This is a genomic window from Cellulomonas persica (genome assembly GCF_007989825.1).
Lineage (GTDB): Bacteria > Actinomycetota > Actinomycetes > Actinomycetales > Cellulomonadaceae > Cellulomonas > Cellulomonas persica.
Genome location: NZ_BJUA01000016.1, coordinates 1 through 57,671 on the forward strand (window position 1 = coordinate 1; position 57,671 = coordinate 57,671).

Consider the following 57,671-nt stretch of genomic DNA (forward strand, 5'->3'; position numbering starts at 1 on the left):
CGACTCCTCGCCGGTGTTGCGGAAGTTATGCTGGGCGCCGGCAGGAACCGCGCACTGGTCGCCTGCCTCGATGGGGTGGGTGTGACCGTTGAGGTCCGCCTCGCCGATACCGGAGACAAAGGTCAGGATCTGGTCGGTGTGTTCGTGGACCTCGTCCCCGATCTCACCACCGGGCGGAATCGTCATGACGACGATCTGGGCGCGTTCGCCGGTCCACAGCACCTTCCGGAAGTCCGGATTGTCCCGGGCGACGTCCGCGATGGTGAAGTGCTCGACGTTGTCTCCAAGGGTGAAGTTCTTCTCGGTCATGGCTGATCTCCTCTGCTTCCTGTATGGCTGTCTCTATGTCGCTGTCTGAGTTTTCGTGCTTATCGCGTCCTCGGGATGACCCGGAGGCGTGCGGGCCCCAGGGCCCCGGTGCGGATTTGGATGTCAGGCGGTTACCTGCTGTGCCCCTTTCTCCGTGGTCCTCTCGGCCGGTGGCGTCGTGGTCGAACCGCGGGTCTTCCGTAGCAGTCGCATTGCGTTGATGATGACGACCAGTACGGAGGCTTCGTGGACGAGCATGCCGACGGACATGGTCACCCCGCCGGCGAAAACACCGGCCAGCAGCAGCACCACGGTGATCAGGGCGATCGCGATGTTCTGCCGCATCACGGACACAGTCCGCTTGGCCAGACCGATGGCTTCGGGCAGTTTGAGCAGGTTGTCGCCCATCAGGGCGATGTCCGCGGTCTCCACGGCCACGGCTGAACCGGCCGCGCCCATTGCCACGCCGATGTTCGCGGTGGCCAAAGCGGGGGCGTCGTTGACACCGTCCCCGACCATGGCAATCGTGTGGCCCTGGCGTTGCAACTGTGCGACCACGTCCAGCTTGTCTTCGGGGAGCAGGGAGGCGTGGATCTCGTCGATCCCGGTGGCCTTCCCGACGGCTTCGGCCACCAGTCGGGTGTCACCGGTGAGCATGACCACCTTCTCGACCCCGGCTCGGTGGAGCCGGGCGACCATCTCGGCGGCGTCCTGCCGGATCTGATCGGCCACGGCGACGACGCCGATCACCTGGTCGTCGACGGCCACGATCATCGGCGTCTTTCCATCGGAGGCCAGCGTTTCCGCCGCCCGAGCGGCGCTGCCGTCGTCGGGAACGCCGTACTGGTCCAGCAGCGGCGGGTTGCCGATGAGCACCCGTTGGCCGGCAACGTCGGACACGATGCCCTTACCGGGGACCGGGGTGACGGTGCCGGGGACCCCCTCGGGGGCCACCCCCTCATCGCGCGCCGTCTGAAGGATGGGACGGGCCAGCGGGTGCTCCGAACCAGCCTCGGCGGCCGCGGCCCAGCGCAGCACGTCGGCACGGTCCCGTGCCGAATCCAGGACCACGACATCGGTGAGGACAGGTTGGCCCTCGGTGAGGGTGCCGGTCTTGTCCACGGCGACCGCCGAGATCTTGGCCGAGGTCTCCAGGAACTCGCCGCCCTTGATCAGGATGCCATTACGGGCAGCCCGGCCGATGCCTGCCACGATCGCGACCGGAATGGAGATCACCAGGGCGCCGGGGCAGCCGATGACCAGCAGGGTCAACGCCAGGACCACATCACCAGCGATCAGTCCGGCCGCCAGTGCCAGCACCATGACGGCGGGGGTGTACCAGCGGGAGAAGCGGTCCATGAAGGCCTGGGTGCGGGCCTTGGCGTCCTGGGCCTCCTCCACCCGGTGGATGATGCGGGCCAGGGTGGTATCCGCGCCGATGCCGGTGGCCAGCACTTGCAGGAAGCCGCCGCGGGAGACAGTGCCGGCGAACACCTGGTCACCTTTGGATTTCTCCACCGGGATCGATTCGCCGGTGATGGAGGCCTCATCGATGGCGCCGGAGCCGGAGACGACCTGGCCGTCCACGGGGACCTTCGAGCCGTTCTTGACCAGGACGATCTCGCCCATTCTCACCTGTCCGGCAGGGATCTCCTGTTGTTCACCATCGCGCACAACGACGGCGGAATCCGGGGCGACGGCGACCAGCTCGGCCAGGGCCGAGCGGGTCCTGTTCAGGGTCGCCGCTTCCAGAGCGTGTCCGATGGCGAATAGGAACGTGACCGCCGCGGCCTCCCAGAAGTTGCCGATGATGACCGCGCCGATGGCCGCCACCGACACCAGCAGGTCGATGCCGATGACCTTGGCGATCAGCGCGCGAACCGCCTTGATCACGATCCCGTAGCCGGCGACCACGGCGGCGGCGACCATGAAGGCATCCGCGAGGGTGAAGACCGCGGTGGCATGGGTGGCGTGGGCGCCGGCATCGAGCCACCACTGGGGGCTGATGGTGAGGTTGGCCGCACCCTCGGCCAGCCGTTGAACGGCGAAGGAGATGATGATGAGTACGCCGGACACGACGGGGACCGACCAGTTCCCATAGACCCATTTCTGGAGCCTGTTCACTTTCGGGTACGACCTTTCTGCGATGAGTGCCAGCGGACCGGCAGATCGGGTATGAGCGAAAAATGCGCGACCCCACAGGGGCCCGCGTGCCTCAGAAGGCTGAAGGAGTGGCCTTATAGCCGGCCTTCGCCACGGCAGTCACGAGGTCATCCACGGAGACGCGCTCGGCGTCGTGGTCGATCTCGATGCGGGATGAGGCGAAATGGACCTTCACGTTCTCGACACCCTTGAGGCGGCCGACCTGCTTTTCGATCTTCGCCACGCAGGACGGGCAGGAGAATCCCTCGGCCCTCAAAAGGGTGTGGGTGGCGGTGGAGGTAGTCATTGTGAGAATCCCTTTCTTGGTGGTGTTCCGTATTGACACCTTCACGATAGGTTCGCGCCACTGCGAACTCCTTGACCCAGGTCAAGTCCGGACGGCACCGTACGAGGCGCCCCCTGGGGCATCTGGGACGGTGGCGCCCGCGCCGATTCCGGTAGGCTTGAGGCATGTCTGAGGATGACCTGTGCGTAGCTCGCGTACCGATCTTCCAAGGACTGACGCGCCAGGAGCAGCTGCACGTCGCCGACTTCGTTCGCCCGGTGTGCGTCCACAAGGGGGATATTGTTTGTTCCCCCGGACAGTCGGTGTCGCGTCTGCTGGTGATGCACAGCGGACAGCTCAAGGTCAGCCACACGGCGGCCAATGGTCAGGAACAGATTCTGCGAACGGTGACAGACGGTGATGTCGTGGGAGAACGGGCCTTCCTGACGGGCCACCGCCCGGTCGACCTCGTCGTCGCGCTAGAAGACAGTCGGATGTGCGTCTTCGACCACGCCGACCTCTCGGCCCTGCTCCGCGACTACCCCGACATCAGTCAGCGGATGCTGCGGACACTCTCCGACCGGCTCTCCTCAGTCGAGCGACTGCTGGGCGCCGTCACCTCCAGCGACGTCAACGCCCGCGTGGCGGCCTACCTGCTAGATCTGCCCGGCAGCATGCGAGCAGGCATACCCACGGTGAGGCTGCCGATGGCGAAACAAGACATCGCCGCCTACCTCGGAACCACGCCCGAAACCCTGAGCCGACGCCTCGCCGCGCTCTCCACCTCCGGCATCATCGAACTCCACGGACGCCGAGACGTCTCCATCCTCGACATTGATGCACTCGAACACGTCGCCACACCCCGATAGCCGGTACCGTCAGGATGCATCCGAGACGCGTCAAAGGCAGCGATGTAGGCCACTGCGCAACATCGACTACTCCGACCGCTACCAGCAGCACTTCACGCTCGGCTCCGACATCTCCACTCGGGACCGCGACGGCATCCACAAGACCTTCTCTGGCCTGATGAAGCTCATCTACCCGGGCGGCGAGGCCACGCAAGAGGAGATCGAGGAACTGCTGCGCTTCGCCGTCGAAGGACGTGACGTGGACCCCGTCGTTGTTGACGGGTCAGGTCGCTGTGGTGTGTAGGGATTCGGGGTCGGCCCAGGTGCGGGCGACCTCGGTGGGGGTGCGGTAGGCCAGCCCGGAGTGCGGGCGGTGGTGGTAGGTGTCGATGTACGAGGCGATCTCGTGACGTGCCTGGTCGATGGTCTCCCACTCGGTGCGCCAGGCGCAGCGCTTCTTGAACTGCCCGAACCAGGACTCGATGAACGCCTGGGACTCGGGGTCGCGGTAGCCGCCGCGGCGGTGGGTGATCCCGCGTGCGGACAGGTGCGTGCGGAAGCCCCGCGAGGTGAACTGCGACCCGTTGTCGGTCCCGAGCGTCAGACGCCCCGGCGTGACCGATCGCGCGAGGACAGCGCCCTCGACGCAGGCGATGGCTTCGTCGGTGCGGGTGCGCACGTCCAGGGTCCAGCCGGCGACTTCCCGGGTGCAGCAGTCCACGGCGACGTGCAGGTAGACCCAGCCGTGCGCCGCGGTCCAGACCGTGGTCATGTCCAGGTGCCACAGCTCGTCGGGGCGCCGCACCCGGAAGTAGCCGGGTCGGCGGCGTCGGTCGGTGTTCCGCGAGCGTTGCAGCAGCCCGTGGGCGCGCATGACGCGTTGCACGCGTTTGCGGTTGACCGGCTCACCGAGCGCTCGTGAGGCCAGGGCGGCGACCATCCGGGTGCCGTCGACCGGGTTCGCGCGGGCGACCTCGACGATCGCGTCGTCGCCTGGTCGACCGCGGCCCGGGCCGGCGCCTGGTGGGCGGCGCAAGATCGGCCGGTAGAGCGCCTGGCGGCTCACGCGAGCGACGCGTGCGACGACGGCGGGTTGGCGCCCGGTGGCGATCACGGCGCGGGCCCTGGACACCCGGGTGCTCACGTCCAGTCCCGCGAGAGTGCCCCCGCGATCTCCAGCTCGTAGGTCTTGCGCCCCAGGGACCGTTCCAGGGCGGCGACCTTCTTCTTCAGCTCCACGACCTCGACGTGCTCCGGCGTCCGGGCGTTCGATGACGCGAGGGCGGCCTTGCCGCCCTCGAGCAGCTTGTCCCGCCAGGAGTAGTAGAGCGTCTCGGAGATCTCGTACTCGCGGCACACGTCCCGCACGGACCGGTCCCCGCGCAACCCCGCGAGCACGACTTCGGTCTTCTGCTCCGGCGTGAACTGCCGGTACTTGCGCTTCTCGCTCATCAGCCCTCCTCGGGCGATCGAGCGACCATCGTCCCCAAGCCCGACGGCTCAGGGAAGTGTCAACGAGCCAACGGGGTCCTCGTCAGTGGCCGCGCGTGTGACCCTTCGCCTGACTGGCTTGGTGCCTTTGAGCGGACTTGTCCGCGCGTGGTTGCCGGCCCCGGCCCGACCGGAGTTGCTGGCCTGATCAGGAGCTTGACCGCCCGTGGCTGCGGGCGTGTCCCGTCACAGTCCTGCCGTCTCCGACCGGACCGGAACCTACGTTCCCCCAGTCCGAGGAGATGAACGCGATGCCCAGTCTTGCCGAAGTCGTCGATGTCGTCATCGGGGTCGACACCCACAAGCACACCCACACCGCCGCGGTCGTCGATGCGGCCACCGGCGGGCTGCTCGCCGAGCTGACGGTGTCCACTGATCCGGGCGGCTACGGCCGGCTGCTGCAGTGGGCGGGCGAGCACGGCCAGGCCCGCGCCTGGGCGTTGGAAGGTGCCGGCGGCTACGGAGCGGGCCTGGCCCGGCACCTGGGCGCCGCCGGCGAGCAGGTCGTCGAGCTGGACCGTCCCGCGCGGGCCGCGCGCCGCCATGGCGCGAAGTCCGACTCGCTGGACGCCGCCCGGGCTGCCCGGGAGGCCCTCGGGCGGGCGCGTCTGGCGCAGGTCAAGACCGACGGGCCGCGCGGTCAGCTGGCCGCGTTGACGGCCGCGCGCCGGTCCGCGGTCGAGGCCGCCACGCTCGCGCAACGACAGCTGCACGCGCTGGTGATCGCCGCCCCCGAGACGCTGCGCGCGCTGTTCCGTGGCCGGTCGACCACCGCGATGACCACGACCGCTGCCCGGCTGCGCACCCGGGCCGGCTGGGACGCGCACACCGTCACGACCGCGTCGGTGCTGCGCGCGCTGGCGCGGCGCGCGCGGGCGTTGCAGACCGAGGCCCGCGACCACGAGAACGCGATGGCCCAGATCGTGCGGGCCTGGCGACCGGACCTGCTCGAGCAGCCCGGCGTCGGGACGATCGTCGCCGCGCAGATCTTGATCTGCGGGTCCCACCCCGGACGGATCCGTTCCGAGGCCGCGTTCGCGATGCTCGCCGGCACCGCGCCGATCCCTGCCTCCTCCGGCCTGCGCACCCGCCACCGCCTCAACCGCTCCGGCGACCGACAGCTCAACCGCGCCCTGCACGTCGTCGCACTATCGCGCGCCCGCTACGACCAGACCACCCGCGACTACATCGAACGCCGCCGAGCCCAGGGCAAGACCGACCGCGAGATCCGACGCTGCCTCAAGCGCTACATCGCCCGAGACCTGTTCCGACAACTCGAACACGGCGTGCTACCGGCTTGACGAACCATAGGAGCGTCCGCACCATCCGACCGCGCGAGTCCGCCACTGCCGGCCCCGACGAACGGCGGTCCTGCTTGTAGAAGCCGCGTGACCTGCGCAAAGATAGGGTTTTCAGGGCTGGGCAGGGGTTCTCAAACTCTCTACGCAGGTCCACCCCGTCAGGGCCTCGCACCTCGGTGCGGGGCCCTGAGGCGTTCTCCGGCTGTGCCCGAGCGCCGTGCCCGAGCACTGTGCCCGACGAGCAGGTCACGCGCCCGCGGACCCCGCCTGAGCCGCGAGCTCGGCGGCGAAGAACTCCAGCGCCGTCCTCGTCTTGGTCTGCTGGTCGCCGCCCAGCGGCACGCCCTTCGACGTCAGGAACCGCCGCGTCTCGAGCGCCACGGCGACGGCCTCGCCCGGTGCGCACTTCGTGGAGAGCTCGACGACGCGCGCCCCGTCGGGGTACGTCCAGAGCTCGACGACGAGCCGCCGCGAGAACCCGGCCGGCTCGAGCCGCTGCTTGAGCACGAGGATCGGACCGAGCACCGCGAGGTCGTCGATCTCGAGCCCCTGCGGCGCGTGCGCCGCGAGGAACCGCCGCTGCTCCTTGGAGAACAGGCCGTGCAGAGGCTGCCTCCCGGTCACCGCGGGCAGGACGGCGTCGGGCGGGACACGGTGGCGCATCGACGCCGAGCACACGTAGCCGCCGGGCATCGCGTCGAGCTCGACGGTGAGCTGCGGCGAGCGACGGACGTCCGCGGGCAGGTCGTCGGGGACCACCGGTCGCAGCTTGACCGTCGAGTCCGCGTCGCGGCCCTGGATGCGTCGGGCGCGGACGACGACGCCGCTGCGGTCCAGCGCGAGGTCGGGGGTGTCGAAGAAGTACACCTGCCGGATCTGCGCGGCGATCGGGTCGATCTCGAGTGCCCGCGCGCCCACGCGGTACGCGCTCGCGGGCACGGTGAGCTTGAGCTCGACCGAGTCGGACTGCGCGACGAGGTCCATCATCGCGAGCACGGACGCTGGGACCAGCGTGGGGGCCGGGCCCGGGTCCGTGCCGGGTTCCGTGCTCGGGCCTGCGCTCATGGGGTTCCTCCTCGGGTCACGACGCGAGCTCAGCCGAACGCCTCGGCGCGCACGCCGTAGCGCAGGCCGCGGTCGCTGACGGTCAGGGCGTCGGCGCCCAGCCGGTCGAGCACGGAGCGGACGATGCATGCGCCGGCCAGGATCACCTCCGCGCGGGCGGGCTGCAGGCCGACGATCGCCCGGCGCTCCTCGGGACCGCTCGTGCGGTACAGCTCGATCTGCCGGTCGATCTCGGCGCGGTCCAGCACCGTGCCCTGCACGACGTCCGGGTCGTACGAGCTCAGCCCGTGGCGCACCGCGGCGAGGTTGGTGACGGCACCGCCCATCGCGACGACCGAGTCCGGCACCGGGCGGCCGTCGAGGCGCCCGAGGTCGGCGGCGATCGCGGCGAGCGCGTCGTCGAGCACGTCGCGACCGACCACGGAGTCCAGACCGAACCGCTCGGTGAACCGGACGGCGCCCACCTCGACGCTGAACCGCTCGTCGACCCGGCCAGCGGTCCCGAACGTGAACTGCGAGCTGCCGCCGCCGGTGTCGAACACGACCTGCCGCCCCGCGAGCGGCAGCTCGGCGGTGGCCGCGCGGTAGGCCAGACGCGCCTCCTCCTCGCCCGAGATGACCTGCAGGACCACACCGGCCCGCTGCGCGACGGCGTCCACGACGTCCGCCGCGTTCGGGGCGATGCGCATCCCGGCGGTCCCGACGGCGGCGATCTCGACCGCGCCGAGGGTGCGCGCCTCGTCGGCCATGCGGGTGATCGCGTCGACGGTGCGGGCCACCGGCTCCGGGCGGAGGCGCCCCGTCTCGCGCAGGCCGTCGCCGAGGCGCGTGATGTCCGCCCGGTCGAGCACGGTCGTCCACGTGCCGTCGGCGTGCCGCTCGCCCACGTGGAGCTTGACCGAGTTCGTGCCGACGTCGATCACCGCGAAGCGGCCCGGTCGCGGGCCCAGGAGCGCCTCCAGGCCGCGCGGGTAGGAGGTGTTCGCGCGGTGCCCGAGGCCGAGTGCGCGCACCGTCGCCCGGACGAGGTCGGGATCCGCGTGCTCTACGGCGATGGTGCGCGTGCTGCCGTGGCTGGTCCGCACGTGCGTCAGCTCGGCGGGGCAGCCGTCGAGCGTGTAGCGGCGGCGCTCCTTGTGCACCTCGACGACGAGCACGTCGGGTGCCGTCGCGGCGAGGGCGTCCAGGAGCCCGGGGAGCGAGTGCGCGTCGCGCACGGGCAGGCCCGCGCCCTCGACGCCGAGCGCCTCGAGGACCGCGAGCGCGTCGTCGTGCGTGAGCGGGAACGGGGACTTGCGTTCGGGCGCCCACCGCTGCAGGCCGTCGGGGCTCACGTCGTGCAGGCGCTTGACGTCCATGAGCTCGTCACGCACCTTGACGACCGTGCCGCGTCCCGACGACGAGCGCCCGGGCGCCAGGAGGTAGAGCTCGTCGCTGTCGTGCACCTGGTCCGGCTCACGCGCGGCGAGGACGGCCTCGGCGGCACCGAGGTGCTGACCGAAGGTCCGCCACTCCCAGCGCGGGACCACCACAGGCATCTTCCGACCACCTTCGTCGTGCGGCCGACCTGCTCGCGAGCGTACTGGCGGGTGTGACGACTCGCCCGCCGAGTCCTGGTTTTCCCGTGGAGTCCGGTTAACACGCTCAGAACATGCGCCCGCGAACTGTGACGCGGAGGAAACATGCTCACAACCTCTGGTGCGCGCGCCTTCGTAGCGTCAGGCACGGTCCCGCTCGCCCCCGTCGGGACCCTCCCCCAGGTAAAGGAACGACGTGCGAACTCCCCCGCGCTCGAGGATCACGGCGGTCGCTCTCGCCGTGGCGCTCACGACAGGAACCTTGACGACGGTGGCCACGGCGGCGAACGCCGCGGGCACCCCGACCACGACGAACGGCGAGGTCGCCTCCGGCGACGACTGGTCGGTCACCGACCTCGGTGGCATGTACCAGGTCACGCTCGACCTCGACCGCCCGCTCGAGATGCGCAGCGACGCCCCCACGCTGCTCGTCGACGGCAAGCAGGTCGGTCTCGCGACCGAGTCCGCCACGGGCCGTGCGCTGACGGTCCTGACCGACGACGCCTCCGTCCTGACCGCGAAGAGCGTCGAGGCGGGCTGGTTCAGTGACGCCGGCACGATGTCGGTGAAGCCCACCGACATCGCCGAGGCGCCCGAGCCCGGTGACATCGAGGACGCCCCGCAGGGCACTCCCGACCCGTCCGTCCCGGGGGAGTACAGCTACTCCAAGGCGCTGTACTCGTTCGGCAACACCGCGATCGAGCTCGCCGGCATCGGCGGCATCCGCGGCGAGGTCGAGGGCAAGATCTACCTGCCCGACACCGACGAGGCCGCGCCCGTCGTGCTGTTCCTGCACGGCCGTCACACCTCGTGCGGCGGGTCGGGCTCGAACCCGGCGCGCTGGCCCTGCCTCCCGACGCAGACGAACATCCCGAGCTACGCGGGCTACGACGGCGCCGCCGAGGCGCTGGCCAGCCACGGCTACGCCGTGATCTCGATCGGTGCGAACGCGGTCAACGCGAACGACAACCAGCTCGCGCTCGACTACGGCGCGCAGGCGCGCGGCCAGCTCATCCTCGACACGCTCGCGATCTTCCGGGACGCGAACGAGGGCACGTCCACGACGCTGCACGACGCGCAGACGGATGCGGACGTCACGCTCGCCGACGCGCTCGCGGGCAACGAGGGGCTGCCCGCCGCGGCGCTCGACGACGAGATCGTCGAGCTGACGCCGGCCGACCTCGTCGGCAAGCTCGACTTCTCGCGCGTCGGCCTCATGGGCCACTCGCGCGGTGGCGAGGGCGTCACGTCGGCCGCGACGCTCAACGCCGGCCTCGAGGACCCGTTCGACATCGTCTCGATCCTGCCCCTCGCCCCGGTCGACTTCGGCCGCATGACGACGCCGGACATCCCGACGATGCTCCTGCTGCCCTACTGCGACGGCGACGTGTCGAGCCAGCAGGGCCAGCACATGAACGACGACTCGCGCTACGCGTTCGACGACGACGTGCTCCGCACCGACGTGTGGGTCATGGGCGCCAACCACAACTTCTTCAACACGGTCTGGACCCCGTCGCAGTACCCGCTCTCGTCCTCGGACGACTGGTCGGGGACGAACCCGACGTCGGCCCGCTCGACGGACTCCGTCTGCGGCACGACGGGTGACGCGGTCGGCACGACGATCCGCCTGACGGACGCCGAGCAGTACGACGTGGGCACGACGCTCATGTCCGGCTGGTTCCGCCTGACGGTCGGCGGCGAGGACGAGTTCCTGCCGATGTTCGACGGCTCGGGCGCGAAGGTCGACTCGACGCAGGACGTCGACATCCGCGTCTCGGCGACGCAGCCCTCGTCGGCCCGGACCGACATCGCGACGCTCACGACGGCCGGTGCCGCCCGCACGTACGGCACGGCCACGGCCACGCTGTGCGCATCGATGTCGGGGCGTGCCGTCCCGCAGGTGCTGCCGTACTGCTCGACGCTCGCGTCGTCACAGCTGCCGCACTGGACCTCGGTCCGCTTCGGTGGGGACGTCCCCGCGAGCCCGATGACCCGGATGCAGTGGACCAGCGGCACGGGCGAGATCCGCGTCTCGGTCCCGCGCGCGGCGCGTGACGCCTCGGCGCACGAGTTCCTGACGATCAAGGCCTCGCCCGACGAGTCGGTCGCGTACGGCACCGGCACGGACCTGACGATCACCCTCGTCGACGGCACCGGCGCGACGTCGACGGCTAAGGTCTCGGAGCTCAACCCGAACGCCCTGGTCCGTCTGCCCCAGAGCACGCAGAACCCCACGACGCTCGGCAAGATCGTCCTGCACGAGGTCCGGCTCCCGCTGGACGCGGTGGACATCGACCTGACGGACGTGCGTGAGGTCCGCATCAAGGCGGGCGTCGGCCTGGGCGACTCGGTCAGCGGCGGCGTGTTCCTCACGGACCTCGCGTTCGCGTCGTCCGCGCTCGGGACCGCGGCCCCCGCGACCGAGATCACGGTCGGCACGGCTCCCGTCCGGGTCGAGGAGGGCATGGGCCCCGACGAGGCGCTCATCCCGGTCCACCTCTCGAAGCCCTCGACGAAGCCCGTCACCGCCTACGTCTCGGCGATCGGCGGCACGACCGCCACCGCCAAGGCCGGCATGCAGATGCGCAAGGTCGTCTTCGCCCCGGGCGAGACGTGCACGACCGTCCCGGTCGCCACGTACGGCGACGCGGCGGCGAGCTCGGCGGCCACCACGACCTACACGATCGCCGTGACCAACACGAGCAACGCCGTGATGGGCTCCGACGCGTTCGCGCCGCTCGTCGTCCGCGAGGACGACGGCGTGACCTCGGGCACTGCGGCCCCCGCGTACGGCGTGCAGGGTGACCCGTGCGCCGAGCTGACGGCCGCGCCGGGCACGCTCACGCCGGGTGCGGACAAGGTCGGCCCGGGCGAGACCCTCACCGTCACCGGCGGCGGGTTCCGCGCGTCGGAGTCGGTCGCGTTCACCCTCGGCAGTGGCACGGCCTCGGCCGTCGCGGCCGGCGACGGCACGGTCACGGCCGAGGTCGTCGTACCGGACGACGTCACGCTCGGCTCGGTCGGCATCTCGGCGGTCGGCGCCGGCTCGGGCCGCACGGCCACCGGCACGGTCACCGTGCTCGCACCCACCTCGACGCAGCTCGCGCTCTCGCCCGAGCTGCCGGGGATCGAGGAGGCCGTCACCCTGACGGCGACAGTCGAGGGTGCCGAGACCGAGGGCACGGTCACGTTCCTCGACGGCGAGACCGTGCTCGGCACGGCCGACGTGGTCGAGGGCGTCGCGACGCTCGAGGTCGCCGAGGGCTTCGCCGCCGGTGAGCACGCGCTCGTCGCGACGTTCGGCGAGACGGCCACCGCCGCCTCCTCGACGTCCGAGGTCGTCTCGTTCCTGCTCAGCAAGGGCCTGTCGACCATCTCGATGGCGCTCGGCACCACGAGCACCGTGTACGGCACGCCGATCACCGGCACCGTCGCGGTCGACGGGGCGTCCACCGGCACCGTGACTCTCACCTACGGCACGACGTCGACGACGCTCACGCTCGTCGGCGGCACCGCGAAGGTCGCGCTCCCGGCCGGGCTGACGCCCGGTGCCTACACGGTCACCGCGACGTTCGACGGCACGACGAAGGTGGCGGCGAGCGGCACGGTCTCCGCCGACGTGACGGTCGCCAAGAAGGCCACGTCCGCCACGGTGACGGCTCCGACGTCCGTCACGGTCGGCGGCAAGGTCTCCGGCACGGTGACGCTGTCCGGCGGCACCGCCGGCACGAAGCCGGGCGGCAAGGTCACCGTGCAGGTCAAGAAGGGCAGCGGCTCGTGGTCCACGGCCACGACCGTGAGCCTGACCAGCAAGGGCACCGCGTCCTACTCGTTCACCGCGCCGACCAGCGCCGTGACCCTGTCGGTCCGTGCGGTGTACGCCGGTGACGCCCGCTACGTCGCGTCGACGTCGCCGGCGAAGGCGGTCAGCGTGGTCAAGAAGGCCACGAAGACCTCGGTCTCGGTGAGGTCGTCGGCCAAGGTGCGCGCCAAGGTCACCGCGACGATCGCCGTCAGCCCGAGCTCGGCGACGGCCGGCGCCTCGGTGAAGGTCTACACGCAGCAGCCGGGTGGTTCGTGGAAGCTCCTGACCACGAAGAAGCTCGGGGCCGACGGCAAGGCCACGGTCACCGTGTCCGGCTCGAAGGTCGGCACGCTGCACGTCAAGGCCGTCTACGGCGGCAGCGGCACGCTGTCCGCCAGCACCGGGACGGCCTCGGTGAAGGTCACCAGGTGATGCTCATGCGGTGACGTCCGCGTCGACGAGCTCGTCGACGAACCGCACGACGAGGCCCCGGCTCCCCCGATCCGGGGCCTCGTCGTGCGTCGGGTGCGGCTACCCCCTGCTCAGCCGCACCCTGCCTCACACACTGCGCAGGGGGCTCGACGTCATGCGGTCCTCTGTGTCGGGCAGGACCCGCCGCACAGGAACGGTGCGACGGTGTACTGCGCGCCCACGTTGCCGCGCAGCAACCACGACAGGACCAGCGCGGGCGCCGTCCGCGCGGTGTGCCGCCAGCCCGGCCCGACGCGCACCACGGGCGCGTGCCCGCAGCGGCGCGTCACGCGGGACACCACGGTGACCGCGGCGCCCGGGTCGTTGCCGGTGCCGATCTGGTGGGTTCCGAGCTCGCCGGTGAGCTCGACCAGGAAGCACGAGCCGTCACCGGGGACGGCGCGGACCACCTGCGCGAGACGGACGTCGGTGACCTCGAGCGTGACGATCACGGCGTCGCCCGCCGCGAGGCGGGTGAGGTGGGAACCGAGCGCGGCCGCCGGCAGTGGCGACCACCGATCCGGTTCGGAGGCGGACATGACGAGGAGCTCGCGTGCAGGCTCACGCGAGGTCCAGGCGGACGGGACGGTGTCTGGCACGGCGGACCGCGCGGGCGGGCGGTGCACGGTTTCTCCTTCGTGTAGCGGCTGCGCGACGGGTCGGCCGACGTCGCACCGCAGCCGGGGTGCGTGTCGGGTGGGCGGCCTCACGGCGAGGTGCGGGCTGTCCGTCGGTGCTCGGATCCGGCACCGCGCAGGACGAGCGCGATGCGTTGGTGCAGCGGCAGCGCGAGCAGTGCGCGCCGCTGCAGGTAGGCCGCGCGGCGGACCGCCCGCGAGGCGTCGTCGGACCGCGTGGCGGCCACGTCAGCGTTCGGCGACGGGCTCACTGTGCACCGGGCCGGGTTCGGGGGTGGTGTCTCCCGCTGCGAGCAGCAGGAGGGCGAGCAGGCCGCTGAGCACGAGCGTCGTGCCGGACACGACGACAGCCGACCACGCCAGCGTGGTCCGGCCGGCGGGCCGGCGGACCCGGACGACCGCGACGACGAGCGCGACGAGCGCGAGCGGGATCGCGACGAACGGGCTGAGGACGAGGGAGAGCAGGGCGACCACCGAGGCGACGAGCGCCACGACCGAGCCGGGGTCCGGCCGTGCGGGCGTGGGCGCCGGCTGCAGGACGGTCACGGTCGGGACAGTGGCGACGGGCGTCGTGCCCGCGGCGATCGCGTCGACCGAGCCGAGCCCCGCGAGCACCGCGCGCACCTCGTCGGACGAGGGCGACTCGCCCAGCGCCTCCTCGAGGTGCTCGCGCACGGCCTCGAGCGTGTCCTGGTGCTCGCGCGGGTCGGAGCCGGCGAGCGCGCGGTCGAGGTCCGCGAGGTACGCCTGGACGAGCGGGTGCTCTGACATGGGTGTCGTCCTTGTCATCGGGACTCTGCCAGCACGGTGTCGACGTCCTGCCGGAACGGCTCCCACGCACGGGTGAACTGCTCGAGCGCGTACCTGCCGTCCGCGGTCAGCTCGTAGTAGCGGCGCGGAGGACCGCTCGTCGACTCCTGCCACGTGGTCTCGACCCAGCCGAGCCGGCGTAGTCGCGACAGCAGCGGTTACAGCGTTCCCTCGCTCGCGAAGAGCACCTGGTGACGTGACAGCCGGGTCGCGAGCTCCAGCCCGTAGGCCCGGCCGGAGTGCAGGCAGGCGAGCACGCAGTACTCCAGAACCCCCTTGCGCAGCTGCGTCAGCAGCGCGTCTGACTCTGCGGCCATGTGGGGGAACGTAGCAGTCTCTTGCGGCGCAAGGTAGTGATTGTTGCAAAGATCTCTGCTTTGGTGGGAACCTGCGGCGGCCGCAGCCGTCCGCCGACCCGACAAGGGGGTTATGTGCACCACGCGAAGAAGCTCGTGACCGCGGTCGTGACCGCGGCGCTGCTCGTTGCCGGCGGCTCGGTGGCCCACGGCGAGGACGGGGTCGACGACGACCTCGACCCGCAGCTCGCCGCCTACCTCGAGACGCTGGACCCCGCCGAGCGCGAGCAGTTCATCGAGACGCAGCTCCCGGAGACCGTCGACGTCACCGTGGGCTCACAGCTGCCTGCCGACAGCACCGCGCTCGCGTCGGTCCTGGCGTCACGCATCGCCGGGCGGTCCGTCACCCCGATGGCGACCGGGTGCTGGTCGCAGCGCTGGACCTGGGCGCCCAAGGCCGCGGCCGGCAACACGCTCTACACGTACTACCACGTCGGCCACTGGTGCTCGTCCGGCTCCACCGTCACGAGCGCGAAGATCGCCGACTACGGCGGCGAGACCTCGACGCCCGGCTGGTCCTACGAGGGGGTGGTCGGCAGCGGCAAGGGCGTCGTCTCGAACGAGGGACGCTCGTACACCCGGCACAAGTTCGAGCTGTCCGTCGGCTCGTGGGTCGTGCAGACCAAGACGCCGTGCGGGCGCGTCAAGGGCAAGTCCTCCGGGAGCTCGAGCGCCGACGCGACCTGCGGCATCTACTGACGTCCCGTCCGCCGCAGCGGGCGTGGGCCACGGCGGTGGCCGATCGGGAGGGCGATCGGCCACCGCACGGCCGCGCTCCCGGGTGCGCGGGCCGCGCGGGCAGGACGTGCCGCGGCGCGCAGGGGGCGCCGCGGCACGTGAGGCAGGATGGCGTCCGTGCCTGACCGCGACCCCAGCCCGGAGCCCGACCAGGACGACGAGGCGCGCCCGAGGACGGTGCTGACCCGCGTCAAGGCCTGGGTCGACCCGCTCGTCGTGATGATCGTCGCGGTCCTCGTCGTCGGGCTGCTGTGGCCCGCACACGGCGCGTTCGCCGACGTGCTGGAGGTCGTGCGGACCGGCGCGATCGTCGTCCTGTTCTTCCTGTACGGCGCGCGCATGCCGACCCACGAGGTGCTGCGCGGCCTGCGCAACTGGCGGCTGCAGGGCTCGATGCTCGCCGCGACCTACGTCGTGTTCCCGGCTCTCGGGCTCCTGGCGCAGCTCGTGCCGGACGCGTTCCTGGCCCCCGAGCTGCAGACCGGGCTGCTCTACCTGTCCGTGCTGCCCTCGACCGTGCAGGCCTCGATCGTCTTCACGTCGCTCGCGCGCGGCAACGTGGCCGGCGCGATCACGGGCGCGACCCTCTCCAACGTCCTCGGGGTCGTCCTGACGCCCCTGCTCGTGACGCTCCTGCTCGGCGCGTCCACCGGCGGCCTCGACGCCGGCTCGGTGCGGGGGGTCGTGCTGCACATCCTGCTGCCGTTCGTCGCAGGTCAGGTCGTCGAGCGCCGGCTCGGGCCGTGGCTGCGTGCCCGCCCGCTGCTGACGCGTGTGTGCGACCGGCTCGTGATCCTGCTCGTCGCCTACACGTCGGTGAGCGAGGCGCAGGCCACCGGGGCGTGGGACCACGTGACCCTCGCCGCACTCGGCGCGCTCGTCGTCGTGTGCGGCGTGCTGCTGGCCGCGATGCTGAGCCTGACGTGGTGGAGCGGTGCGCGGATCGGGTTGGACCGGCCCGACCGGGTCGCGCTGCTCATGTGCGGCTCGAAGAAGAGCCTCGCGACCGGGCTGCCGATGGCTGCGGTGCTGTTCGCGCCGGTGGTGGCGGCGAGCGTCGCCCTGCCGGTGATCGTGTTCCACCAGATCCAGCTCGCGACCTGTGCCGTGGTCGCCCGGAGGCTGGGTGCGGTCAGGTAGCGTGCCGCCTGACGATTCGTCCGGCTCCACCGGTCCCGACCGGGTCGTCCGACACCATCCGCGCGGCCGCACCGCGCGAGCGCATTGAGGGAGCACCGTGACGCAGCTCGGGATCGTCCCCCTTCCGGCACGCTGTGACGTCCAGGACGGCGCGGCGTTCGTCGTCGGTGAGGCCACGACCGTCGTCGTCGACCCGCACCCCGACCTGATCGCCCACGGCGTGCTCGCCGCCGACCTGCTGGGCCGCGTGACCGGCCAGCCCGTCGAGGTCCGCTACAGCGACGACTCGCGCGGCGCGCGCGAGGTCATCCGGATGCGCATCGTCGACGAGGACCCGGACCTGCTCGCGGGCGACGAGGCGTACCGGCTCGTCATCGCGCCGCAGCGCGTCGAGGCCGTCGCGCGCTCGTCCGAGGGGCTCACGCACGCCCTGGCGTCGCTGCGCCAGGCGCTGCGTCAGGGACGCGACGGCTCGTGGAGCGCGCCCGCCGCGCGCATCGACGACGCGCCCCGGTTCGCGTGGCGCGGGCTGTCCGTCGACGTCGCGCGGCACTTCCTGCCGATCGACGCCCTCAAGGTCGTCGTCGGGCTCATGGCGCACTACAAGCTCAACGTGCTGCACCTTCACCTCACCGACGACCAGGGCTGGCGCCTGCACGTCCCGTCGCGGCCGCACCTGACCCGCAAGTCGTCGGGCACGTCCGTGGGCGGCGACCCGGGCGGCTACTACACGCCCACCGACTTCGGCGACCTCGTGCAGTACGCGTCCGTGCGCGGCATCACCGTCGTCCCGGAGATCGACGTGCCCGGTCACGTCAACGCCGCGACCCACGCGTACGGCGAGCTCACGCCCGACGGTGTCCCGACCGAGGTGTACACCGGCATCGAGGTCGGCTTCTCGCGCCTCTACGCGGACCTGCCCGCGACCGGCGAGTTCCTGCGCGACGTGTTCACGGACGTCGCCGGGATGACCCGCGGCCAGTACGTCCACATCGGCGGCGACGAGGTCCTGACGATGGAGCACGACGAGTACGCGCGGCTCGTCGCGCAGGCCGCTGCGGCCGTGCGCGCCGCCGGCAAGGAGGTCGTCGGCTGGCAGGAGATCGCGACCACCCCGCTCGAGCCCGGCACCGTCGTGCAGTACTGGGACACGCGCGTCGACCCCGCGCCGTTCGTCGCGGCCGCCCACGCCGGCGCCAAGCTGCTCATGTCCCCCGGGTCCAAGGCGTACCTCGACATGAAGTACGACGCGACCACCGAGCTGGGCCTGGAGTGGGCCGGCCACATCGAGCTGCGCGACGCCTACGACTGGGAGCCGACGACGCTGGTCGAGGGCCTGCCCGCGGACGCCGTGATCGGTGTCGAGGCGGCCGTCTGGACCGAGACGATCCGGGACCTCGACGCGCTCACGAGCATGCTGCTGCCGCGGCTGGCGGCCGTCGCCGAGGTCGCCTGGACCGACCCGGAGCGCCGGGAGTGGGAGGACTTCCGCTCGCGCGTCGCGCAGCACAGCGACCTGTGGAACCGCATCGGGCTGCGGTGGTACGCGAGCCCCCAGGTCGACTGGCCGGCGACCAGCCGCGCCTGACCCCGACCGCGGACCCCGTCCGCGAGACCCCGAGCGCGTGACGCTGACGCGCGTCGCCCGCACCTGAGCGTGCGACGCGGTACCGCGGACCGGGCCTACCGGCCGGGACCCGCTAGACCCACTGGCGCATCCAGATGTGCTGGTGCCAGAAGTCGTACGGGACCACCCAGCCCGCCCAGATCGGGTAGAAGTACAGCCCCACCCCGACCAGCAGGCCGAGGAACACCCCGACGCCGATGATCGCGCCGCGCCGGGCACGGTCGGGGAGCGTGGGTGGACCGACGATCAGGGTCAGGACGTACACGAGCGTGAGCACCACCCACGGCACGAACGCGATCGCGTAGAACGTGAAGATCGTGCGGTCCGAGTAGAAGAGCCACGGCACCCAGCCGGCGAGCAGGCCGGACAGCGCCGCGCCGGCGACCCAGTCGCGGTAACGGACCAGCCAGAACAGCGCGACCAGCACCGCGGCGGCGCCGGCCCACCACAGGACCGGGTTGCCGACCCCGAGGACCGCCTGCGCGCAGTGGTCGGCGCCGCACGCGTCCTGCGCCTCGGCACCGGTCAGGTTCGAGACGTCGCCCCAGTAGAACGACGTCGGCCGCCACTGCACGATCCAGCCCAGCGGGTGCGCCTGGTACGTGTGCGGCGAGTCGAGGTTCCGGTGGAAGATCCACATCTGCTCGTGGAAGTCGACCAGCGACCGCAACGCCGGGGGCAGGAGCTGGAGCCCCTCACCGGGGTGCGTCTCGGCCCAGTCGCGACCCCACGCCTGGGGGTGCGTGAACCACGACCACCACGTCCCGACGTACACGACGAGCGCCGAGCCGACCATGACGACCGCCGCGACGAGCGCGTCCTTGACGAGCGCGGCGACCGGCCACATCCGCACCCCGACCGTCCGGCGCGCCGTGGCGTCCCACGCCACCGTGAGCAGCCCGAACACCGCGAGGAAGAACAGCCCGGACCACTTGGTGCCGATCGCCAGGCCGAGCAGCACACCCGCCGCCAGACGCCACCAGCGCATACCCAGCGACGGACCCCAGCCGAGGTCACGGCCGCCGGCGAGGACCGCCGCGGAGCGTTCCGCGAGGCGTCGTCGTGACTGCTCGCGGTCCAGCAGGAGCGCACCGAACGCCGCCAGCGAGAAGAACATGAGGAACGGGTCCAGCAACGACGTGCGCGACATGACGATCGCGAGCCCGTCGACCGCGAGCACGCCGCCCGCGACCGCGCCCCACGCGTTGGACGCGAACAGGCGCCGCGCGATCCGGACCATGAGCAGCACGCTCAGCGTGCCGATGACAGCGACAGCGAGCCGCCAGGCGAACGACGACTCCATCCCGCCGCCGACCTTCATGCCGAGCCCGATCAGCCACTTGCCGACCTGCGGGTGCACGAAGTACTCGGCACGCGTGCTGAGCATCGAGTCGTCGCCGGCCTCGAACCCGGGGTTGGGGTCGTCGCCCCACTCCGCCTCGTACCCGCGCGTGACGAGGGCCCAGCCGTCCTTGACGTAGTACGTCTCGTCGAAGACGAGCGAGTGCGGCGAGCCGAGGTTCCAGAACCGCAGGACGCCCGCGAACACCGTGATCCCCAGCGTCCACGCCCAGCCGACGAGCCGGCTGCGTCGCGTCGCGTCGAGCGCGAGCGTCGCGGGGCCGAGCAGGCGCTCGAGGAGCTCGTCCTTGCTCGGCGGGCCCGGCCGCGGGGATGGGGCCGTCGGGTCCGTGTCCGGGCCGGCGGGGTCTGGCAGGACGAGCGTCGTCGCAGGCCAGGCGGTGGGCGCCGGGGCGGCGCCGGGCTCGTCCGGCGCCGGCGTACCGGCACGACGCGCGTCGTGCGGGCCGGGTCCGTCGGTGGACGTCGTCCGGGGTCCGCCGTACTCGTCGGGACGTCCGTACTCGTCGGGGCGGCCCAGGCCGCCGGGGTTCAGCGTGCGCTCGTCGGGGTGTGCGTACTCGTCGGGACGTGCGCCGTACTCGTCGGGACGTGCGCCGTAGTCGTCGGGACGAGGGCCGGGAGCGTGGGGGCGGCCGGGCTCGTCGGGACGCAGGCCGTACTCGTCCGGCGGGCCGAACTCGTCGGGGCGCGGGCCGTGGTCGTCGGGCCGGGCGTCCTGCCCGGGTGCGTCGGGCCGGCGGCCGTACACGTCGGGGCTGCCGTACTCGTCGGGCCGTCCGAGGCCGTGCGACGACGGCTCGTCGGGGCGGCCGGACGGCGGTGCCCAGGGGTCGTCGCCGGAGCGCGCGGCGCCGGTGGGGCGCGCGCCCGTGGGGTCGCCCCGGGTGGGCTCGACGGCATCGTCATGCGGCTGCGGCACGCGGACATGCTACGGGCGTGACCAGTTCGTGGGGACTCGTCCGCCCCCGAAACGTTCAGCCACCCGACCGACGGTTCCGGCGCCGCGGGCCTGCCTGCGCTCGCGCGAGTGCCACGAGGGCGTCGCGCGCGTCCGCCCGTGGGTGGGTGGATGCCGAGCCGGACCGGTCGCGGTGGCAGGCTGAGCGCATGGACGTGGACGCCTCGACCGGCCGGCTCGTGCTCGCGGCGACCCCCATCGGCAACGTCGACGACGCGTCCGTGCGCCTGCGCGAGCTGCTCGCGACAGCCGACGTCGTCGCCGCCGAGGACACCCGTCGCCTGCGCGCCCTCGTCGGACGTCTGGGCATCGAGGTGCGCGGCCGGGTGGTCTCGTACCACGAGCACAACGAGGCGGAGCGCGCCGCGGACCTGCTCGACGTGGTCGCCGGTGGCGGGACGGTCGTCGTCGTGACGGACGCGGGCATGCCCGCGGTCTCCGACCCCGGCTTCCGGGTGGTCACCGCCGCCGTGCAGGCCGGGCTGCCGGTGACCGCGGCACCCGGCCCGAGCGCCGTGCTCACCGCGCTCGCGCTGTCGGGGCTGCCGACCGACCGGTTCTGCTTCGAGGGCTTCGCCCCTCGCAAGCCGGGGGAGCGGGCACGTGCGCTCGCGGCCCTGGCCGACGAGCGTCGCACGATGGTGTTCTTCGAGGCGCCGCACCGCGTGGGTGCGCTGCTGACCGCGATGGCCGAGGCGTTCGGCGAGGACCGCCCGGCCGCGGTGTGCCGCGAGCTCACCAAGACGTACGAGGAGGTCCGGCGCGGCACGCTCGCCGACCTCGTGCAGTGGGCGTCGGGCGAGGTGCGCGGCGAGATCGTCGTGGTCGTCGGCGGCGCGACCCGACCGGCGCGCGGCGGCGACCTGACGGCGCTCGTCGCGCAGGTCCGCGCGCGCGTCGACGCCGGGGAGCGGCTGAAGGACGCCGCCCGCGCGGTGGCCGCGGCCGCCGGCGTCCCCACCCGCGCGCTCTACGACGCCTCGCTCCCGTCCGCGACGCCACCCCGCTCCTGACCTCGCTCCGCCCGCCCTCGCTCCGCCCGCCCTCGCACCGCCCCCCGCGCCGGCTCCACCGATCGGAGGTCGGGGAGGGTGGACCGCGCGGGGGCGGGGAACGGCCGGGGGAGGCGCCGGGCGCGGGGCGTGGTGGTGCCGCCGGGGGCGTGCGACGCTGGGACGACGAGGGTGGGCTCGAGCCGGGAGGCGTGATGGGTGAGGGGCGTCGGGCGTTGCTCGTCGTGGATGTGCAGCCGACGTTCTGCGAGGGCGGCGCGCTGCCCGTCGCGGGCGGCAACGACGTGGCCGAGGCGATCGCGCGCTACGCAGCCGCGCGCCGCGACCGGTACGACCTGGTCGTGACCACGCAGGACTGGCACATCGACCCGGGCGAGCACTTCTCCGAGCACCCGGACTTCGTCGACACGTGGCCGCCGCACGGCGTCGCGGGCACCACCGAGGCCGAGCTGCACCCGGCGCTGTCGGAGCTCGGCCCCGACGCGAGCGTCCGCAAGGGCCAGTACGCCGCGGCCTACTCGGGCTTCGAGGGCGTCGACGGGGAGGGTCGGCCGCTCGCGGGGATCCTGCGCGAGGAGCGGGTGACCGACGTCGACGTCGTCGGGATCGCCGAGTCGCACTGCGTGCGGGCGACCGCGCTCGACGCGCACGCCGAGGGCCTGCGCACGCGGGTCCTGACGGACCTCACCGTCCCGGTCACGCCCGAGCTCGGGGCGGCGGCACGCGACGAGCTCCGGGCGGCGGGGGTCGTGCTCGTCGACAGCGGATCCGCGTTCGACGACGTCACGGACTGAGCCGCGATGCGCCGCGTCCCACGACCGCCGGCGCCGCCCGCACGCCCCCGACCCGGCGACCGCTCGGTCGAACCCGCCACCGGGCCGGGGCATCCGCCGCTTCACGTGGAGACCGGCCGACGACCCAGCGGTCGCGAGGATGCCGCCCGACGAGGTGGAGGTCGGGCCGGGTGCGGGGCCCGGTCCGGGGCCCGGTGTCGGGGGCCGCTCGGGCTCGTGCTGGCGGTCGCGCTCGTGGCGGGCTGCACGGGGACGACGAATGACGGGACGACGGGCGACCCGGGGAGCGCGTCGCCGACGGCACCGTCGGGCGCGCCGTCCGGGCCCGACACGGTCGAGGTCGAGGTGAGCACGCTCGCGACCGGGCTGGACGTGCCGTGGGGGCTCGCGCCGCTCGACGACGGGAGCCTGCTCGTGACGCTGCGGGACGCCGCGCGGCTCGTCGTCGTGACGCCGGACGGCGCGGTGCAGGACGTCACCGGACCGGGTGCGGACGAGCTCGCGGACGTCGTCGAGCCGCAGGGCGAGGGCGGGCTGCTGGGCGTGGCGGTGCTGGGGGAGTCCGACGACGGGCTCGACCTGGCGCTGTACGCGACGACGGCCGACGACAACCGGGTGCTGCGCGGCACGCTGCGCGACCGCACGCTCGGCGAGCTCACCGCCGTGCTCACGGGCATCCCCGCGGCACGCCACCACGACGGCGGTCGGCTCGCCGTCGGCCCGGACGGCTTCCTCTACGTGAGCACGGGCGACGCGGGCGACGTGGCGCGCGCCCAGGACCCCGCCGACCTGGGCGGCAAGATCCTGCGCGTCACCGCCGACGGCGAGCCCGCGCCGGGCAACCCCGACCCCGGTTCGCCCGTGTGGAGCCTGGGGCACCGCAACGTGCAGGGCCTGGGGTGGGCGGGAGACGGGCGGATGTTCGCCTCGGAGTTCGGGCAGAACACGTTCGACGAGGTCAACGTCGTCCGGCCGGGCGCGAACTACGGCTGGCCCGAGGTCGAGGGTGAGGGCGGGGCCGACGAGGGGTTCGTCGACCCGGTGGCGGTGTGGGCGACGTCGGAGGCGTCGCCGAGCGGGCTCGCCGTGACCGACGAGGCCGTCTACGTGGCGGGGCTGCGCGGCGAGCGGCTCTGGCGGCTGCCGCTGCGTCCCGCGGGTGGCGACGACGCGGCGGGCGTGGGGACGCCGCAGGCGCTCCTGACCGGGGAGCACGGGCGGCTGCGTGCGGTCGTGGTCGCCGCGGACGGGTCCCTGCTGGTCGCGACGAACAACACCGACGGCCGCGGCGACCCGCGCGACGGCGACGACCGGATCCTGCGCGTCGTCGTCCGCTGACCGCCACGCGCGACCACCGCGCGACCGTTGCGCGACCGCCGACCACCCGCGCGACCGGCGGACCACCGGGTGACGGCTGGCTCGGCGGCTGCTGACTCCTGGTTGTCCACAGGCCCTCCGCGGCGCTCGCCCTGCCGCGGCTACCGTCACGACACCGTCCGACGAGCAGGGGGTTGTGATGAGCGGGTACGAGGTCGACACGGACCGGTGGCGCGCGCACGCGCACCGGGTGGACGGGCACGCGGCCGACGTCGCGGGCTTCGCCGCGCAGGCGCGTGCGATGGTGGCGGGCGTCGGGGCGTACGGGCTCGCGCTCGCTCCGCTGGGCCTGACCATCTCGGCGGTGCAGGACGCGGCCGCGGGCGCGATCGGCGGGCTGTCCATCGTGCTCGGAGCGAGCGCTGACGCAGCGCGCGCGGGAGCGCAGGTCAGCGAGGCGGTCGACGAGATCGTGGGCGCGACGTTCCGCCGGGTGCTGCGATGAGCGGCGTCGTGGTGCTGCCGACGCCCGTCGTCGAGAGCGAGTCGGCGTGGTCGGGTGCGGGCGCGGTGGACGACCTGATCTCGTGCTCGCGGGCGATCGAGAGCGGCGCGTGGGTCGACGCGGCCGTGTCCGGTGTCGCGCTCGGTGCGTCGGTCGCGGGCGCGGCGATCGACCCGCTGGGGTCGGCGGTCAGCTGGGGCGTCGGCTGGCTGCTCGACCACGTGTCGCCGCTCGACGACATCCTCGACGCCCTCGCGGGCGACGCGGACGCGGTCGTCGCGTACGCCGCGACGTGGGCTCGGATCGGCGCGGCGCTCGACGAGCTGACGGACCGCTACTGCGACGACGTGCGCCTCGACACTGCGGGGATGCACGGGCCGACGGTCACGGCGTACGCGGCCGCGAGTGGTGCGATCGCCTGGTCCGCGCGTGCGCTCGCGGATGCGGCCCGCGTGGTCGGGTCGGCCATCGAGATCTGCGCGCAGGTCGTCCGTGCGGTGCACGACATGGTCCGCGACCTGCTCGCGGAGATCGTCGGTACCTTCGTCGGCTCGCTGAGCGGCCCGGTCACGGCGGCCGCGCGTGCGGCCAGGATGGCGGCGCACGCGGCGACGAACGTCCGCCCGATGGTCGACGGCGTCGCCCGTACGGTCCGCACCCTGCGGGACCTGGCCGACGACGTGCTGGCGGCGTTCGTGCGCGCGCACCGGCAGCTGGTCGACTACGGCGCCGTCATCGACACGAGCAGGAAGGTCGAGACGGCCGTCGACAAGGTCGGCTACTTCACGACCGGTGTCGCGCCCTTCGTGCCCCCGGCTCCTGCCGCGCCGGCGCCGCCGCCCCCGGCGCCCGCTCCCACGCCGTCTCCAGCACCTCCTGGACCTACTCCTGTGCCCTCTCCTGGCCCGTCGCCCGCGCCGCCGCCCGCCCCGTCCGGCGCGCGGTCGCCCTCCCCGCCGGGTGGCTGAGCCGTGCGGGCGCGGGGCTCCGGGCCACGCTCAGCGGGCGCGCCGACGCCGACCTAGGGTGGAGGAGTGGTCGGTCCCGATGCACGCTCGAACCTCGTCGACGGCATCCGCGACGCGGTGCTGGCGCGGACCGACGTCGCGGTGCTCGGCCTACCCGGCTCGGGACGTACCCGTCTGCTCGGACACGTGCGCGACGCGCTCCAGGACGCCGGGCTCGACGTCCTGAGGTTCACGGCGGTGCGCGGCGAGGGTCGCCCGCTCGAGTCGCTCGCGCTCGCGGGCCTGCTGACCGGTCCCGCCGCCGCGAGCGCGCTGGCGGCGGCGGCGGACCAGCTCGCGCAGCGCGTCGCGGCTCGCCGGACGGTACTGCTCGTGGACGACGCGGAGCGCCTCGACGAGTCGTCCGCGGCCGTGGTCGGCGCCGTGCGTGCCCGGGAGGAGACGACCGTCGTCGTCGCGTCCCGGCCGCCCGTGCCGGGGGCGCGTGCGGTGGATCTGGTCCTCGGCGTCGGGGACACGATGCTGGTCCCGTTGCCGCCGCTCGCGTTCGAGGAGATCCAGCGACTCACCGTCGAGCTCCTGGGCGGGGACGTCGACGTCGACGTGGTCGGTCGTGTCTTCGGGCTCTCGGGTGGGGTGCCGGGGATCGCGCGGACGATCGTGGTCGAGGCGCGCCGCGCGGGGCGGCTCGTGCCGGACGGCGAGCGCTGGGTCGCCCGTCACGACCTCGTGACGCCCGCGCTCGCGGTCGTCGCGGCGCGCCTGCAGGAGGGTCTCGACGAGCCGGCGCGCGACGCGTTGCACGTCCTGGCAGCGCTCGGGCCCGCCGAGCTCGAGACCGTGCTGCAGCTCGTGCCGTGGCCCGTCCTGGTGGCGCTCGACGACCACGGACTGGTGCGGTTCGTCGAGACCGAGGGGCGCCTGGTCGTCGCGCTGTTCCCGCCCGTGCTCGCGGACCACCTGCGGCACGCGGAGCGCGGCGCCCGCGGGTGGCGGGCCGCCGAGCAGATCAGCGCCGCCCTCGCGCGCAGCACCGACGCCCCCGGCGCGCATCCCGCCGTCCTGGGCTCCGCGCTGCGCTGGTCGTCGTCGCCCGAGTCCGCCGCGGTGCTGGGACGCATGCTGCGCGAGCAGTCCCGCACGACGCTGCTCGTCCGGCGTCAGGCCTGGGAGCGCGAGCCCACGGGCAGGTCGACGCTCGGGTACCTCGACGCGCTGCTGGCCCACGGCGCCCCGACCGCCGCGATCGAGGCGGTGCTCGACCACGTGCGGACGCTCGACCCGCCGACCGACGCGCCCGTGCACACGCTGGTGCTCGCGTGGGAGGCGACGTACCGCGCGCTCGAGCTCGACGACGCCGCGGGTGCGCAGCGGGTGCTCGACGTTGCGCGCCAGCAGCATCCCGAGCAGCACCTGCTGTTCGACGCGACCCAGGAGCACCTGCGGCTCCTCGGGGTGGCGACCGAGGGGACCGTACCGCTCACGTTCACGGACCCGGCTGACGCGCCCCCGCACGACGCGCGCCGACGCGTGGCGCCGGGGACACCGGACGAGCAGGTCGGCACCGTCGTCGGGATGATCCGCGGGGAGCGGCTCCTGGCCGACGGGCGGGTCGTCGACGCCGCAGACCTCCTGAGTCGGCTCGCGCTGCCCGCGACGTCGCCGCGGCACGACGGGGAGGCGCTCGGCCCGCTCGCACGGCTGTGCGTCGGTGAGGTCGAGGAGGCGACGTCCACCGCGATGCGGCTGCTGGACGAGGCGCAGGGCCGGCTCGACCAGGCGGAGATCGAGCCCCACGGGTACACGGTCGCGCTCGGGCTGCTGCTCGGGGGCAGGCTCACGGACCTGCGTGAGCACCTGACGGTCATGTTCGCGCTCAACGCGCCGTCGCCGTTGCGCCCGCAGCACCGCGCGGGCCTGCTCGCTCTCGGTGCGCTGCTGTCGCTCGCCGAGAGCAACCTCCCGAGCGCTCGCAGCATGACCGAGCAGCTCGAGGGGCTCCGCGTGCTCGGGGCGTCGTTCCCGGCGGGCCGGGCCGGGCCGGTGCGCGCGGCGCTGGCGCTCGCCGCGGGGCACGAGGGCGCCGTGGCGACGAGACCGGCCTGGTCGGCCGTGTCGGCGCTCGTCGACCAGGGTTGGGCGCTCGCGGCCGCGTTCGACGCGACCGTCCTGTCGGACATCCACGTCGACCCGGCGGTCGCCTCACGGGTCGCAGTCCTCGCGCACGGGGCGCAGGGGACGCTGCTGCCGCTGCTGGGTCGCCACCTCGCGGCCGCCGCAGAGGGCTCGGCCGACGAGCTGCTCCGGACCGCCGACGCCCTGCGCGAGGCCGGTCTGATCCTGCACGCGACGCTCGCGCACGTGAACGCGCTGCGTGTGCTGCGCCGCCGCGGCGACCCGGCTGCTGCGGTGCGAGAGGCCGCGCGGCTCACGCAGCTCGTCGCCGAGACCGGGCAGGAGCTGCACCTGCTGGTGCCCTCGGCGGTGACCACCGCGGAGCTGACCGCACGTGAGCTCGAGGTCGCCCGGCTCGTCGCGTCGGGCCTGAGCAACCGGGAGGCCGCTGAGCGACTCGTCGTGAGCGACCGCACGGTCGACAACCACCTCTACCGGATCTACCGCAAGCTCGGCGTGGCGTCCCGCGAGGATCTCGCCCGCCTCGTCTGACCGTCTCCTCTCACCGTCTCGTCGACCATCGCGTCCGATCGCCACGCCGGACGGTCCGGAGCGCCCTGCCCGCGGCCCGAGGCGACGGCACCGGACCGCCCACCCTGGTCGGCGCTGCCGCGCACACGGGTGCGGGTCGACGTACCCACCCGCCGGACCGGCGTGCTCATGCGAGCGCCCTGCGCTGCTCGTCGGCCGGCGACCGCCCCTGAGCACCCCCTGTCACCGCCGTGCGATGGAGGCGAACGCGGCCGAGGGGGCCGCCCCGGCAGCACGGACGGTCACGATGCACGGCGGTCAGGTCCAGGCGACGACGAGCGAGCGCACGCGCCGGAGCGTGCCGGCCGACCGCCTCGTCGTGCTGGTTCCCGCGCACGACGAGGCCGAGGCGCTCGGCGGGACCCTCGACGCGCTGGCCGAGCAGACGAGCGCGCCGCAGCGGGTCCTCGTCGTCGCCGACAGCTGCACGGACGACACGGCGGACGTGGCTCGTGCGCACGGCGCCGAGGTGGTCGAGACGGTCGCCAACCGTGCGCGCAAGGCCGGCGCGCTCAACCAGGCGCTCGTGCGGCTGCGGACGTCGCCGGCGGACTACGTGCTCGTCGTCGACGCGGACACGCGACTGGCCCCGACGTTCGTCGAGACGGCCCTGGCACGGCTCGACGACGACGAGCGCCTCGGCGCGGTGAGCGGGATCTTCGAGGGCGAGCGCCCGCGGTCGGTGCTGCAGCAGCTCCAGGCCAACGAGTACGAGCGCTACCGCACGCAGATCCTCACGACGAGGCGGGTGAGCGTGGTGACCGGTACGGCCTCGATGTTCCGCCGCGCGGCGCTCGAGGAGGTCGCCGCCGCGCGCGGCGGGCGTCTGCCGGGCAGCCCGGGGGACGTGTACGACCGCGCCGCGATCACCGAGGACTCCGAGCTGACGCTCGCGCTCAAGACGCTCGGCTGGCGGCTGGACGCGCCGCAGGAGTGCGCGTGCCTGACCGAGCTCATGCCGACGTGGGGCGACCTGCACCGCCAGCGCGTGCGCTGGTACAAGGGGATGCTCGACAACCTGCGCGAGTACGGCGTCTCGCGGGTCACGGCCCGCTACATCGGGCAGCAGCTCATGATCGGCGTCGGCATGGCCACGCTCGCGCTGCTCACGGTGCTGACCGTCGCCTCGGTGGTCGCCGGGGTGTTCGCCGTCAGCCCTTTCTGGCTGGCGATCGGCGGCGTGTTCGTCGTCAACCGGCTCGTGACCGTGTGGCCCGTGGGCCGCGACGGTCGCCTGCTCGCGGCGGCGATCCTCCCCGAGATCGTCTACGACGTCGCCCTGCAGGCGGCGTTCCTGCGCGCGGTCGTCTGCGCGGTCGCGCGCCGCGACGTGACGTGGAACCACGTCGCGCCCCCTCCGACCGGCGTGGCGTGAGGCCACCGGATCCCCGAGCGCCCGAGGTGTCGGGCGAGGAAGGAGCACCACCATGTACGAGCTGGACGCGACCTCGATGGGCGCGCTGGCGCTGACCGGGGCGAGCGCGGCGCAGGGCTGGGTCGCCGGCTGGACCCTCTTCATGGCGGGCCTGGCGGCGCTCGCGGTGGCGCGTGTCGCCAGGCGTCGCCTGGCGTCGGCCGCGCGATGACGCACGGCTCGACCGAGCGGACGCCGCGCACGGACCTGGGCCTGCCCGCGGACTGGTGGCGCGAGCTGGACCGGGCCGTCGTGCTCGAGCGGCTGGGTCGGCACCGCCTCGCGGCGGCGCCCTTCGGACCGCCCGGCGTGCCCCCGCTGCACACCAGGCCGCACCCGGTCGGAGCAGCGACGCGACGACGCGGCATCTGAGCGAGCGCGTCCCGGACGGGCACCGGCCCGCCGGGGCGCGCTCGTCGTGCTCACCGGTCACCTCGTGGGCCGGCCCCGCAGACGCGCGTGCGGCTCACCTAGGATCGGGCGCATGTCCCGCATCCTGTCGGCCGTCGCGTGGCCCTACGCGAACGGTCCCCGCCACATCGGTCATGTCGCTGGCTTCGGCGTCCCGTCGGACGTCTTCTCGCGCTACATGCGCATGGCGGGCCACGACGTGCTGATGGTCTCGGGCACCGACGAGCACGGGACGCCGATCCTCGTCGAGGCGGAGAAGCAGGGCACGACGCCGCAGGCGCTCGCGGACCGGTACAACCGCGTGATCGTCGAGGACCTCACGGCGCTCGGCCTGACGTACGACCTGTTCACCCGGACGACGACGCGCAACCACTACGCGGTCGTGCAGGAGATGTTCCGCACGGTGCACAAGAACGGCTACATGGTCGAGAAGACGACCATGGGCGCGATCAGCCCGAGCACGGGCCGCACCCTGCCCGACCGCTACATCGAGGGCACGTGCCCGATCTGCGGCTACGACGGCGCTCGCGGCGACCAGTGCGACAACTGCGGCAACCAGCTCGACCCGATCGACCTCATCAACCCGCGCAGCCGGGTCAACGGCGAGGCGCCGAAGTTCGTCGAGTCGACGCACTTCTTCCTCGACCTGCCCGCGTTCGCGAGCGCGCTCGAGACGTGGCTGCGCGGCCGCAAGGACTGGCGTCCGAACGTGCTGAACTTCAGCCTCAACCTCATCGACGACATGCGCCCGCGCGCCATGACGCGCGACATCGACTGGGGGATCCCCGTGCCGCTGGCCGGCTGGGAGGACAACCCGAACAAGCGCCTGTACGTGTGGTTCGACGCGGTGATCGGCTACCTGTCCGCCTCGATCGAGTGGGCGCGTCGCTCGGGCGACGACGACGCATGGCGTCAGTGGTGGAACGACCCCGAGGCGCTGTCGTACTACTTCATGGGCAAGGACAACATCACGTTCCACTCCCAGATCTGGCCCGCGGAGCTGCTGGCCTACGACGGGGAGGGCGACAAGGGCGGCACGCCCGGCCCGTACGGGGAGCTGCAGCTGCCGACCGAGGTCGTCAGCAGCGAGTTCCTCACCATGGAAGGCAAGAAGTTCGCGTCGTCGCGCGGGATCGTCATCTACGTGCGCGACATGCTCGCGCGCTACCAGCCGGACGCCTTGCGCTACTTCATCTCGGTCGCGGGTCCGGAGAACCAGGACGCGGACTTCACGTGGGCGGACTTCCTGCGCCGGACGAACGACGAGCTCGTCGCCGGCTGGGGCAACCTCGTCAACCGCACGGCGAGCATGATCCACAAGAACTTCGGCGAGATCCCGGCGGCCGGTGAGCTGCACGAGGTCGACGCGGCGCTCCTGCGGCAGTCGTCGGAGGCGTTCGGCAAGGTCGGCGAGCTGATCGGCACGCACCGCCACCGCGCGGGGATCGACACCGCGATGCGCCTGGTCCAGGAGGCCAACCGGTACGTCTCGGAGACCGAGCCGTGGAAGCTCACGCAGGACCGCGAGCGCCTCGGCACCGTGCTCAACACGGCGGCGCAGGTCGTGAGCGACGCGAACACGCTGCTCGCACCGTTCCTGCCGCACTCGGCGCAGAAGGTGCACGAGACCCTCGGCGGCACGGGTGTGTTCGCGCCGCAGCCGCGCATCGAGGAGGTCACGGACCTCGACGACGCGTCGCGCCGGTACCCGGTCATCACGGGCGACTACCGCGACGTGCCCGCGTGGGGCTCGACGCGCCTCGTGCCGGGGACCGCCGTGGCCAAGCCGACGCCGGTGTTCACCAAGCTCGACGACTCGATCGTCGAGGAGGAGCTCGCGCGGTACCAGGCCCGCTGATGGCGCGTGCACGCGAGCGCGGCTGGCCCGCGTCGCCGGACCCGTTGCCGCTGCCGGTCGTCGACAACCACACGCACCTCGAGACGGTCGTCGGCTGGCGCGCGCCCGGCTGGGACGGGTCCGCCGGGAGCGTGCCGGAGGGTGACGCGTCCGACGACGAGGCGGCGGCGCCGACGCTCGAGGCCCACCTCGAGCGCGCGGCGGGCGTCGGCGTGCCGCGGATGGTGCAGGTGGGCTGCGACGTCGAGGCGGTGCGCTGGACCGACGCGGTCGTGCGCGAGCACGGCGCGCTGCTGGGTGCGGTCGCGATCCACCCGAACGAGGCCGTGCTGCACGCGGGCGTGCACGAGGTCGCGCCGGACGGCCTCGAGCCGGACCCGCAGCCGTGGCACGACCTGCCGCTCGACGAGGCGCTCGACCTCGTCGCCCGCACGGCGCGCGGCAACGAGCGGATCCGCGCGATCGGCGAGACGGGGCTGGACCACTTCCGGGCAGGTCCGCGTGGGCGTGAGATCCAGCGGGAGGCGTTCCGGGCGCACGTGGCGCTCGCGAAGGAGCTGGGGCTGGCGCTGCAGATCCACGACCGCGACGCGCACGACGAGGTCGTCGACGTGCTGCTGCGCGACGGCGCGCCCGAGCGCACGGTGTTCCACTGCTTCTCGGGCGGGCCGGAGCTGGCGGCGCTCGCCGTGGAGCACGGCTGGTTCTGCTCGTTCGCGGGGCCGGTGTCGTTCCCGTCGAACGGGCACCTGCGGGACGCCGCGCGGCTGCTGCCGGCGGAGCTGCTGCTCGTCGAGACCGATGCGCCGTACCTCACGGTGCACCCGCTGCGCGGCCGCCCGAACGCGCCGTACCTGTTGCCCGGCACGGTGCGCGCGCTCGCCGCGGCGCGTGGTGAGGCCCTGACGGACGTGTGCGAGACGCTCCTGCGCACGTCGCAGGACGTGTACGGACCGTGGTGAGCGCGACGACCATCGCGCCGCCGCCGCACCGTGTCACGCCGGACCACCGCGACACGCCGGGCGACACGCCGAGCGTCGTCGCGCGACCGGGTGACCACAGGGCGGAAGGGTCCAGCGACCGGCTACCGCCGCCGATCACGAATCAGTTACGGTCGGACCTGCGTCCGGCCGGGGCAGGGCTGAACAGCACGACGGACCTGACTCTCGAGCCGACGGAAGGACCCGCAGCGTGAGCACCGCGCACCGCACTCCGCAGCGCCGTGGGGGCGCGCGTGACGGCGGTCGCAGGGTCGCTCCGCGCCGTGCCGGCGCCCGGCTCGCGCAGGGGCTCGTCGTGGCGCTCGTCGTCGGTGCCACCAGCGCGTTCGCGGTGCTGCACAAGGAGGTGACCGTCGACGTCGACGGGCAGCTCGTGCAGGTCGAGGGCTTCGGTCGCACGGTCGGTCAGGTGCTGGCCGCGGGCGGGGTCGAGGTCGGAGAGCGCGACCTCGTGGCGCCGGGCACGGGCGAGGCGGTGACGAAGGGCGACCAGATCGTCGTGCGCCACGCACGCCAGCTCCAGGTCGAGGTCGACGGCGAGCCCGAGACCGTGTGGACCACCGCGCTCACGGTCGGGGAGGCCGTCGAGGCGCTCGGTCTGCGGGACGGTGAGGTCCGCCTGTCGGCGTCGCGCTCGTCGTCGCTCGGCCGCGGGACGCTGCACGTCTCGACCCAGAAGACCATCCACCTCGTCGTCGACGGCCAGGTGATCGACGGCGTGTCCACCGCGACGACCGTGCGCGACGCGCTGCGGGACATCGGCCTGGTGCTCAACGAGGGCGACCAGCTCTCGGTGCCGCTCGACGCCGCCGCGGTCGACGGCCTCGCGGTCCTGGTCACGCGCGGCCAGAACGGTGGCGAGGTCGTCACCGAGGCCCTGCCGTTCGAGACGCAGGAGATCGAGGACGACGACCTCATCAAGGGCACGCGGATCATCACGCAGGCCGGGCGCGCGGGTGTGCGCACCACGACGTACGACCTGGAGGTCGTGGGCGGCGTGGTCGTGGGCCGCACGGTGGTCACGTCGATCATCACGACGGCGCCCGTGACGCAGATCGTCAAGGTCGGCACGTCGCAGCTGCCGACGAACGCGAAGGTGTCCCCGGGCAGCGCGCAGGCGCTCGGCAAGGAGATGGCCGCGGCGCGCGGCTGGGGCGACGACCAGTTCGCCTGCCTGCTCACCCTGTGGAACCACGAGAGCGGCTGGCGCGTCGACGCGCACAACAAGTCCTCGGGTGCGTACGGCATCCCGCAGGCCCTGCCGGGCTCGAAGATGGCGTCGGTCGCGAGCGACTGGCGGACCAATCCTGCGACGCAGATCACATGGGGCCTGAACTACATCAAGGGGCGTTACAAGACCCCGTGCGGCGCTTGGGCGCACTTCACCGCCAAGCACTGGTACTGACGAATCCTTGACCATCGCCTCACCGACGGATGGGGCGACCGCGGCGTCGGCGTGACCGGCGAAGCCTGCAGCCCGGGGCAACAGCGCTTGGCGTACAGGTCACGAGAAGGTTACGGTCGCTGGTCGTTGCTCCGTTCGTGGCCCGTGGACCCCCGCGGGTGGGAGCTGCAACGCGGTCGGCCCCGCACGTAGCGGTCCGACCACAGTCAGCCGGATCGGGGATCCGGGACCGATGGTGACGGCTCCCTCCAGCCGCCACGGCAACGCCGGCTCGTCCGGCACGCGCGTCGGGCGTCCGTGCTGGACGCGCCCCGTACCCCGTGCCCGGGAACCACGACGGCTGGAGCCCCGTGCCCTTCTCGACCCGACTCGTCCGCCCCTTCGCGCGCCAGAGCGCCACCTCGTCGGACTCCACGGACAGCGCCGTGGACCCCACGACGAACCTCAGCACGACGCAGACCCAGGGCGGCCGACCGGGCCGACGCCTGGCCCTGCCCGCCGCGGTCGCGGCCGGCGCACTCGTCCTGTCCGGCGGTGCCGCCGCCTTCGCCCACGCGCACAAGACCGTGACGATCGACGTCGACGGCTCGGTGCGCGAGGTCTCCACGTTCGCCGGCTCGGTCGACGGCCTGCTCGACGACCACGGCGTGACCGTGGCCGAGCGCGACTCCGTGACCCCCACGGGCAGCCTGTCCGACGGAGACGTCGTGACCGTGCGCCACGCGCACGAGGTGACGGTGTCGCGCGGCGGCGAGGAGCGCACGGTCTGGACGACCGCGCTCACGGCCGACGAGGCGCTCGACCTGCTCGCGGTCCGCGATCCCGAGGTCCAGCTCGTGGCCTCGCGCTCCGGCGGCGGCCGCCCCGAGCTCGCGCTGGACCTGGCGCTGCGTGGCCCCGCGACGATCGTCGTGGACGGCCAGGAGCTCGAGGTCGACGACGCGCGCACGACGGTCGCCGACGCGCTCGAGGCCGCGGGCGTCGAGCTGGGTACGCACGACACGGTCTCGCTGGACAACGACGACGCCGGCGACGTGCGCGTCGTCGTGCAGCGCGTCGTGGTCCAGACGCTCGTGCGCACCGAGGAGGTCCCGTTCTCGTCGAGCACGAAGGACGACGCGTCGCGCTACGAGGGCACCAAGGTCGTCGCGACCAAGGGTGTCGCGGGCGCGCGGACGATCCTCGAGCGCGTGACGACGGTCGACGGCACCGAGACCGAGCGGGTGCTCGTCGCCGACACGCAGACCCTGAACCCCGTCGACGAGGTCGTGGCGGTCGGCACCAAGAAGCGGCCCGTGGTCACGGGCGGCGGCGGCTCCGGCAAGGCCGGACCGATCGGTGACACGCGCGACGCCGACTCGCTGAACTGGGCGGCGCTCGCCAAGTGCGAGTCCGGCGGAAACCCGTCGATCGTCTCCGCGAACGGCCTGTACCACGGGCTGTACCAGTTCTCGGTCGGCACGTGGCGCTCGGTCGGCGGCGCGGGTCTGCCCTCGCAGGCCTCGCCCGCCGAGCAGACCGCGCGCGCCAAGATGCTCTACCTGCGCTCCGGCGCGGGCCAGTGGCCGCACTGCGGGCCGCGCCTGTTCAGCTGAGCACCCGGCACGACTGAGCGCCCGGCACGACCGAGCACCCGGCACGACCGAGCACCCTGCACGACTGAGCACCCTGCACGACCGAGCACCCTGCACGACGAGGACGCCCGTCCCGGACCGCACCGCCCCGCGAAGGCGGTGGCGCGACCGGGGCGGGCGTCCTCGTAGGCTTGCGGGCATGACCTCGCCCGTGACGCTGCTCGGGCCCGCCCAGATCCGTGAGCTCGCGGAGCGTGCGGGCGTGCGGCCGACGAAGACGCTCGGGCAGAACTTCGTGCTCGACGGCGGCACGGTGCGCAAGATCGTGCGCCAGGCCGACGTGACCCCCCGGATGCCGGTGGTCGAGGTCGGGCCCGGCCTGGGCTCGCTCACGCTCGGGCTGCTCGAGGCGGACGCGGACGTCGTCGCGGTCGAGATCGACCCGGTCCTCGCGCGGCTGCTGCCGCAGACCGTCGCGGAGCACGTGCCGGGGCTGCGCCGGGACGACGACGAGCGCGGGCACGCGGTCCTGCGCGACGACGAGGGCCGCGCGCGCCTGACGGTCGTCCTGCAGGACGCGCTCGAGGTCACGGCCCTGCCGGGGCCGCCGCCGCGCGCGCTCGTCGCGAACCTGCCGTACAACGTCTCCGTCCCGGTGCTCCTGACGTTCCTCGAGCGGTTCGGCACGCTCGAGCACGGCCTCGTCATGGTCCAGGCCGAGGTCGCCGACCGGCTGGCCGCGCCGCCCGGTTCGCGCACGTACGGCGTGCCGTCGGCGAAGGCCGCCTGGTACGCGCAGGTGCGGCGCACGGCGACCGTGGGCCGCTCGGTGTTCTGGCCGGTGCCGAACGTCGACTCGGCGCTGGTGCGGCTCGACCGGCGCGAGCCGCCGACGACGACGGCGACGCGCGAGCAGGTGTTCGCGGTCGTCGACGCGGCGTTCGCGCAGCGGCGCAAGATGCTGCGCGCGGCGCTCGCACCGTGGTTCGGCTCGGGCGAGGCCGCGGTCGCGGCGCTCGCCGAGGCGGGTGTCGACGCGCAGGCGCGCGGTGAGACGGTCGACATCGACGGGTTCGCCCGGATCGCGGAGCGACTTCCGGCGACCAGCCTGCGCCCTGACCCGCGCGGTCGGTCGCGGGCTGGCACAGTGGAGCCGTGACGCTCAGCCCGGTGGACGTGGCCACCACGCGCGAGGTGCGGGTCCGCGCCCCCGGCAAGGTCAACCTCTCGCTGCACGTGGGACCGGTCGACGCCGACGGGTACCACCCGCTGACGACGGTCTTCCAGGCGGTGTCGGTGTTCGAGGAGGTCACGGCGCGCACGTCCGACGAGCGCCTCGTGACGGTCTCGGGCCCGCAGCACGAGCTCGTGCCCACCGACTCCTCCAACCTCGCGATGCGCGCCGCGGAGCTGCTCGCCGACGCGGCGGGCATCGACGAGGGCGTGCACCTGCACATCGACAAGGGCGTGCCCGTCGCGGGCGGCATGGCCGGTGGATCGGCGGACGCCGCCGCGGCGCTGCTCGCGTGCGACGCGCTGTGGCAGACCGGGCTGTCACGCGCGGACCTGCTCGAGCTCGCGGCCCGGCTGGGCTCGGACGTGCCGTTCGTGCTGCAGGGGCACACCGCGGTCGGCCAGGGGCGCGGCGACCTGCTGACGCCGGTCCTGGGGCGCGGCGAGTTCCACTGGGCGTTCGCGGTGCAGGACCGCGGGTTGTCGGCGGGCGTCGTGTACGGCGCGCTGGACGCGCTGCGCGGGGGCACGTCCGACGTGGCGCTCCCGCCGCACGTGGACGACGACGTGCCGCTCCTGCAGGCGCTGCGCGCGGGGGACGCGCGCGCGCTCGGGGCGGCCCTGCACAACGACCTGCAGCCCGCGGCGCTCGAGCTGGACCCGCGCCTGGCGGAGCCGCTCGCGGTCGCGCAGGACGCGGGTGCGCTCGGGGTGGTCGTCTCGGGCTCGGGCCCGACGGTCGCGGCGCTCGCGCGCAGCCGGCAGCACGCGCTCGTGCTCGCGGCCGCGTTCACGGCCTCGGGGGCGGCGGACCGCGTCCTCACGGCGTCGGGTCCGGTGCCGGGCGCGCGCGTGGTCGCGGCCGACTGACGCATCCGCGTGGTCGCGGCCGACTGCCGCAGACGCCTGGTCCTGCAGGGCTGATCTCGCTCCGGGCTTGACGGCCGATGCGTGCCGGCTAATACTTAAGGAGATGCTTAACCATTCGGATCTCGACACGGCGTTCCGCGCCCTGTCGGACGCGAGCCGCCGGGCGATCGTCGAACGCCTCGTCCGCGGTCCCGCAACGGTCGGCACGCTCGCCGAGCCTCTCGCGATGTCCCTCCCGGCGGTCCTCCAGCACCTCGCGGTGCTCGAGGCCGCGGGGATCGTGACGTCGCAGAAGGTCGGCCGCGTCCGCACCTGCTCGCTCGTCCCCGGCGCCCTCGCCGGCCCGACGGCCTGGCTCCAGCACCAGCGCCTGCCGGCGGAGCGCCGCCTCGACCGGCTCGGCGACCACCTCGCCGCGGCCGGCGGACCCGAGGCATCCGACTCTTCCCAGGAGCAGCCATGACCAGCACCACCACCGACCTCGCACACGCGACGTTCGTCATCGAGCGCACCTACCCCGTCCCGGTCGAGCGCGTCTGGGCCGCGCACGCGGACGCCGACGAGCGTGCGCAGTGGTTCGGCAACGACCCGGGCTTCGACACCACCGAGGCCAGCCACGACTTCGTCGTCGGCGGGAAGACCGTCGAGGACGGCCAGTGGCACGGCGGACCGCGCTCGCGCTTCGTCGCCCGGTACTGCGATCTCGTCGAGAACCGCCGCATCGTGCACACGTACGACATGTGGATCGGCGAGGAGTACTTCTCGACCTCGCTCGTCACGACGACGTTCGAGGCGGTCGACGGCGGCACGCGCCTGACCTACACCGAGCAGGGCGTCTACACCGGCGGCGCCGAGGACGCCGCGAACCGCGAGACCGGGTGCGCGCAGATCCTCGACTCCCTGGGCGCGTACCTGAGCCGCTGAGCGCGCGGGCGTCGTCGAGCCGGGCGCGCGGGGCCGGGTAGCCTCGTGCCCTGATGGCTCACCTGCTCGGCGCGGATCGCGTCTCCCTCGCGCTCGGCACCCGCGTCCTTCTCGACGAGGTCAGCCTCGGCCTGGACGACGGGCAGCGGATCGGTGTCGTCGGTCCCAACGGCGCCGGCAAGTCCACGCTCCTGCGCGTGCTCGCGGGCGTCCAGGAGCCGGACGACGGGCGCGTGACGCGTGCCGGCGGGGTCCGGCTCGCGATGCTCGACCAGCGCGACGAGCTCGCGGCCGGCACCGTGCTCGACGCCATCCACGGCTCGGCCGACGCGCACGAGTGGGCCTCCGACCCGCGCATCCGTGCGGTGCACGCCGGGCTGCTGCCCGACGTCGACCTCGAGGCGCAGGTCGCGACGTTGTCCGGTGGTCAGCGCCGGCGCGTGGCGCTCGCCGCGCTGCTCGTCAGCGACGACGAGGTCCTCGTCCTCGACGAGCCCACCAACCACCTCGACGTCGAGGGCGTGGCCTGGCTCGCCGAGCACCTGGTCCAGCGGTTCGCGCGCGGCTCGGGGGCGCTGGTCGTCGTGACGCACGACCGCTGGTTCCTCGACGCGGTCTGCACGCGCACGTGGGAGGTGCACGACGGTGTCGTCGACCAGTACGACGGCGGGTACGCGGCCTACGTGCTCGCGCGCGCCGAGCGCGCCCGCACCGCGGCCGTCACGGAGGAGAAGCGGCAGAACCTGCTGCGCAAGGAGCTCGCGTGGCTGCGCCGCGGCGCGCCGGCCCGCACGTCGAAGCCCAAGTTCCGCATCGACGCCGCGAACGCGCTGATCGCCGACGAGCCGCCGCCGCGCGACTCGCTCGAGCTGTCCCGCATGGCGACCGCGCGGCTCGGCAAGGACGTGCTCGACGTCGAGGGCGTCACGCTCGCGCTCGGCGGGCGCACGCTGCTCGACGACGTCACGTGGCGCATCGGGCCGGGGGACCGCTACGGGCTCGTCGGTGTCAACGGCGCGGGCAAGACGAGCCTGCTGCGGCTGCTCTCGGGCCGGCTGTCGCCCGACTCGGGGCGCGTCAAGCGCGGCAAGACCGTCCAGGTGGCCGAGCTGCGGCAGGACGTCGAGGACCTCGACGAGGTCGCGGACCTGCGCGTCGTCGAGGTGGTCGAGGCCGAGAAGCGGTCCGTCGTCGTGGGCGGCAAGGAGCTCACCGCCGCCCAGCTCGTCGAGCGGCTCGGTTTCACGCGTGACCGCGCACGCACCCCCGTGCGCGACCTGTCCGGCGGCGAGCGGCGCCGCCTCTCGCTGCTGCGCCTGCTCGTCGGCGAGCCCAACGTGCTCCTGCTCGACGAGCCGACGAACGACCTCGACACCGACACGCTCGCGGCGCTCGAGGACCTGCTCGACGGCTGGCCCGGCACGCTGATCGTCGTGTCGCACGACCGCTACCTGCTCGAGCGCGTGTGCGACCGGCAGCTCGCGCTGCTGGGCGACGGCCACCTGCGCGACCTGCCCGGCGGCGTCGAGGAGTACCTCGCGCTGCGCCGCGCGGCGCTCGCCGCCGGCTCGCCGACCGCGTCGTCGGCGGGTTCGTCGTCGGCTGTGTCCTCAGCTCTGCCCGCGCGCGTGGCGGGTTCGTCGTCCGACGAGACCGCGGGAGCCGGTGCCGGCGCGGCACCCGCCCCGACGCGGTCGGCCGCCGAGGTGCGCACCGCGCGCAAGGAGATCGCGCGCATCGAGCGTCGGCTGGCGAAGATCACCGAGCTCGAGGCCGCGCTGCACGCGCAGCTCGCCGAGCAGGCGACGGACTACGCCGCGATCCAGCGGCTCGACACCGAGCTGCGCGCCCTGGCCGCCGAGCGCGACGAGCTCGAAGAGGCCTGGCTGGAAGCCGCCGAGCTCGCGACCTGACCCGCGTCCCGCGTCAGTGCGGGTGAGGCGCGTCGAACGGCAGGAGCGCCTCGCGCAGGAGGCTCGCGAGCTGCGTGCGGTCCTGCTCGGACAGGTCGCCCAGGAGTGTGCGCTCGGTGTCGAGCAGGTCCGCGAACGCGGCGTCGACCCGCGCGAGGCCCGACGGCGTGAGCTGCACGAGCACGCCGCGGCGGTCGTCGGGCGACGGCTGACGTTCGACCAGACCCTTCTCCGCGAGCCGGTCGATGCGGTTCGTCATGGTCCCCGACGTCACGAGCGTCAGCGTCAGGAGCGCGCCGGGCGAGAGCCGGTACGGCGTGCCGGCGCGCCGCAGCGCGGACAGCACGTCGAACTCCCACGTCTCCAGCCCGTGCCGGTCGAACGCGCCGCGCCGGGCGAGGTCGAGGTGCCGCGCGAGGCGGCTCACGCGCGAGAGGACCTCGAGCGGGCGCACGTCCAGGTCGGGTCGCTCCCGGTGCCAGGCAGCGACGATCCGGTCCACCTCGTCGTGGGCCGCGCGGTCCTCGTGTGCCATGCCGACGAGATTACTTGACATCGACAGATCTGAGCCCAGGACGTGCGGGCCGTCTCGGGTGGGATCCGATTCCGCGCCGGTCAGGAGTCGTCGGCGGCCGTGCGCCCGGACGTCGCCGGGGACTGGCCGATCGTCTCGTTCGTCGTGGCCTTGGTCAGCGTGGGCCGACGCTCGAGCCCCATGAGGCCGTTCCAGGCGAGGTTCACCAGGTGCGCCGCGACGTCGGCCTTCCCGGGCCGACGCGCGTCGAGCCACCACTGCCCGGTCAGCGCCACCATCCCGACGAGCATCTGGGCGTAGATCGGCGCGGTCTTGGGGTCCAGGCCCTGCTTCTTGAACTGGTCGGCGAGCAGGTGCTCGACCTGCGTCGCGACGTCGCCGATCAGGCTCGAGAACGTGCCGATGGCCTGCGCGACCGGCGAGTCCCGCACGAGGATCCGGAAACCCGCCTCGTTCGACTCGATGTAGGACAGCAGCGCGAGCGCGGTCCGCTCGACGAGCACCTTGGGGTGGCCGCCGCCCTCCAGCGCGCCCGTGAGCGCGCCGGTCAGGCCCTGGACCTCACGGTCGACGACGACCGCGTACACGCCTTCCTTGCCGCCGAAGTGCTCGTAGACGACCGGCTTGGAGACCTCGGCGCGCGCCGCGATCTCCTCGACGCTCGTGCCGTCGAAGCCCTTCTCGGCGAACAGCTTGCGCGAGACGTCCAGCAGCTGGGCGCGCCGCTGCACCCCGGTCATCCGGGATCGGGGTGCTCGCTTCTCCGCCACGGCCCCATCATGCCGTGCCACCGCACCCGACCAGGCCCCGTCCCACGCCGTGACCGGCGGCATCACGCGGCCGGGCGACCGGCGCGCCCCCGGCGACGCCGGCCGTCGTGCCGAGCTCGGCACTCCGGACCGAGCTCGGCAGTCCGGACTGCCGAGCTCGCACCAGACTGCCGAGCTCGCGCGCGGGGATGTCGGGCGGGGATGTCGGGCAGGGATGGTCGGGCTGGCAGACTGGGGCGCCGTCGGGCGCCGCGCGCGGCCGACGTTCCGCCCTGGTGTAACGGCAGCACGCAGGCCTTTGGAGCCTCGCGGTCCAGGTTCGAATCCTGGGGGCGGAGCCAGCCGGCGCCCAGCCCAGGCACTCGAAGGAGTGATCCTGCGCCGCTGGGGTACGTGGGCGCTCGCGACCGGCTCATGGAGCGGCATGAGTCGAGATGAGACGACGTTGACCGCCGACCCGACGACCCAGACCCCGGTCGCCCCGACGTCCGCTGCCCCGCCGACGGCCGTGGTCCGCGGCGCGGGGGCAGTGACGGACGACGTGCCCGAGCGCGGTGACGGTGCGCCGCGGCCGGGGTGGGGTCGGGTGGTCGGTGCCGCGGCTGGGACGGCGGTCGTCGTCGGAGTGGGGACCGCGCTCGTCGCGCGGGTGCTGATGCGGCTCGTCGCGGACGTCGTCGACGCCGAGACGGGGTTCTCGGTGGTCGGGACGCTCGGGATCGCGATCGTGTTCTCGGTGCTGATGGTGCCCGCCGCGGCGGGCGGGGCGATCGAGGCTCGTACGCGGCGCGCGGTCGTCGGGCTCGTCGGGGTGCTGACGACGAGCGTCGTGCTGGGGTGGGGGACCGCGACCACCGCGCTCGTCGACCTGGCCGACCACCCGCTGCGCGAGGGCCGCGAGCTCGACCTCGTCGCGCTGCTGCTCGTCGGCTTCGGCGCGACCGTGGTCGTCGGTGCGGTGACTGCCCGCCGCCTCGCCCGGCGGTGGACGCTCGGACGAGGCGGGGACGAGGTCAGCGGACGGTCGCTCGCGCAGCCGTGACGGTCGCGCCGCCCTTCGCGGTCACGGTCGTCGTCGCGTCGCGGTAGCCGCCCACGTAGTCGGGGTCGGTGATCTTCAGGGTCTGCCGGCCGGGCTTGACGCCCGTGAGCGTGTAGCGGCCGGTCGCGTCGGTCGTGGCCTTGTGGCCCTCCTGCGACCAGACCGTGACGCCGATCGCGGGCTTGCCCTTGGTGGTGACGACGAGCCCGGTGATGGTCGCGCCCTTGCCGAGCCGCACGTCCCGCACGGAGTCCTTCCCGGCGCGCACGCTGAGGGCGACCTGCCCCCACGCGAGCGGGCTGGACGCCTTCGGTGTGACCTTCACCTGGTAGCTGCCGGAGACCACGCTGCGGATCGTGTACCTGCCGGTGGACCCGGTGCGCACCGTCGCGTACGCCGTGCCGTACTGGTCGTAGACGTGCACGGACGCCCCCGCGACGGGCTTGCCCGCCCAGTCGGTGACCCTGCCGGACACGGTCCGCAGCTCGCCGCGCGTGAGGGTGCCGAACGTCGCCGTCTTGTGCGCGCGGACGACGACCTGACGGCGCAGGTTCGAGCCGTCGACGTGCACGTAGTACGTCCCGGCGGGCAACGCCGCGAACCCGACCCACCCGTCCGCGTCGGGCCGGAACGTGCCCAGGAACGTGCCGGTCGAGGTCGACAGCGACACGTCCTGCCTGGTGGGGCTCGAGCCCGCGGTCGTGACCTGGCCGTAGATGATCGCGTCGTCCATCAGGGTGATCTGCTTGGCCGCGACGGCCTCGCCCTGCCGTGCCCACACGGTCGTCTTGCCCTCGGCGGGCAGCGACGACGTCCCGCCTTGCGCCTGCAGCGCGACCTCGCCGGTGGCGAGCCCGCGCAGCGTGTACCGGCCGTCGCTGTTCGTCCTGGCGTTCACCTGGCCCTCGCGGTCGGTGTTCCACGCGTAGACCGTGATGCCCTTCGCGGGCCGGCCGTCGCGGCCCACGACACGGCCCTTGACGGTCGCCGAGCGCACGAGCGCGATGTCCGCGACGCCGTCCCTGCCGAGCGGGACGACGACCTTCTTGGCGTCGGGCTTGCGCACGGTGCCGCCGAGGTAGGTCGTGAACCAGCGCCGCTCGGAGTCGCCGGAGACCCGCACGGAGTAGGAGCCGGGTTCGACGTCCCGTGAGTACCGGCCCGACGACGAGGTCTGGACGTATCCGCTGCCGATTAGGACGCGCGCGTCGTCGACAGCCTTGTCACCGAGAGTGACGCGCCCGGTCACGTGCGACTTGCGGACGAGCCGGAAGGCCCTGCCCGTGACGTCGGAGCCCGCCTTCAGCGTCAGCTTCGCGAGCACGGTGCGGCGGTAGACCTCGTGCCACTCGTCGAAGCGCACGGTGTACGAGCCGGCCGGCGCGAAGGTCGCTCCACGACCGTTCACGTCGGTCGGGAGCGTGAGCTCGGCCGTGCGCAGCTCGCGGTAGCCCGAGAGCATCACGTACGGGACCGGCTCGCCGGTCAGGTCGTCGACGACCCGGCCCGACAGGGCGACGAGGCGTGGGTGGACGAACGACACCTCCTCGCTGCCGTCGACGGTGACGGCGACCGTCGCGGGCGCGCTCTGCTCCCAGACGCTGCGGTAGGAGACGACGTAGTCGCCCGCGGGGACGTCCCGGAAGGTGATGACGCCGGAGGCGTCGGTGGCACCCTCGTCGACCGGGTCCTCGTCGGAACCGCCGGCAGGCAGGAGCCTGACGTCCTCGTCGGGGATCGGCGTGCCGCCGCGCGTCGCGACGGTCGCGGTGACGCTGAAGGTCGGGTCTTCGGCCGACGCTGCGGGGGCCATCAGCACCCCCAGTGCGAGAACGAGTGCGCCGATCGACGCGGCCATGCGTGTCCTCATGACGAGGCCCCCTGTCTGACCGCGCACGGTGCGCGCCGTGAGCACCGTCGCAGAGCGGCGGCGGCCGGTCGATCCGGCGAACGGGTGGTGTGTCGCCGCAGGTCGGCGCGTCGGGGTCGTCTCGTCGTCGCCTGTGCACACGGGTGGGTCCTTGGTCACACCGGACGGCCGGGACTCCCGGACCGTCCGGGAGCGGGGGAGCGCGGCGGTAGAGTGACGGACGCGCACGGTTCCGCCGCCCGGATCGTCGGGCACACCCCGCGAGGAGCACCCACAGGTGACCACCCCCCGCCCAGCCGCCGTCATCGTCCTCGCCGCAGGTGAGGGAACGCGGATGCGCTCGGCGACACCCAAGGTCCTGCACACCCTGGCCGGCCGGAGCATGCTCGGGCACGCGCTGGCGACCGCTCAGGCCCTCGACCCGGCCCGCGTGGTCGTCGTCGTGCGGCACGAGCGCGACAAGGTCGCGGCACACGTCGCGGACATCGCGCCCGCCGCGCTGATCGCCGACCAGGACGCCATCCCGGGCACGGGCCGCGCGGTCCAGGTCGCGATGACGGCGCTCGACGCCGCCGCGCAGGCCGGCGCGGTGGCCGCCCTCGACGGACCGGGTGTGCCCGGGTCGGCGTCGGGCGTGCTGCTCGAGGGCGCGGTCGTCGTGGTCGCGGGTGACGTCCCGCTGCTCGACGCGGGCACGCTCGGCGAGCTGCTCGCGGCGCACCACGCGGACGGCAACGCGGTGACGGTGCTGACCACCGAGCTCGAGGACGCGACGGGCTACGGCCGGATCGTGCGTGAGCCCGGCACGGGGGACGTGCTGCGGATCGTCGAGCACAAGGACGCGTCCGACGACGAGCGCGCGATCGGCGAGATCAACTCCTCCATCTACGTGTTCGACGCCGCGGTGCTGCGCAGCGCGCTCGGACGCCTGGGCCGCGACAACGCGCAGGGCGAGGTCTACCTGACCGACGTGCTCGCGATCGCCCGCGAGGACGGCGGGCACGTGCGCGCGCTGCGCACCGACGACCCGTTCGTCGTCGAGGGCGTCAACGACCGCGTCCAGCTCGCGGCGCTCGCGGCCGAGCTCAACCGCCGCCTGCTCGAGGACTGGATGCGCGACGGCGTGACGGTCGTCGACCCGGCGACCACGTGGGTCGACGTGGACGTCGAGCTCGAGCGCGACGTGACGCTCCTGCCCGGCACGCAGCTGCACGGCGCGACCGTGGTCCGCGAGGGTGCGACGGTCGGCCCGGACACCACGCTCACCGACGTCGAGGTCGGCAAGGGCGCGACGGTGTCGCGCACGCACGGCAGCCTCGCGGTGATCGGTGACAAGGCCAGCGTCGGTCCGTTCGCGTACCTGCGCCCCGGCACGGTCCTGGGCCGCAAGGGCAAGATCGGCACGTTCGTCGAGACCAAGAACGCGCAGATCGGCGAGGGCTCGAAGGTCCCCCACCTGTCGTACATCGGCGACGCGACGATCGGCGAGCACTCGAACGTGGGTGCCGCGTCCGTGACCGTCAACTACGACGGCGTGAACAAGCACCGCACGACGATCGGCTCGCACGCCCGCACGGGGGCGGACAACATGTTCGTCGCGCCGGTCACGATCGGTGACGGCGCCTACACGGGCGCCGGTTCGGTGATCCGCCGCGACGTGCCCGCGGGTGCGCTCGGCGTGAGCGCCGGCGCGCAGCGCAACATCGAGGGCTGGGTGCAGCGGTCGCGCGCGGGCACCCCGGCCGCCGAGGCCGCGGCGAAGGCGAACGGCCCCGCCGCACGCGAGGAGGAGCTGTCGCCGCAGGCGCGCGCCGAGCGCGAGCGCGCCGCGACCGCCGCGCGCGGCATCCCGGTGACGCCGCCACCGACCTTGCCCGACCAGCCCGCCCACCTGCCGGACCCGGCACAGGACACCGAGAACGGCACTGAGGGGACCTACACGCGATGACCGGGATCATCTCCCACGACGGCGAGAAGCGACTGGTCGTCGTCTCGGGCCGCGCGCACACCGAGCTGGCGGAGTCGGTGGCCGAGGAGCTCGGCATCGAGCTGGTCCCCACCACCGCGTACGACTTCGCGAACGGGGAGATCTACACGCGGTTCGGTGAGTCGGTGCGTGGCGCGGACGCGTTCGTGCTGCAGTCCCACGCGTCGCCCGTGATCAACAAGTGGATCATGGAGCAGCTGCTCATGGTCGACGCGCTCAAGCGCGCCTCGGCCAAGACGATCACGGTCGTCGCCCCGTTCTACGGCTACGCGCGGCAGGACAAGAAGAGCCGCGGCCGCGAGCCGATCTCGGCACGCCTGCTGGCGGACATGTTCAAGACCGCGGGTGCGGACCGGATCATGTCGGTGGACCTGCACACCTCCCAGATCCAGGGCTTCTTCGACGGGCCGGTCGACCACCTGTGGGCGATGCCGATCCTCGTGGACTACGTCCGCACGCGCGTCGACCTGACGAACGTGACCGTGGTCTCGCCCGACGCGGGTCGTATCCGCGTCGCCGAGCAGTGGGCCGCCAAGCTCGGCGGAGGGCCGCTCGCGTTCGTGCACAAGACGCGTGACGTGCGCACCGCGAACAAGGCCGTCGCGAACCGCGTCGTCGGAGACGTCGAAGGCCGCTCGTGCGTGCTCGTCGACGACCTCATCGACACCGCCGGCACCATCTCGGAGGCCGTGCGCGTCCTCAAGGAGGCCGGCGCGAAGGACGTCATCGTCGCCGCGACGCACGGCATCCTGTCCGAGCCCGCCGTCGGTCGTCTCAGCTCGTGCGGCGTGCGTGAGGTGGTCATCACCGACACGCTGCCGGTCGAGGAGGAGAAGCGGTTCGAGCAGCTCACGGTCCTGTCGATCGCTCCGCTGATCGCCCGGGCGATCCGTGAGGTGTTCGACGACGGCTCGGTGACGAGCCTGTTCGACGGCAACGCCTGAGGCCTCGCACCCGAGCGGCGCGCGAGCGAGCCGCTCGAGAGGCAGCACGCGGATCACGCCGGACCCGGTTGGGCAACCCGTCCGCACCCTGTAAGATCTACGGGTTGCCTCGGCGAGGGACGTCGGACGGTAGGAGCACCACCCACCGCCCGCTCAGTCCGTGATCGACTGGGCGAGCGCCTCCGCGTGTGCGTGACGCCCGTCCTGCGCCCCGCGTCGAGGCCACGCCCGATCTTCCGTCCCCTCGTGGGGCCACCGGCCAAGCGCCAGTCTTCGTCAGTTCCGCGCGCCACCGTGCGCCCAGCACCACTGGAGTCATCGTGTCCGAGGTCAAGCTCGCCGCCACCGCCCGCACCGAGTTCGGCAAGGGCGCCGCGCGCCGCCTGCGCCGCGCCGGTCAGATCCCCGCCGTCCTGTACGGGCACGGCACCGAGCCCGTGCACGTCGCGCTGCCGGGCCACGAGACGATGCTCGCGGTGAAGCACGCCAACGCGCTCTTCGAGATCCAGATCGACGGCAAGCCGGTCCTCGCGCTCGCCAAGGACGTCCAGCGTGAGCCGGTCAAGAACGTCATCGAGCACGTCGACCTGCTCATCGTGAAGAAGGGCGAGAAGGTCCTCGTCGAGATCCCCGTGACGGTCGTCGGCGAGTCGGCCCCCGGCACGATCCACGTCGTCGAGACGCAGACGCTGTCCCTCGAGGCCGAGGCGACGCACCTGCCCGAGTCGGTCGAGGTCGACATCGACGGCCTCGCGGACGGCACGATCGTCAAGGCCGGCGACGTCACGCTGCCGCAGGGCACGACGCTGGCGGGCGACGCCGACATCACGATCGTCGCGATCTCCACGCCGCGTGCCTCGGCCGAGGACCTGGGTGAGGACGCCGAGGGCGCGGCCGACGAGGCCTGAGCCGCACCTGATCGACGCCGACGCCCGGTACCGTTCGCGCGGTACCGGGCGTCCGCGCGTCCGGACTCCGCACCGCCCACTCTGGAGGACCTCCGTGACCGACGGACCTTGGCTCGTCGTGGGGCTCGGCAACCCCGGGCCGCAGTACGCGCGCAACCGGCACAACGTCGGGCAGATGGTGCTCGACGAGCTCGCGCGCCGCACGGGGGCGACGTTCGGCGCGCGCGCGAGCGGGCTGCTGTCCCGCCGGCCTCAGGCCGCGGTCGCCGAGGCGCGGCTCGGTGTGCTGCCCGGCGGAGCGCCCGGCCCGCGCGTCGTGCTCGCCAAGCCCACCACCTACATGAACGTCTCGGGCGGGCCCGTGGCGGCCCTCGCCAAGTACTACGGCGTCGAGCCGGAGCGCGTGGTCATGGTGCACGACGAGCTCGACATCCCGTTCGCGGACGTGCGGCTCAAGCGCGGCGGCGGCGAGGGCGGGCACAACGGCCTGCGCGACACGACGAAGGCGCTCGGCACCAAGGAGTACGTGCGCGTCCGCGTCGGCATCGGCCGGCCCCCGGGCCGGCAGGACCCGGCGGACTTCGTGCTCAAGGACTTCTCCACGACCGAGGCCAAGGACCTGCCGTGGTTGCTCGACCACGCGGCCGACGCCGTCGAGGCCGTGGTCCTCGAGGGCCTCGAGAACGCGCAGCAGAGGTACCACACGAAGGCCTGAGCACCGCGGTCACCCGATGGGCGGACACTCCATCCGGAACCGGGTGAAATCGGACAAAGAACGCTGACGAGGCGTAATCGGGCGCATAGCCTCCTTCTGTCACTGGAACGTCGTGCGGGACGTTCCAGGTACGGACAGGGAGAACTGCTGATGACGCTCACCGTGGGGAGGACCCCGGCCACCCTTCCCGGCTTGCCGGATCGACGTGGACGAGCGGTCGAACCTCGACGGTCCTGGGCGTCGACCGAGCCGTTCGTCGTCCGGGACACGATCTTCAACTCGACCAACGCCCGGCGCGTGCTGTGGCAGCACATGGGGGTGCGGTACGCGCTCCTCGCGATCGCGAGCGACCTGGTGGCGGCAGCGCTCGTCGGTGCTGCCGTGGCCGTGATGGTCGAGCCGACGTCGCGCTCGGTGGTGCTGGCGGCACTCGGTGCGCCGCTGTTCGTCGCCGCCGTGGGTGCCTACCGCGGCTACCTGCGCAACGTGCTCGGCGACGGCCCGACGGAGTTCCAGGCCATCGGCCGCGCCGCGCTGACGCTCGGCGTCGTGCTGATGGCGGTCGCGTACTTCACGCGCGTCGACGTCCCGCGCGAGGTCGTGCTCGTCGGCGTGCCCGGGGTCGTCGTGCTCGCCGGCCTGCAGCGCTACGTGATGCGGCTGCGGCTGCACCGTCAGCGCTCGTCGGGCGAGGCCATGATGGGCACGATCGTCGTGGGCGACCAGAAGTCGGCGGGCCGCGTCGTGCGGGACCTGTCGGACGCCGTGTACCACGGCTACCGGGTCGACGGTGTGTGCCTCCCGTCGGTCGACGACGCGGACCTCGTCGAGGGCGTCCCGGTGGTCGGGGCGATCGCGGACGTGGTGCAGGTCGTCGCGGACCGTGCGGCGGAGGTCGTCGTCGTCACCGGCGCGTCGGTGCACGGCGAGGCGCTGCGTCGCCTGTCGTGGGCGCTCGGTCGCGCGGGCGCGCACCTCGTCGTCGCGCCCGACCTGGTCGAGGTCGCCGGTCCGCGCCTCTCGGTGCGGCCGACCGCGGGCCTGTCGCTGCTCCAGGTCCAGGTGGACCAGCCGCGCCGCCGGCTCGTCGGCAAGTCGCTGCTCGACCTCGTGGTCTCGCTCGTCGCGAGCGTCGTCGCGCTGCCGGTCGTGCTGGTCAGCGCCGTCGCGATCCGCCTCGACTCGCGGGGTCCGGCGTTCTACAAGCAGACGCGCGTGGGCATCGACGGTCAGCCGTTCACGATCTACAAGCTGCGCACGATGTACGTCGACGCCGACCAGCGTCGCGCCGAGCTCGAGGCGCTCTCGGAGGGCAACGACGTCCTGTTCAAGATGCGGCAGGACCCGCGCGTGACGCGCGTGGGCCGTGTGCTGCGCCGGTTCTCGATCGACGAGCTCCCGCAGCTGTGGAACGTGGTGCGCGGCGACATGTCGATCGTCGGACCGCGTCCGCCGCTCGAGTCCGAGGTCGCCGACTACCACGACAGCGCGCACCGCCGGCTGCACGTCAAGCCCGGACTGACGGGTCTGTGGCAGGTCAGTGGACGCTCCGACCTCGACTGGGAGGAGTCGGTCCGGCTCGACCTGCGGTACGTCGACAACTGGTCGGTCGCGATGGACCTCATGATCCTGTGGAAGACGGGCCGGGCCGTGCTGGCCGGGACGGGAGCGTACTGACCGTGCCGACGCCGGCCGCCGTCGGCGAGCCGCAGGCGGCGGGCGACGTGTCCGACGAGAGCGCGACGCCTGGTCCTCGACGCAGGGGGAGGCTCGTCCTGCGTGTCGCGGGAGTCGTGCTGCTGCTCCTGGTCGTGGCCGTCGGCTGGCTGGTGTGGCGGGGCGTCCAGCTCGCGGGTGCGCTGCAGGACGCCGAGGACGACATGGGGACGGCGCGCGCGGCGGTCGACTCGGGTGACGTCGCGGCGCTCGGGGCGCTCGTCCCGGGTCTGCAGGACGCAGCGGGACGCGCGAGCTCGGCGACCGGCGACCCGGTGTGGCGGGCGGCCGAGCACGTGCCCTACCTGGGCCGTCAGCTCCGAGCCGCCTCCGCGGTGAGCGACGCGCTCGACGACATCGCGACCGGCGCGCTCCCGCCGCTGGTCGACGCCGCGGCCGGACTGTCGGCCGACGCCCTCGTGCCGCGCGACGGGCAGATCGACGTCGCTGCGTTGCGGGGCGCGGCACCGGCCGTCGCGCAGGCGAACGCGTCCACCGCGCAGGCGGTCGCGGCGCTGGACGCGGTCGACGTGGACGGCCTCGTCCCGGCGCTCGCGGAGCGGTTCGTGCCCGTGCGCGACGAGCTCGCCGTGCTCGCGGCGCGGCTCGACGAGGCCGACACGGCACTGGCCACGGTGCCCGCGCTGCTCGGCGCGGACGGGCCACGCTCGTACCTCGTCCTCGTGCTCAACCCCGCCGAGCTGCGCAGCGCGGGCGGGATCGTGGGCTCGGTGCTCGAGCTGCACGCGACCGACGGCCGGCTCGAGTTCGGCGAGCAGCGGCCGTCGCGGTCGCTGGCCCGGCCCGACGGCACCGTGCTGCCGTTGACCGTCGCCGAGCGTGCGCTGCTCGGCGACGCGCCCGCGCGGTTCATGCAGTCGGTCACGGCGACGCCCGACTTCGCGCGGACCGCCGAGCTCGCCCGCGCGCTGTGGTCGCTCGACACGGGCCGCGACGTCGACGGCGTGCTGACCGTCGACCCTGTCGTGCTCGCCTCGCTCCTGACGGTGATCGGCCCGACGACGACCCCCGACGGGACCGTGCTGGACGCCGACAACGCGCTGCCCACCCTGCTCTCGGACGTCTACCGGCAGCTCCCGGACGGCGACGACTCGGACGCGTACTTCGCGGCCGTCGCGCAGGCCGTGACGAGCGCGACGCTCGCGGGCGGGTACGACGGCGCCGCGATGGTCGATGCGCTGCGCGGTGCGGTCGACGACGGGCGCGTCGCGGTGTGGACGTCCGACGAGACGCTCATGGCCGCGCTGCGAGATGCGGGTCTCGTGCACGACTTCCTGGGCGACGACCCTGCGGCGAGCCGGACCGCGGGGGTGTTCCTCAACGACCGCACGGTCTCGAAGATGGACTACTACCTGCGGACCGACCTGGTGGCCGACGACCTGACGTGCGGGACGGACGGCGCGAGCGCGCAGCTCACGCTGACCATGACGAGCACCGCACCCGCCGACGCGGCGACGAGCCTGCCGGTGTACGTCACGGGCGGCGGGGTCAACGGGGTGCCCGCGGGGCGGATCGCGACGCAGGTGCTGCTGTACGCGCCGCGCGACGGCACGCTCGGCGAGGTGACCGTGAGCATCGACGGTGCGGAGCCGGTCGTCGTCGGACCGCAGGTGCAGGTGCAGGACGGACGTGAGGTCGGCGCGGTCGACCTCACGCTCGCGCCCGGCCAGAGCGCGACGGTGCAGGTGCGCATGTCCTCGGCCGCGGGGCAGGACGCGATCGGCGTCGAGCGCACGCCAGGGCTCGACGCCGGCCGGCAGGGTCCGGAGCTGCGCTGCGCGGGATGACGCCGGCGACCCAGGACATGACGAGGGCGGACGCGGCTCTCGCCACGCCCGCCCTCGTCGCGTCGTGCTAGACGCTCACCGCGTCAGAAGTTGGTGCGCTTCACCTCGGTGCCGTCGGTCCACTCGTTGCCCGTCACGTCGAGCGTCCAGGCGGACGGGACACGGATCGCGCAGTTCTTGTGGATCTGGCCGCGACCGAAGACGTTGCCGGTGATCGTCGCCCCGGGCAGCGCGCCGCGGTTGTCGGCGAGGTTGATCGAGCAGCCGCCGTTGTCGATCCAGTTGTCGGTGACCGTGATGCCCGTCACCGGTGCGGTCGCCTGCGTGATCATGAGGGCCGCGCTGTAGGAGTCCTCGATCGTGTTGTGGTGGATCGTGATGTTCGCGCCACCCTGGATCTGGATGCTGTCGTCGTGGCTCGGGCCGCCGCTCCAGTTCGGGTCGTTGTCGTAGTGCGAGTTGTCGTGCAGCCACGAGTCGACGACCGTGACGTTGTCACCGTGGATGTGCACCGGGTCGACGACACCGGAGATGTCGACGCGCCGCAGCGTGAAGTTCCAGCCCTTGACGCCGTCGACGTTCGGCGACAGCTCGCTCGCACGGATCGTCGTGTCCTCGATCGTCACCGAGTAGGCGTCGTTCTGGACGCGCACCATGTCGTTGCGCTGCGCGGGGACCGTGCCACGGATGTAGGAGTTGCGGATCACGACGTTCTTGGCCTTGATCAGGACGTAGCCGCGGATGTCCCAGCCGTCGATGACGGTGCCGTCCTGGGTGACCGTGAGGTTGCCCTCGTGGACGGTCGAGAACTTGCCCGTGCGAGCGCCGGTGTTGGTCGCGCCGGGCTGCTCCTTGCCGGTCTCGGTCGTCTCGTCGGTGCCGGGGTCGGACGGGTCGGGCGTGACGGTCCGGTCGTCGGTCGTCGTCGCGCGCAGGTCGCTCCACGACGAGGTGAACGGGGCGTTCGTCGCGTTGCTCCCGAGGTAGGTGCTCACCCCGATGCCGCCCTTGGCCTGCAGCGCCGCGGTGCTGTCGGTCGCGACGACCATCCAGTCGGTCGGCTCGGCGGTGCCGAGCTTCCATGCCTTGGCGCGCAGCGTGGTCGGGGCGGTACCCGAGACCTGCACCCGGATGCGGACCTTGTCGCCGGTCGTGTAGCCGGGGTACGTGACGTACTTCAGCGTCGAGGAGTTCGCCGCGACGCCGAGCTGCGCGGCGCCGCCCTCGAGCAGGCGCAGGCGGGCGCTGTAGCTGCTGGAGCCGACCTTGCGGCCGATCACCGTGACGTACGCGCCCGAACCGGTCGCGGGCTTGTCGACGCTCACGGTGGTCGTGAGGTCGGTCTCGGTGCTCGCGACGGAGGCGAGCTCCGACGTGCGGGTCGAGCCGCCGGCGGTGACGACCTGGCGGCCGGTCTTCGACGCCACGGAGTAGGAGGAGGCGCTGCCGGCGTGCGTCCAGGTGCCGCCCTGGTCGGCCGTGCCCCAGCCGCCGGTGCGCGCGACGGAGAAGTCGTCCGCGGCGAGCGTCACGGGCGCGGGCTTGGTGACGACGACGTCCTTCGTGGTGACCGAGGTGTCGCCGTCGTTGTCCGTGACGGCGAGCGTGGCCGCGTACGTCCCCGCATCGGTGTAGGTGTGCTCGGCGGTCGGGCCGGTCGTGACCGTTCCGTCGCCGAACGCCCAGGTGTACTGCTCGATCTCGCCGTCGGTGTCCTGCGAGTCGGCGGCGTCGAACTGTGCCGCGAGGTCGGCCGTCTCGCTCGTGAAGGCGGCGGTCGGCAGGGTGTTCGGCACGTCGACGAGCTGCGACACCGTGATGTCGTCGTAGGCGAACGTCTGCGGGACGTTGGTGACCGAGCCGGACAGGTACGAGTTGACCGCGACGTCGCCCGCCTGCTGCAGCGCGGCGGTCGAGCTCGTGGTGGTGAGCATCCAGTCGCTGGGCTCGGCCGTGCCCGCGGCCCACGCCTTCGCCCGCAGCGTCGTGGGGGAGGTGCCGACGACCTCGACCTTGACGGAGATCGCGTCGCCCGCGCCGAACGTGCCGGGCAGCGTCGTGGTGGTCAGCGACGTGCCGCTCTCGACGAGCGCGAGCGTCGTGACGCCGGTGGTCTGCAGGCGCACCTTCGCGCCGTAGTGGGCGCTGCCGACGCGGCGCGCGAGGTAGGACAGGTGGGTGCCCGAGCCGGTCTGCGCGGACTGCGCGGTGGTCGTCGCGGTCAGCACGGTGTCGGTGGACGTCGCGCCGGGGAGCGCGGACGTGATGGTCGAGCCTGCGCGGGTGACGGTCAGCAGGCCCTTGCCGCCCGTGGCCGTGAACTGCGTCGCCGTGCCCGTGTGCTCCCAGGCGCCGCCCGTCTCGGCGGTGCCCCATCCGGCGGAGCTCGTGCGGGTGAACGTGTCGGCCCCGACGGTGCGCCACTCCTGGCGGACGGTGGGTTCGACGGTCGCGTCGGGGAGGGAGACCTCGGCGGCGGTCGCGGACTGCGCGGGGAGGGCCAGGCCGGCGGCGACGAGTGCTGCCAGTGCGGTCGCGCTGAGCAGGGCGGACGGCCTGCGAGCGCTCACGCCGGGCAGGGAGGGGTGCTTCATGCGTGCTCCATCAAAGGGGGTGAATGTGCGGGTGAAATTGGCCGGAGCGTCTTTGGCTCGGGGGGCGGTCGGTGAATGCGCCTCGCTGGACCAATCGGAGGAACCGGCATAGAAGTTATCGGCGAGCAGGTTCCGGATTTGTGGTCCTTAGGGCCTATTAAGTCCCAGATGTCGACAATGCTCCGGGCAACAATGCAGGTCACAGACATGCAGGCATGAGCAAATTGGACATGTGAGGGAGTTGTGAGCGTCCCTGGCAAATCGCGTGGACCGGTGGCAGATTGCACAACTGGTGCCACATGTCCGAATTGCGCCGTGACGCGGGTCACCTATTCGTCGGGCCTTTGCTCGCACATGTGCGCTACGCCACGGCCGGTGCCTGCGGCCCGCTCGCCCGCGGCGCGAGGGCCAAGCGGGTGAAACCGGACAAGACGGCGTGAAAGACGCGAAAAGGGTCGATATCCTCGCGTGGTCGCCTACTCGGGGAGCTGATGACGTTGGGCAAGGAGCGGCAGGGGGCCGACCGCGGGTCGGGGCCGCTGGCCGTCGCGATGATCGGGACGCGCGGCGTCCCGGCGCGCTACGGCGGGTTCGAGACCGCGATCGAGGAGGTCGGCCGTCGGCTCGCCGACCGCGGCCACCGGGTCGTCGTCTACTCCCGCTCGCACCCGCAGGACGACGGCGGCCGCAGCCACCTCGGCATGGAGCGGGTCGTGCTCCCCGCGCTGCGCAAGCGGTCGCTCGAGACGCTGAGCCACACGGCGCTGTCGGTGGGCCACGTGCTGGGGCACCGGGTCGACGCCGCGTTCGTCTTCAACGCCGCGAACGCCCCGCTCCTGCCGGTGCTGCGCGCCGCGCGCATCCCGGTGGCGACGCACGTCGACGGCCTCGAGTGGAAGCGCGCGAAGTGGGGGCCCACCGGGCGGCGCTACTACCGCCGCGCCGAGGAGCTCGCGGTGCGCTGGTCCGACGCGCTCATCGCGGACGCCCCGGGCATCGCGCAGTACTACGACGACGAGTTCGGGGTGCCGACGCGCTACCTCGCGTACGGCGCCCCCGTCATCGCACCCGACGGCGACCGGCTCGCCGAGCTCGACCTGCGTCCCGGCGGGTACCACCTCGTCGTCGCGCGCTTCGAGCCCGAGAACCACGTCGAGGTCGCCGTCGCGGGGTACGTCGCGAGCGGGGCGACGCTGCCGCTCGTCGTCGTCGGCTCGGCGCCGTACGCGGACGCGTACACGCAGCGTGTGCACGCGGCCGCGGCGGGCGACCCGCGCGTGCGGTTCCTCGGCGGCGTGTGGGACGCCGAGCTGCTCGACCAGCTCTACGCCAACGCGGCCACCTACGTGCACGGCCACAGCGTGGGCGGGACGAACCCCTCGCTCCTGCGGGCGATCGGCGCCGGCACCGCGACGCTCGCGTTCGACGTCTCGTTCAACCGGGACGTGCTGCGCGGGGACGGCCGCTACTTCGGGGACGCCGCGAGCCTCGCGCGCGTGCTCGACGAGGCGGAGGCCGACCCGGGCGCGACCGCGTCGGCGGGCGAGCGGCTGCGCGAGCGTGCGCGCGACTTCGACTGGGACGACGTCGCAGCGGGGTACGAGGAGCTCGCGCGGGACCTGGTCGCGCGACGCGTGCCCGGCCCGCAGCGCGTGCGGCGCCGGGGTGCGCCCGAGCGCGAGGCCGCGCGACCCGTCGCGGCGACGGCGGTGGCGCACGGTGACTGAGCGATCGACGGCCGTGCCTCCCGGCGAGCGCTCACGCTCGTACCGTGAGGCGTACGCACGCCTGGTGGCGGCGCAGAAGACCGCCGCGCGCGGCGCCCCCGCGTACTCGAGGTACGTCAACCGGCGGCTGGGGCGGTTCCTGGCTGCCTGGGCGTACTCGCGCGGCCTGTCGCCCAACCAGGTCACCGGGCTCAGCGCCCTGGCGACCTTCACGGGCATCGC

General features: G+C 73.2%; 51 protein-coding genes, 1 tRNA gene and 1 pseudogene (1 of these 53 running past the window's edge). 36 read left to right on the top strand and 17 right to left on the bottom strand.

The features are described from left to right. The 3 genes from CPE01_RS13740 to CPE01_RS13750 all read right to left on the bottom strand — a co-directional run. On the bottom strand, window positions 1–309 hold a 309-nt coding region (locus CPE01_RS13740; RefSeq protein WP_146807390.1), incomplete at its 3' end, for a cupin domain-containing protein. A 123-nt stretch (window positions 310–432) separates the two neighbouring features. Beyond that, entirely contained in the window at window positions 433–2,433 is a 2,001-nt protein-coding gene (locus tag CPE01_RS13745; protein WP_146807391.1) for a heavy metal translocating P-type ATPase, read from the bottom strand. Between the two features lie 91 nt (window positions 2,434–2,524). Further along, window positions 2,525–2,758 carry a heavy-metal-associated domain-containing protein gene (locus CPE01_RS13750; protein WP_005053944.1) on the bottom strand — a complete coding sequence of 78 codons (234 nt, stop codon included), beginning with the start codon at window positions 2,756–2,758 and terminating at the stop codon, window positions 2,525–2,527. Between the two features lie 164 nt (window positions 2,759–2,922). Here CPE01_RS13750 and CPE01_RS13755 point away from each other — a divergent pair, with 164 nt between their 5' ends. Both CPE01_RS13755 and CPE01_RS16815 read left to right on the top strand, forming a co-directional pair. Next, window positions 2,923–3,606 (top strand): Crp/Fnr family transcriptional regulator, encoded by a 684-nt coding sequence (locus CPE01_RS13755; RefSeq protein WP_146807392.1) that lies wholly within the window; start codon window positions 2,923–2,925, stop codon window positions 3,604–3,606. Further along, window positions 3,575–3,889: a BREX system Lon protease-like protein BrxL gene (locus CPE01_RS16815; protein ID WP_246783951.1), complete on the top strand. Its 315-nt coding sequence runs from the start codon at window positions 3,575–3,577 to the stop codon at window positions 3,887–3,889. The genes CPE01_RS13755 and CPE01_RS16815 overlap by 32 nt, the downstream gene beginning before the upstream one ends. Here CPE01_RS16815 and CPE01_RS13765 read toward each other — a convergent pair. Both CPE01_RS13765 and CPE01_RS13770 read right to left on the bottom strand, forming a co-directional pair. After that, complete coding sequence (locus tag CPE01_RS13765) at window positions 3,869–4,729, bottom strand: IS3 family transposase (protein ID WP_186811547.1); 861 nt, start codon at window positions 4,727–4,729, stop codon at window positions 3,869–3,871. The two genes, CPE01_RS16815 and CPE01_RS13765, sit on opposite strands and share 21 nt — an antisense overlap. Continuing rightward, window positions 4,726–5,037, bottom strand: coding sequence for a transposase (locus CPE01_RS13770; RefSeq protein ID WP_146807394.1), 312 nt, complete (start codon window positions 5,035–5,037; stop codon window positions 4,726–4,728). Before CPE01_RS13770 ends, CPE01_RS13765 begins: the two co-directional genes overlap by 4 nt. Before the next feature lie 281 nt (window positions 5,038–5,318). On the opposite strand from CPE01_RS13770, the gene CPE01_RS13775 reads away from it, so the two are divergent. Further along, window positions 5,319–6,377, top strand: coding sequence for an IS110 family RNA-guided transposase (locus CPE01_RS13775; protein ID WP_222592934.1), 1,059 nt, complete (start codon window positions 5,319–5,321; stop codon window positions 6,375–6,377). A 246-nt stretch (window positions 6,378–6,623) separates the two neighbouring features. On the opposite strand, the gene CPE01_RS13785 is transcribed toward CPE01_RS13775, so the two are convergent. Next, window positions 6,624–7,442, bottom strand: a complete 819-nt coding sequence (locus CPE01_RS13785) for a CYTH domain-containing protein (RefSeq protein ID WP_146807396.1) — start codon at window positions 7,440–7,442, stop codon at window positions 6,624–6,626. A gap of 29 nt (window positions 7,443–7,471) precedes the next feature. Next, a complete protein-coding gene (locus CPE01_RS13790; RefSeq protein WP_146807397.1) occupies window positions 7,472–8,980 on the bottom strand; it encodes a Ppx/GppA phosphatase family protein in 1,509 nt (502 codons plus the stop codon). 310 nt (window positions 8,981–9,290) lie between these two features. Between CPE01_RS13790 and CPE01_RS13795 the strand changes: the two genes are divergently transcribed. Beyond that, the gene (locus CPE01_RS13795; protein ID WP_186811548.1) at window positions 9,291–13,256 is read left to right on the top strand and encodes an Ig-like domain-containing protein; all 3,966 of its coding nucleotides are present in this window, start codon (window positions 9,291–9,293) and stop codon (window positions 13,254–13,256) included. 152 nt (window positions 13,257–13,408) lie between these two features. Here CPE01_RS13795 and CPE01_RS13800 read toward each other — a convergent pair whose 3' ends face one another. The 5 genes from CPE01_RS13800 to CPE01_RS16820 all read right to left on the bottom strand — a co-directional run bounded on the left by CPE01_RS13800 (window position 13,409) and on the right by CPE01_RS16820 (window position 15,060). Next, window positions 13,409–13,921: a hypothetical protein gene (locus CPE01_RS13800; RefSeq protein WP_146807399.1), complete on the bottom strand. Its 513-nt coding sequence runs from the start codon at window positions 13,919–13,921 to the stop codon at window positions 13,409–13,411. A gap of 80 nt (window positions 13,922–14,001) precedes the next feature. Then, entirely contained in the window at window positions 14,002–14,160 is a 159-nt protein-coding gene (locus CPE01_RS16515; RefSeq protein WP_186811549.1) for a hypothetical protein, read from the bottom strand. 1 nt (window position 14,161) lies between these two features. Beyond that, on the bottom strand, window positions 14,162–14,704 hold the full coding sequence (locus CPE01_RS13805; protein ID WP_146807400.1) for an HAAS signaling domain-containing protein: 543 nt from the start codon (window positions 14,702–14,704) through the stop codon (window positions 14,162–14,164). Window positions 14,705–14,718: 14 nt separating this feature from the next. Beyond that, window positions 14,719–14,898: a PadR family transcriptional regulator gene (locus CPE01_RS16935; protein WP_307723710.1), complete on the bottom strand. Its 180-nt coding sequence runs from the start codon at window positions 14,896–14,898 to the stop codon at window positions 14,719–14,721. Window positions 14,899–14,901: 3 nt separating this feature from the next. Next, the gene (locus CPE01_RS16820) at window positions 14,902–15,060 is read right to left on the bottom strand and encodes a hypothetical protein (RefSeq protein WP_246783952.1); all 159 of its coding nucleotides are present in this window, start codon (window positions 15,058–15,060) and stop codon (window positions 14,902–14,904) included. Between the two features lie 114 nt (window positions 15,061–15,174). Here CPE01_RS16820 and CPE01_RS13815 point away from each other — a divergent pair, with 114 nt between their 5' ends. The 3 genes from CPE01_RS13815 (at window position 15,175) to CPE01_RS13825 (ending at window position 18,565) form a co-directional block, all read left to right on the top strand. Continuing rightward, entirely contained in the window at window positions 15,175–15,798 is a 624-nt protein-coding gene (locus CPE01_RS13815) for a hypothetical protein (protein WP_146807401.1), read from the top strand. Window positions 15,799–15,954: 156 nt separating this feature from the next. Beyond that, on the top strand, window positions 15,955–16,977 hold the full coding sequence (locus tag CPE01_RS13820) for a bile acid:sodium symporter family protein (RefSeq protein WP_307723707.1): 1,023 nt from the start codon (window positions 15,955–15,957) through the stop codon (window positions 16,975–16,977). 97 nt (window positions 16,978–17,074) lie between these two features. Next, on the top strand, window positions 17,075–18,565 hold the full coding sequence (locus tag CPE01_RS13825) for a beta-N-acetylhexosaminidase (RefSeq protein ID WP_146807402.1): 1,491 nt from the start codon (window positions 17,075–17,077) through the stop codon (window positions 18,563–18,565). Window positions 18,566–18,677: 112 nt separating this feature from the next. On the opposite strand, the gene CPE01_RS13830 is transcribed toward CPE01_RS13825, so the two are convergent. Continuing rightward, entirely contained in the window at window positions 18,678–20,888 is a 2,211-nt protein-coding gene (locus tag CPE01_RS13830; RefSeq protein WP_246783953.1) for a phospholipid carrier-dependent glycosyltransferase, read from the bottom strand. 188 nt (window positions 20,889–21,076) lie between these two features. Between CPE01_RS13830 and rsmI the strand changes: the two genes are divergently transcribed. From rsmI to CPE01_RS13915, 19 genes and pseudogenes are all read left to right on the top strand, one after another. Then, a complete protein-coding gene (gene rsmI, locus CPE01_RS13835; RefSeq protein ID WP_146807403.1) occupies window positions 21,077–21,940 on the top strand; it encodes a 16S rRNA (cytidine(1402)-2'-O)-methyltransferase in 864 nt (287 codons plus the stop codon). 194 nt (window positions 21,941–22,134) lie between these two features. Beyond that, window positions 22,135–22,734 carry an isochorismatase family protein gene (locus CPE01_RS13840; RefSeq protein ID WP_146807404.1) on the top strand — a complete coding sequence of 200 codons (600 nt, stop codon included), beginning with the start codon at window positions 22,135–22,137 and terminating at the stop codon, window positions 22,732–22,734. Between the two features lie 345 nt (window positions 22,735–23,079). Beyond that, window positions 23,080–24,072, top strand: coding sequence for a PQQ-dependent sugar dehydrogenase (locus CPE01_RS13845; RefSeq protein WP_246783954.1), 993 nt, complete (start codon window positions 23,080–23,082; stop codon window positions 24,070–24,072). A gap of 178 nt (window positions 24,073–24,250) precedes the next feature. Further along, complete coding sequence (locus tag CPE01_RS13850) at window positions 24,251–24,556, top strand: hypothetical protein (RefSeq protein WP_146807406.1); 306 nt, start codon at window positions 24,251–24,253, stop codon at window positions 24,554–24,556. Next, on the top strand, window positions 24,553–25,524 hold the full coding sequence (locus tag CPE01_RS13855) for a hypothetical protein (protein WP_146807407.1): 972 nt from the start codon (window positions 24,553–24,555) through the stop codon (window positions 25,522–25,524). Before CPE01_RS13850 ends, CPE01_RS13855 begins: the two co-directional genes overlap by 4 nt. 66 nt (window positions 25,525–25,590) lie before the next feature. After that, on the top strand, window positions 25,591–28,191 hold the full coding sequence (locus tag CPE01_RS16940) for a helix-turn-helix domain-containing protein (protein ID WP_146807408.1): 2,601 nt from the start codon (window positions 25,591–25,593) through the stop codon (window positions 28,189–28,191). A 235-nt stretch (window positions 28,192–28,426) separates the two neighbouring features. Beyond that, window positions 28,427–29,605 (top strand): glycosyltransferase family 2 protein, encoded by a 1,179-nt coding sequence (locus CPE01_RS13865; RefSeq protein ID WP_146807409.1) that lies wholly within the window; start codon window positions 28,427–28,429, stop codon window positions 29,603–29,605. 52 nt (window positions 29,606–29,657) lie between these two features. Then, window positions 29,658–29,816 carry a hypothetical protein gene (locus CPE01_RS16520; RefSeq protein WP_186811550.1) on the top strand — a complete coding sequence of 53 codons (159 nt, stop codon included), beginning with the start codon at window positions 29,658–29,660 and terminating at the stop codon, window positions 29,814–29,816. Then, on the top strand, window positions 29,813–30,016 hold the full coding sequence (locus CPE01_RS13870) for a hypothetical protein (protein WP_146807410.1): 204 nt from the start codon (window positions 29,813–29,815) through the stop codon (window positions 30,014–30,016). The genes CPE01_RS16520 and CPE01_RS13870 overlap by 4 nt, the downstream gene beginning before the upstream one ends. 112 nt (window positions 30,017–30,128) lie before the next feature. Beyond that, the gene (gene metG / locus CPE01_RS13875; RefSeq protein ID WP_146807411.1) at window positions 30,129–31,913 is read left to right on the top strand and encodes a methionine--tRNA ligase; all 1,785 of its coding nucleotides are present in this window, start codon (window positions 30,129–30,131) and stop codon (window positions 31,911–31,913) included. Beyond that, complete coding sequence (locus tag CPE01_RS13880) at window positions 31,913–32,875, top strand: TatD family hydrolase (RefSeq protein ID WP_146807412.1); 963 nt, start codon at window positions 31,913–31,915, stop codon at window positions 32,873–32,875. The genes metG and CPE01_RS13880 overlap by 1 nt, the downstream gene beginning before the upstream one ends. Window positions 32,876–33,104: 229 nt before the next feature. Next, window positions 33,105–34,319 (top strand): resuscitation-promoting factor, encoded by a 1,215-nt coding sequence (locus CPE01_RS13885; protein ID WP_146807413.1) that lies wholly within the window; start codon window positions 33,105–33,107, stop codon window positions 34,317–34,319. Between the two features lie 425 nt (window positions 34,320–34,744). Continuing rightward, a complete protein-coding gene (locus tag CPE01_RS16945) occupies window positions 34,745–35,914 on the top strand; it encodes a resuscitation-promoting factor (protein ID WP_281285124.1) in 1,170 nt (389 codons plus the stop codon). Between the two features lie 178 nt (window positions 35,915–36,092). Further along, window positions 36,093–37,052, top strand: coding sequence for a 16S rRNA (adenine(1518)-N(6)/adenine(1519)-N(6))-dimethyltransferase RsmA (gene rsmA, locus CPE01_RS13895; RefSeq protein WP_146807415.1), 960 nt, complete (start codon window positions 36,093–36,095; stop codon window positions 37,050–37,052). Then, entirely contained in the window at window positions 37,049–37,996 is a 948-nt protein-coding gene (locus CPE01_RS13900) for a 4-(cytidine 5'-diphospho)-2-C-methyl-D-erythritol kinase (protein WP_146807416.1), read from the top strand. The genes rsmA and CPE01_RS13900 overlap by 4 nt, the downstream gene beginning before the upstream one ends. 103 nt (window positions 37,997–38,099) lie before the next feature. Beyond that, a complete protein-coding gene (locus CPE01_RS13905) occupies window positions 38,100–38,459 on the top strand; it encodes an ArsR/SmtB family transcription factor (protein ID WP_146807417.1) in 360 nt (119 codons plus the stop codon). Continuing rightward, window positions 38,456–38,920, top strand: coding sequence for an SRPBCC family protein (locus tag CPE01_RS13910; RefSeq protein WP_146807418.1), 465 nt, complete (start codon window positions 38,456–38,458; stop codon window positions 38,918–38,920). Before CPE01_RS13905 ends, CPE01_RS13910 begins: the two co-directional genes overlap by 4 nt. A 53-nt stretch (window positions 38,921–38,973) precedes the next feature. Next, window positions 38,974–39,456 (top strand): annotated as a pseudogene (locus CPE01_RS17040) (ATP-binding cassette domain-containing protein); the annotation flags it as partial. Continuing rightward, complete coding sequence (locus tag CPE01_RS13915; protein ID WP_371862012.1) at window positions 39,442–40,833, top strand: ABC-F family ATP-binding cassette domain-containing protein; 1,392 nt, start codon at window positions 39,442–39,444, stop codon at window positions 40,831–40,833. The pseudogene CPE01_RS17040 and the gene CPE01_RS13915, both read left to right, overlap by 15 nt. A gap of 13 nt (window positions 40,834–40,846) precedes the next feature. Here CPE01_RS13915 and CPE01_RS13920 read toward each other — a convergent pair whose 3' ends face one another. Continuing rightward, window positions 40,847–41,368: a MarR family winged helix-turn-helix transcriptional regulator gene (locus tag CPE01_RS13920; RefSeq protein WP_146807420.1), complete on the bottom strand. Its 522-nt coding sequence runs from the start codon at window positions 41,366–41,368 to the stop codon at window positions 40,847–40,849. Window positions 41,369–41,448: 80 nt separating this feature from the next. Then, window positions 41,449–42,108, bottom strand: a complete 660-nt coding sequence (locus CPE01_RS13925; protein WP_146807441.1) for a TetR/AcrR family transcriptional regulator — start codon at window positions 42,106–42,108, stop codon at window positions 41,449–41,451. Between the two features lie 296 nt (window positions 42,109–42,404). On the opposite strand from CPE01_RS13925, the gene CPE01_RS13930 reads away from it, so the two are divergent. Both CPE01_RS13930 and CPE01_RS13935 read left to right on the top strand, forming a co-directional pair. Beyond that, a tRNA-Gln gene (locus CPE01_RS13930) sits at window positions 42,405–42,479 on the top strand. Between the two features lie 83 nt (window positions 42,480–42,562). Then, window positions 42,563–43,180 carry a hypothetical protein gene (locus CPE01_RS13935; protein ID WP_146807421.1) on the top strand — a complete coding sequence of 206 codons (618 nt, stop codon included), beginning with the start codon at window positions 42,563–42,565 and terminating at the stop codon, window positions 43,178–43,180. Here CPE01_RS13935 and CPE01_RS13940 read toward each other — a convergent pair. After that, window positions 43,152–45,050, bottom strand: a complete 1,899-nt coding sequence (locus CPE01_RS13940; RefSeq protein WP_186811551.1) for a carboxypeptidase regulatory-like domain-containing protein — start codon at window positions 45,048–45,050, stop codon at window positions 43,152–43,154. The genes CPE01_RS13935 and CPE01_RS13940 overlap by 29 nt on opposite strands. Before the next feature lie 277 nt (window positions 45,051–45,327). Here CPE01_RS13940 and glmU point away from each other — a divergent pair, with 277 nt between their 5' ends. The 6 genes from glmU (at window position 45,328) to CPE01_RS13970 (ending at window position 53,128) form a co-directional block, all read left to right on the top strand. Next, entirely contained in the window at window positions 45,328–46,998 is a 1,671-nt protein-coding gene (gene glmU, locus CPE01_RS13945; RefSeq protein ID WP_146807423.1) for a bifunctional UDP-N-acetylglucosamine diphosphorylase/glucosamine-1-phosphate N-acetyltransferase GlmU, read from the top strand. Next, window positions 46,995–47,981, top strand: a complete 987-nt coding sequence (locus CPE01_RS13950; RefSeq protein WP_146807424.1) for a ribose-phosphate diphosphokinase — start codon at window positions 46,995–46,997, stop codon at window positions 47,979–47,981. The genes glmU and CPE01_RS13950 overlap by 4 nt, the downstream gene beginning before the upstream one ends. A gap of 320 nt (window positions 47,982–48,301) precedes the next feature. Then, window positions 48,302–48,889 (top strand): 50S ribosomal protein L25/general stress protein Ctc, encoded by a 588-nt coding sequence (locus CPE01_RS13955; RefSeq protein WP_146807425.1) that lies wholly within the window; start codon window positions 48,302–48,304, stop codon window positions 48,887–48,889. A 94-nt stretch (window positions 48,890–48,983) separates the two neighbouring features. Further along, window positions 48,984–49,604, top strand: coding sequence for an aminoacyl-tRNA hydrolase (pth, locus tag CPE01_RS13960; RefSeq protein WP_146807426.1), 621 nt, complete (start codon window positions 48,984–48,986; stop codon window positions 49,602–49,604). A 192-nt stretch (window positions 49,605–49,796) separates the two neighbouring features. Continuing rightward, entirely contained in the window at window positions 49,797–51,281 is a 1,485-nt protein-coding gene (locus CPE01_RS13965) for a sugar transferase (RefSeq protein WP_246783955.1), read from the top strand. Between the two features lie 2 nt (window positions 51,282–51,283). Beyond that, on the top strand, window positions 51,284–53,128 hold the full coding sequence (locus CPE01_RS13970) for a DUF4012 domain-containing protein (protein WP_146807428.1): 1,845 nt from the start codon (window positions 51,284–51,286) through the stop codon (window positions 53,126–53,128). An 83-nt stretch (window positions 53,129–53,211) separates the two neighbouring features. On the opposite strand, the gene CPE01_RS13975 is transcribed toward CPE01_RS13970, so the two are convergent. Next, complete coding sequence (locus CPE01_RS13975; protein WP_146807429.1) at window positions 53,212–55,722, bottom strand: PKD domain-containing protein; 2,511 nt, start codon at window positions 55,720–55,722, stop codon at window positions 53,212–53,214. Between the two features lie 491 nt (window positions 55,723–56,213). On the opposite strand from CPE01_RS13975, the gene CPE01_RS13980 reads away from it, so the two are divergent. Then, window positions 56,214–57,449: a DUF1972 domain-containing protein gene (locus tag CPE01_RS13980; RefSeq protein WP_222592935.1), complete on the top strand. Its 1,236-nt coding sequence runs from the start codon at window positions 56,214–56,216 to the stop codon at window positions 57,447–57,449. Then, a protein-coding gene (locus CPE01_RS13985) for a CDP-alcohol phosphatidyltransferase family protein (protein WP_246783956.1) crosses the window boundary here: on the top strand, window positions 57,442–57,671 show its beginning. 517 nt of this gene lie beyond the right edge of the window; the window shows 230 of its 747 coding nt (coding positions 1–230); its start codon is at window positions 57,442–57,444; the stop codon falls past the right edge of the window. The genes CPE01_RS13980 and CPE01_RS13985 overlap by 8 nt, the downstream gene beginning before the upstream one ends.

Excerpts from the sequence above, each read along its gene's own strand:
- CPE01_RS13750 (WP_005053944.1), bottom strand. The coding sequence starts at position 2,758 with ATGACTACCTCCACCGCCACCCACACCCTTTTGAGGGCCGAGGGATTC.
- CPE01_RS13755 (WP_146807392.1), top strand. The coding sequence starts at position 2,923 with ATGTCTGAGGATGACCTGTGCGTAGCTCGCGTACCGATCTTCCAAGGA.
- CPE01_RS16815 (WP_246783951.1), top strand. The coding sequence starts at position 3,575 with ATGCACTCGAACACGTCGCCACACCCCGATAGCCGGTACCGTCAGGAT.
- CPE01_RS13770 (WP_146807394.1), bottom strand. The coding sequence starts at position 5,037 with ATGAGCGAGAAGCGCAAGTACCGGCAGTTCACGCCGGAGCAGAAGACC.
- CPE01_RS13775 (WP_222592934.1), top strand. The coding sequence starts at position 5,319 with ATGAACGCGATGCCCAGTCTTGCCGAAGTCGTCGATGTCGTCATCGGG.
- CPE01_RS13785 (WP_146807396.1), bottom strand. The coding sequence starts at position 7,442 with ATGAGCGCAGGCCCGAGCACGGAACCCGGCACGGACCCGGGCCCGGCC.
- CPE01_RS13790 (WP_146807397.1), bottom strand. The coding sequence starts at position 8,980 with ATGCCTGTGGTGGTCCCGCGCTGGGAGTGGCGGACCTTCGGTCAGCAC.
- CPE01_RS13805 (WP_146807400.1), bottom strand. The coding sequence starts at position 14,704 with ATGTCAGAGCACCCGCTCGTCCAGGCGTACCTCGCGGACCTCGACCGC.
- CPE01_RS16820 (WP_246783952.1), bottom strand. The coding sequence starts at position 15,060 with ATGGCCGCAGAGTCAGACGCGCTGCTGACGCAGCTGCGCAAGGGGGTT.
- rsmI (WP_146807403.1), top strand. The coding sequence starts at position 21,077 with ATGGACGTGGACGCCTCGACCGGCCGGCTCGTGCTCGCGGCGACCCCC.
- CPE01_RS13840 (WP_146807404.1), top strand. The coding sequence starts at position 22,135 with ATGGGTGAGGGGCGTCGGGCGTTGCTCGTCGTGGATGTGCAGCCGACG.
- CPE01_RS13850 (WP_146807406.1), top strand. The coding sequence starts at position 24,251 with ATGAGCGGGTACGAGGTCGACACGGACCGGTGGCGCGCGCACGCGCAC.
- CPE01_RS13855 (WP_146807407.1), top strand. The coding sequence starts at position 24,553 with ATGAGCGGCGTCGTGGTGCTGCCGACGCCCGTCGTCGAGAGCGAGTCG.
- CPE01_RS13865 (WP_146807409.1), top strand. The coding sequence starts at position 28,427 with ATGGAGGCGAACGCGGCCGAGGGGGCCGCCCCGGCAGCACGGACGGTC.
- CPE01_RS16520 (WP_186811550.1), top strand. The coding sequence starts at position 29,658 with ATGTACGAGCTGGACGCGACCTCGATGGGCGCGCTGGCGCTGACCGGG.
- CPE01_RS13870 (WP_146807410.1), top strand. The coding sequence starts at position 29,813 with ATGACGCACGGCTCGACCGAGCGGACGCCGCGCACGGACCTGGGCCTG.
- metG (WP_146807411.1), top strand. The coding sequence starts at position 30,129 with ATGTCCCGCATCCTGTCGGCCGTCGCGTGGCCCTACGCGAACGGTCCC.
- CPE01_RS13880 (WP_146807412.1), top strand. The coding sequence starts at position 31,913 with ATGGCGCGTGCACGCGAGCGCGGCTGGCCCGCGTCGCCGGACCCGTTG.
- rsmA (WP_146807415.1), top strand. The coding sequence starts at position 36,093 with ATGACCTCGCCCGTGACGCTGCTCGGGCCCGCCCAGATCCGTGAGCTC.
- CPE01_RS13905 (WP_146807417.1), top strand. The coding sequence starts at position 38,100 with ATGCTTAACCATTCGGATCTCGACACGGCGTTCCGCGCCCTGTCGGAC.
- CPE01_RS13910 (WP_146807418.1), top strand. The coding sequence starts at position 38,456 with ATGACCAGCACCACCACCGACCTCGCACACGCGACGTTCGTCATCGAG.
- CPE01_RS13920 (WP_146807420.1), bottom strand. The coding sequence starts at position 41,368 with ATGGCACACGAGGACCGCGCGGCCCACGACGAGGTGGACCGGATCGTC.
- CPE01_RS13925 (WP_146807441.1), bottom strand. The coding sequence starts at position 42,108 with ATGACCGGGGTGCAGCGGCGCGCCCAGCTGCTGGACGTCTCGCGCAAG.
- CPE01_RS13935 (WP_146807421.1), top strand. The coding sequence starts at position 42,563 with ATGAGTCGAGATGAGACGACGTTGACCGCCGACCCGACGACCCAGACC.
- CPE01_RS13940 (WP_186811551.1), bottom strand. The coding sequence starts at position 45,050 with ATGAGGACACGCATGGCCGCGTCGATCGGCGCACTCGTTCTCGCACTG.
- CPE01_RS13950 (WP_146807424.1), top strand. The coding sequence starts at position 46,995 with ATGACCGGGATCATCTCCCACGACGGCGAGAAGCGACTGGTCGTCGTC.
- CPE01_RS13975 (WP_146807429.1), bottom strand. The coding sequence starts at position 55,722 with ATGAAGCACCCCTCCCTGCCCGGCGTGAGCGCTCGCAGGCCGTCCGCC.
- CPE01_RS13980 (WP_222592935.1), top strand. The coding sequence starts at position 56,214 with ATGACGTTGGGCAAGGAGCGGCAGGGGGCCGACCGCGGGTCGGGGCCG.